Raw genomic sequence first — 57,671 nt, forward strand, 5'->3', positions numbered from 1 at the left:
TGCTATTGCAAAATCTGGTAGACCATATGATGAAACTTACGTTTCCATACTGCCAAGATAAATAGAAGATGGATTGAATAAAAAAAGCTCAAAGAATCAAGTTATTGAACCTATGAGCGTGGAATAATAATGTCTCAAATTAAGGAAGAATTTGTTTGTTTTTTACCTCAGTTCTTTGTTGGCATACGTTTTTTAGTTTTGTTCTCTCATTTTTTTATGATTTCGGAAGTCTTTTTAATCCGAATTTATAGACATAAATAATAAAGCCTAATATAATTAGCATACCTAACGCAGATGGAATGTATTGACTTTGTGGCTGATACTCTTCAAAAACTGTTCCTATAAACGCAGATAGCAGAGCCGAAAAAGCACTAGTCATTTTGTATATATGTTCATAAATCCAAATCCGATTTTTAGTATATTTTTTTCTTGGAATTAAATATCTTAAAAAATCGTATGAGATAACAATTAGTAAAGCACCAACTGTACTATAAATTATAATAGGTGACCATATCATCCCAATTGACTTGAAATAGTATAAGAAATAGACCAAAATCAAAAGGCTAACTATGGCAACCAGGATATCGAATTTTTTAGGGATGTTCGATTTCAACTTCAAAATTCTATATCCTGAAAAAGAAACGTAGCCACTTAATATTGTAATGACCAATAAGAATGTATTTCTTCCAAAAACCAGCACTCCTATTAATCCTGTGAAGATTACAGCAGATATAAATATTAAAAAACACCTTCCGGCTTTATTGTGGGCAACACCTCCTTTTCTACTTAATAAAGCCATTAATCCGAGCAAAAGAGCTATCGAGCCAGTTATTATGTGTATTAAAATATTTGTGTTGTGTAATGTTTGCATTTTTCCTAATTAAGTTATTTACGAACTTGTAATTCTTTGGCAATATGTGTCACTGTTTCAATTTCAAGTATTTCTGACCATTTATTATTCCGGTAAGTATATATACCCGAACCAATTCCGCTGTATGCAGGACCCTGATTCATTGGAAATACTTTCCATTTAAAGTTTACAAGTACTACATCTTTGGAAAGCATTTCTAGTGTCAGTTTGGGGATCTCCATTCTCATATCAGGAAATTGTTGAAGCACATTCTGGAAACGTTCTCGTAATGCATTTTGTCCAAAATAATTGCCATCGGTTCCATACATCTTAATCTCTGGTGCAAAATTGGTAAGAAACAAATCAAGATTTCCTTCATTCAATGCTTCAATTGAAGACAAATATAACTCTCGTACTGGATGGTTCTCTTCCTTAAGAACATCATCATTATTGGTTACTTTTTTGCTGGCGCAATTATTGAATAATATCGCACTTAATAAACTACAAAGGACTATTGTTCTCATAGGAATAAATTTTAGGTTAATATGCTGGTTGAGCATTTCAGCCCTTCCAATTAAATTCAAACGCAAGTAGCAGAATTTTAATAGGTTATGAAACGGTTTTATGGTAAGAGGTCATAAAATCAAGTGAGTTAAACCAAAAATAGGGCGAATGATTGAAGACGGTAAAGAATCTATTGAAAAATAAAAATTGTAGCAACAACTACTCAATTTTAATTATCCTTCTAATTGTGTTTGAATAACTTTTACTGCTGGTTATGGATGATAAGCCTTTTATAGAAAATTCAATGATGTATCTACCATTAATGTATGGTTTAATTTGTTTAATATGATTTTCATTTACCAGATACTTTCGATGTATTCTCGAAAATTTTTTTTCCAGTCTTCTTTCAAGGAAAAGTAAAGAATAGTCACAAAGCCTTTTTTTACCGTTCAAATCATAAACGAAAGAATAATTGTCGTAAGCTTCAAAATAGACAATTTCTTGTATAGGAATTAACAAAATATTATCACCTTGCTTTACTGGAATACTCGAGCTAATATCTGAGGATTTCAAATTCTTTTCAATGGATTTGGTGTTACTACTTTGAATTAGATGATTGTTATGAAATATACTGAAACCTAGCACTGCGGATATTACACCATTAAAAAGATACATTTTACCAGCTGAAAAAGGTTGATAAGGTTCGCTTTTAAAAATCAACGAGCGTATGACATGTTCAACTTCTGTTGCGAAAAAACCTATAATTAAAAATATACTTAACAATACAATATATAATTTCCAAACGGGATTAATATTTATTTTTAACCAAGGTTTGTTTACGGCTACTAGTACAGTGGTATATCCAATAAGAAAACTTGTAAATAGAGATTGAATAGCCCATTGAATCCAATTCAGATCGCCATTCATTATGAAATTGGCAGTCCCAATTCCCAAGCCAACTAATACAATGTATGGTAAAAATCGGTTTGCTTTTTTCAGTTCAAATTTGGTGGGAATCATTTTCAATTATTCTATTTGTATAAAATTACTAGTTCCATTCGGAATGTATGCCAACAATTGTATATAGTAACAAGTTACTATATTTCTATTTTAGGGGAAGTGCCTTAAAAATCCTACAAATTATTGATTGGTGCAAATAAAGTTTTGGTATTTGGAGGGATAAGGGTAATTAGAGATTCTTCCTTCTCGCTATGCTCGTCATCAGAATGACAAGAGAGCTTAAGGCTTTTGATTCATATACTTTTTGTATTCAAAAAAAGCTCCCCTCCCTGAGAAGGGAGGGGTGTTCCGCGACAGCGGAATGGGGAGGGTCGGGATTTATAGACTATACTTTTTCCATTGGAGCAATAATGTCCAAAATGGATATTGGTCAAAGAAATACTAGGATTCACAGTAAATGGTTTATACCGTGTGAAACGAAGCATCCATCCCTAAAACAGATTCTTCCTTCTCGCTATGCTCGTCGTCAGAATGACAAGAAAAATAGGGATTCGCAGTCAAAACTATAAATGAACCCTTACTAAATCTATAAAAAAGCCCTTTAAAAAAGGGCTTGTAGTATGTTTGAGTTAGCTGAGTATAAAACTAATGGCTATCTGGCAGCCTTGAAGCTATAGTGGTGTTGGCCCTTAAAAGTATTGTGGTTTTGCTGAACCCCGAAAATATGGTAGGGATCCTTTGCCAAATCCCTTGCGGAACGGGCAACCGGTCTTTGAAAGAATAGGTGTTCGCTATCAGTGTGCTGAGTGGGTCTTTGAAAAGGTTTCATAGAACAATGTTTTACTGTTAATACTATTTTTAAAGATTTCCGAAGGTTCAAACCTCCCGCAGGGCGTACCTTCAAAATCACGGGATCGGCAAGAATTAACTACATATCTTTCATTTTGTTATGATTGAATGTATTTAAAAAACCAATCCCTTAAGAGGATTTTAGTCTTTAAGAAAACAGAAATATCACAATGGAAAATTAGGTGCCCCAATTTTATCAAGTCTGAATTTTTGGTGACGGTTTTTTGCTAACTATATTTGGTTGTCAACTAACAGAAATAGCAAAAAAAAATCATTTCCCAAAGCTCCTAACGGAGCCATGATGCAATAGGTTGTTTTTCCGAAACAAGTTAGATGCGTCCTTGCAAATCAATCAAAAGAGCATTTAAAATGGAATCTCAGCCTAACTAAACTTAAGTTTCCTTTCAATGGCCTTGATCATTTCATTGGCGATGTCCTTCCCTGTAGCGTTTTCAATACCTTCCAGACCAGGGGAGGAATTCACCTCCAATAACAGGGGTCCTTTGTAGGAACGGATAATATCCACGCCGGCAACGGCCAAATTCAAGGCTTTGGTGGCCTTCAGTGCCAATTTTTTCTCCTCTTGGGTAATCTTGATCATGGAGGCCTTACCGCCTTGATGGATATTGGCCCTGAACTCGCCCTTTTCCGCTTGGCGCTGCATGCTGGCCACGACCTTACCATTGACCACAAAGCAACGGATATCCTGTCCGTTGGCTTCCTTAATGAATTCCTGTACCAGGATATTCGTGTTCACGCTTTTAAAGGCATTGATAACACTTTCTGCGGCCTTATTGGTCTCCGCCAACACCACGCCCTTTCCTTGCGTACTTTCCAACAGTTTGATGATCAACGGCGCACCGTTCACCATTTTGATCAAATCCTTAGTGTCCATAGGCGATTTCGCAAAACCGGTAATTGGTATATGGATATCGTTCTTGGAGAACAACTGCGATGCGAAGAGCTTGTCCCGCGATTGGGTAATGGACTCCGCGGAATTCTGGCAATAGACACCCAAATTATTGAACTGACGTATCACCGCACAGCCGTAAAAAGTCACCGCCGGTTTTATTCGAGGGATGACCGCATCAAAATCCCTTAGAATATTCCCCCCACGATACCTAATCTCGGGAGAATGGGCATCCAGTTTCATATAAGCCTGCTCCACATTTAAAAAGACAATTTCATGCCCACGGGCCTCGGCCGCTTCCATCAAGCGTTTGTTACTGTACAGGTTTGGGTTGCTTGCCAACAGACCGATCTTCAATCCCGTTTTTTCCATGTAATAGGGCTTGTACTTTTCCGTGATCTCATCTTCGCTAAACTCCTGTATCTGATAATTTACCGCAGGGTTCACGATATAACGGTCCGTCAATGCCTCCCTACCCAACAGCATTCGGAATTCCATGGTGTCCCTGTTCGCAAGCGTTAGTTCAATGTCAAAAGTGTTTTCGCCCAAGGTAACAGGGGTACGTACCACCAAACGCTCTTCTGAAATACCACTGGAGCTTTTCACCATCCGCCGGTCAATCAAACGTGCCTCACAGTTTAGGGCAATGCTACGGTTTTCCTGTAAGGGGTTCACCTCAAACTTTACCCATTCCTGGGCCCCTTTGTTCACAATTTTCAGGTTGGTCGCCTGTATGGAGGAAGTCTTGGCGCCGGAATCTACCCTGGCCTTGATGGCCGGAACGCCCAATTCCTTAAACACGCACCATTCCTCGCTACCTATAATCTTTAAATCTTCCAATGTTATTTTTTTCTTAGTTCAAAAATATCCTTACGACGGTCCCTAAGATTGCGTACCGCCCCAAATTGATTCAATTCCCGCAACAAACTGATGTCCACATTGGCAATCAGTATCATCTCCGTATTGGGAGTCGCCTCTGCCTTGATTCCGTTCGTGGGAAAGGAAAAATCACACGGGGTGAAAACCATGCTCTGTGCAAACTGTATGTCCATATTCTGCACATTGGGCAAGTTTCCCACACTACCGGCAATGGCTACGTAACATTCATTTTCTATGGCCCTGGCCTGGGCACAATTGCGAACGCGTGAATATCCGTTCTGCGTGTCCGTCAAGAAGGGCACAAAAAGGATGTCCACCCCTTCCTCTGCCAACAGCCGTGGAAGTTCAGGAAACTCTACATCATAACAGATCAGTACCCCAATCTTACCACAATCTGTATCAAAGGCCTGTAATTTGGTTCCGCCCTGCATACCCCAAACCTTGGCTTCGTCTGGGGTTACGTGCAGTTTTTCATAACGTTCCGTTGAACCGTCCCTTCTGCACAAATACCCTACGTTGTAAAGCTTGCCATCGATGACCTCTGGCATACTTCCGGCGATAATATTGATGTTATACGTGATGGAAAACTCCGAAAACTTTTGTACCAATACCTCGGTATGCTTGGCCAGTTCCCTAATGGCATCGGGGGTACTCATATGGTTGTTCCCTGCCATCAAAGGTGCATTGAAAAACTCTGGGAACAGGGCGAAATCCGACCGGTAACCCGATACGGAATCAATGAAATATTCCGCCTGTTGTAAGAGTTCGTCGATATCCTTATACGGACGCATTTGCCATTGTATCAGGCCCAACCGAACGATGGTCTTCGCCGTGGTTATCTCATCCGTAGGTTTTTGATAGTAGATATTGTCCCACTCCATGAGAATGGCAAAGTCGTTTGAATCCTTATCCCCTTCCAAATAGCCTTTCATGACCTTGGAGGGATGAAAGTCATTACTGATCTGAAAATTCAAGACAGGATCTTCGATTTCCTTATGACGCACCTTTTCTATGTACTGTTTGGGTGTAAGTTCCTTGGCGTATTTGTGATAGTTAGGCATACGCCCACCAGGAACAATAAAGACATCGATACCATAAAGCACATTGCCCTCGTCCGTATGCGTATTAAAGGTATAGTTGCCAGTAATCTTTCTGTACGTGTGCCTATTTTCGAATTTGGCATAGTCCACGATAATGGATAGGGCACAGCCCGCCAACTTTCCGTTGATCTTTATCACTACCTGTCCTTCAGGAAATTTTTTGATCAAACGATCGATTTCCTTCTCCGTCCAAGCGGCATTGTGAACATTCAGATAAGAGGTTACCATGGCCTCCTTAAGTTCCTTATAATCCTTAAGGCTTAGGTACTCCAGTTCTATATTTTCAATTTCTTCTACTTTCATGCAGTCAAATTCAGCTTTAGCCCCACGGTTCTCGATATGTAAACTCCAAGGGATTTGGAGGCGATGCACAGGTGTACAAAGTAGTCTCCAGTCCCGTGGCCAATTTAAAAAAGTATGGGTTTAGGCCAAAAGAACCCAAACCCAACATTTTAGTATGATCGATTTTATAATAAAACCTAAAGATTAGTCCTCATCATCTTCCCCATCCACCATGTCTTTGGGGTCAGGCTCAATGATTGCATCCGGATCATCATCAGCAAAATCCTCGTAGTCGTCCTCATCGTAGTTCTCCATGGTATACTCCAACTTGGCACTGATCTTCACCAAATATTTGGTATCCTCCGTTAAGACCTCCACGGCCTCTATACGCTCACCCTGTGCGTTTTTAAAGGATATGATATTACGATCATCATACCCATCTGGATAGCGCTCCACTAAAAGCTTCAAAACTTCGGGGGTCAACTTCTTAAAGTCTACAATGACTTTTTTTAAATGTGCGTTCTTGTCCATAAATAATTAATAGTCCAAAAGATAAGCAAAAATTAAAGGTGCAACAATGGTCGCATCACTTTCTATAATAAATTTTGGGGTGTCTATATCCAATTTTCCCCAGGTAATCTTTTCATTGGGCACGGCACCCGAATAGGATCCGTAACTTGTGGTACTATCGCTGATCTGGCAAAAATAGCTCCAGAAAGGCGTATCCGTACGTTCCATATCCTGATATAACATAGGCACTACACAAATGGGAAAATCTCCAGCGATACCTCCACCAATTTGGAAAAACCCGATACCATTTTTGGAATTATCGGTATACCAGTCCGCTAAAAAGGTCATGTATTCGATACCCGATTTCATGGTACGTGCCTTCAATTCTCCTTTTAGTACATAGGAGGCAAAAATATTCCCCATGGTACTGTCTTCCCAACCCGGACAGATAATGGGCAGGTTTTTTTCCGCTGCGGCATACATCCAAGAGTCCTTCAAATCTATTTCATAATACTCCTCCAAAACACCTGAAAGCAACATTTTGTACATAAACTCATGCGGTAGATAACGTTCTCCCTTATCATCTGCATCCTTCCAAATCTTGAAAATATGTTTTTGCAACCTGCGGAAGGCCTCTTCCTCTGGAATACAGGTATCCGTTACCCTATTCAAACCCTTTTCCAACAGATCCCACTCTTCTTGTGGGGTCAAATCACGATAATTTGGCACACGTTTATAATGTGAATGGGCCACCAAGTTCATGATATCCTCCTCCAGGTTGGCACCGGTGCAGGAAATGATCTGCACCTTGTCCTGGCGGATCATCTCCGCGAAAATCTTACCAAGTTCCGCCGTACTCATGGCCCCTGCCAAGGACACCAACATCTTGGCCCCATTGTTCAGTTGCTCCTCATACCCCTTGGCGGCGTCTACCAGGGCAGCGGCATTGAAGTGTAAATAATATTTTTCAATAAAATTGGAGATAGCTCCCTTATTCTTCGTCATCGTTAAATTTTAAACTGTTGTTCGATTTATAGTCCACATCATAGGTATTATCATACTCCTCATCCGCGTCCTGTCCCATAAACTTATAACTCAACATTTTATAATACAACTTTGCTGCCACAAAATCCGAGGATTTAGCGGAAGGATTTGGGCAAAGCTCTACCAAATCAAAACCTACCACGTTTTTCTCCTCAAAGACCTGCTTTAAAAACTCCAAGGTCTCGTACCATAAAAGTCCCCCTGGTTCCGGCGTTCCCGTAGATGGCATAATGGAAGGGTCCAGGGCGTCCAAATCAAAGGTAATGAAGACATTATCCGTCATCGCTTCTATGACCTTGTCCATCCAATATTCATCGGCAACCATTTCATGAGCGAAGAATGTTTTTTCTTCGTCCATAATAGTCTTCTCTATTGCATCCATGGAACGTATACCAACCTGTACCAGATTGGTGGTCTGGCTGGCTTCGTGCAGGGCACAGGCATGATTGTATTTGGTTCCTTCATAGGATTCCCGCAAATCTGCATGGGCATCTATATGCAGCACGGTGAGGTCGTCAAAACATTCATTAAAGGCACGGATCGTACCAATGGAAATGGAATGCTCCCCGCCTACCAAGGTTACAAATTTATTTCTTTTTATATAGTCCTTCGTGATTTTGTGGACTTCGTTGACCATGGCTTCGGGCGAAGTATGGCCCTCTATCGATTCTGCCAAGTAAATACCTTGTTCGTACACCTCGGTATCGGTCTCTATATCATAGCGCTCCATATTTTCGGAGGCTTCCAAAAAGGCCTTGGGTCCGTTCACCGTTCCCTTGCCCCAAGTCGTGGTACCTTCATAAGGGACCGGAATCAAAATAACCTTAGCGGTTTCCAATTGGGCGAATTTGTCAGGTATACCTGCATAATTCTTTGATGTACTCATCTGATTTAAAAATTAGAACAAATTAATTTGAAAGCTGTTTTTCAACCTTTGTTGATTTTTTCCTTTTCCCTTTTTGATAGTCCCCATACCCTAAAATTTCCAAAAGATCCTCAGCGGTCTGTTGTGGACTATATAATGTGGTTATCAATTCCCCATTTTCATCCTTATCGATCAGGATATGTTTGGGCTGCGGAATTAAGCAGTGCTGCAAGCCGCCAAAACCACCAATGGTCTCTTGATAAGCACCTGTATTAAAGAAACCTATATATAGAGGTTTATCCCTTTTATATTTTGGTAGATAGATGGCGTTCATGTTCTGCTCACTGTTGTAATAGTCATCACTATCACAGGTAAGCCCTCCCAAAAGTACCCTCTCGTACTCATCGTTCCACCGGTTAATGGGCAACATGATAAAACGCTTGTTAATGGCCCACGTATCTGGCAAGGTTGTGATAAAGGAGGAATCGATCATATTCCATTTTTCACGGTCGTTCTGTTGTTTTTGATAGAGAATCTCATAAATGGCACCGCCACTTTCCCCTACGGTAAAGCTCCCGAATTCCGTAAATATATTGGGAACAGGTACTTCGGCCTCGGTACAGGCAATATTGATTTGGTTCAGGATTTCGTCCACCATATACTGATAGTCATATTCAAAGGCCAAAGAGTTCTTTATGGGAAATCCACCACCAATATTAAGACTGTCCAAAGAAGGACAAATCTTTTTAAGCCTAACGTAGACCTTAAGACATTTCACCAATTCGTTCCAATAATAGGCGTTGTCCCTTATACCAGTATTGATGAAGAAATGAAGCATCTTAAGCTCCACTTTATCATTGTCCTTGATCTGGTTTTCGTAGAATGGCACTATATTTTTATAGCCGATACCCAATCTGGATGTATAAAATTCAAATTTTGGCTCTTCTTCCGATGCAATACGTATACCTACCTTAAAGGTGTCCTTTATGCTATCCGATAACAGTTCTATTTCCTCATAATTGTCAATGATGGGAATACAGTTGTCATGTCCATTATTGATTAGACGTGCGATATTCTCAATGTATTGTTCACGCTTAAACCCATTACAAATAATATAGGAATCATCCTTTAGCTTACCGTCCTTTTTCAATTGCTCCACAATGTTGATGTCAAAGGCCGAAGATGTTTCTATATGGATATCGTTTTTTAATGCCTCGTGCATTACGTGCTGAAAATGCGAACTTTTGGTACAATAACAGTAGTGGTACTTGCCCTTATAATCGTTCTTTTTAATAGCATTTGCGAACCAGTTCTTGGCACGCGCAATATTCTCCGATATTTTAGGTAGATATGTGAATTTTAAGGGACTTCCATATTCCTCGACCAAATCATTCAATGGAATATTGTGGAATTTCAGGTGATCACCGTCCAAGGTAAACTCATCCTGGGGGAAAAAATAGGTCTGATCAATTAAATCAATATATTTAGTATTCATGTAAGAAATTATATTCGATGTTTGAAAATACGTTTTAATATTTAATTAAATGTGCTCTTTTCATGTTAAGAAAACATGATGTATTTTCAAATCAAATAAGAATTTGTTTTTGGGTAGTAGGAATAAAAAAGTAGATGTGCTGACTCTGCACGATCGAGGGGTTAAAATAGGAAGTCAGCTTTAATATCCGGCTGCTTATCTTATAAGCCATTTTTGGGTTTGACTTCCTACTTCCCAAAAATCCGAACATAGAAACAAATTGCATTATGTTCAGCTAAAGGCAAAGCCCTTACAAAGAGATTTCTCTTATTTTATGGCACAAATGAAAACAAAAAAATTGAAAAAACAACGGTTTTGAAACAAAATACGTTCAAGGGAACAAAAAAGACCAAAGAGCTTAATTTTTTCATTTTATTAAAACCACAAACTATTTATATTCAGTATCTTATTCATTATTTTTAGGTATAAAACTTATAAGATGAAAAAAACAAAATATATAGAAAAGGTCCATTTTGTCATTTTTGCCTTGCTGGTAAGCTTGGCAAACGCCCAAATTTCTTCCGGTGTCTACCTATCCGATGAAGAAAATATCCGTCACGAACTCAAAATCGATAAGGGTTATCTCACCCATACCATTTATAAAACGAACCCCGCCGAGTTTGTAAAGACGCTTGGAGGCTTCTACTCTGCCGATAGCGAAAAGATCAAAATTAATCTTGAGTTCAATTCCGACTTTGGAAAGGACAGTCTAAAAGTGATGGAGATACCCTATTCGCTTAATGCGGATAAAATCATGCTTCAGATAGAAAAAGCCGTTACCTTACAAAAAAAGGATGCCGTGGAACAAGACTTGGATGGACAATGGCTATTTGCCACTCCAGGTCCTGATACGGGGCAGGAACGTCGCGGCGAGGAAAACCCCAGAAAAACATTGAAATTTTTGTTGGACGGTCGCTTTCAGTGGATTGCCTACCAAACAGAAACCATGGCCTTCTCCGGAACGGGCGGCGGTAGTTTTACATCGGTGGACGGGGTCTATACGGAGAACATCGAATTTTTTTCCCGTGATAACAATCGGGTAGGTGCCAATTTAGAGTTCAACTACGAAATTAAAGGGGACGATTGGCATCATACCGGCAATAATAGCAGGGGGGAGCCCATGTATGAAATATGGTCCAGAAGAAATTGATGTAATTCCTTTTGCATACAATTCACAAAAAACCCTATTTTTGCCAGCCTATTTGGCCTCGTACCTACCTAACGTTGGACAGGGTTCTGTAAATAGATAGATTTTTGGGGATATGATAAATTGATTCCCGAAAACTTTGAAAAAGTGAATATTGGCCTCGTAGTTCAATGGATAGAATAGAAGTTTCCTAAACTTTAGATGCAAGTTCGATTCTTGCCGAGGCTACAAATAAATGCATATAGATGCACCCAAGGTGTTACAACCGAAAATAAAAAAAGGACAGCTTGTTGGTCCTTTTTTTGTTGGAGTTTGTAAAGCGATAGCCATCTGTATGCATTTTCAACATGAGCTACCAAAGAACAACGTAGTTATCTCTTCCAGAGGCTTATTTTAGATATCAAGAAAATCCAAATATTGTCTATAAAAAAGGACCTCTCGACTGCGCTCGAGGTGACATAAAGATAGGATTTACGCATTATCAAATACCCGGAATATCCTAGTCAAAAATCATTAACCCTTTCCTCCACTATTCTTTAACTGGCTGTCCATACTATCCTCCGCAAATTTTCCCTGTACGCTCCAACCGCCATCCACATAGAACAATTGACCCGTCACATAACTGGATTCGTCAGAGGCCAAAAAAACGGCTGGGCCAATCATTTCTTCAGGTTCACCTGTTCTTTTCATGGGCACTACACGACCCCAATTCTCTCGGTAGTCCGGGTCCTCTTCCAAATTTCTTTCCGTGTTGATCGGTCCTGGACCAAAAGTATTGACCCTTATCTTGTAAGGTGCCAACTCAACGGCCATTTGCTTTGACATGGCCTCGATTCCCCCTTTACTAGTAGAATAGCAAATAAGGTTCTTTACGCTCAATACCGAGCAAATGGAAGATATGTTGATAATACTACCTCCATTTTTGTTCTTTTTCATCAATTTGGCAGCCTCAATGGCACAGAACAAGGTTCCCTTAATATTCAGATTGATGACCTTATCGAACAACGCTTCATCGGTATTAAAAAAATCGCTCCAACCTGTGATGCCGGCATTGTTGACCAAAATGTTCAATCGGCCATATTTTTCCTCGATATATCGGAACATATTGCGAATATTTTCCACTTTGGAGACATCGGCTGCATAGAATTCCGCCTTGCCTCCCTTGCTACTAATTCCCTCAACAACGTCCTTTGCATAGTTTGCTCCGGGCAAATCATTTATGATGACAATGGCACCTTCCGCGGCAAATCCTTCAGCGATTTCCCTCCCTATTCCTTTACCGGCACCCGTAACCAATGCAATCTTTTTATCGAGTCTCATCTTCAGCTATTTAATTTTATAAATCCACCGTCAATAGGATAGTCTGTACCTGTTATAAATGCGGCCTCATCACTACATAGATACAATGCCAAATTCGCTATTTCCTCGGGCTTTGCCATTCTACCTATAGGTTGCGTTTGCGATAATTTTTCAAACATTTCCTCTTGATTGTTTGGAAAGTTTTTGGCGAGATAGCCGTCCACAAAGGGTGTATGTACCCTGGCCGGCGAAATGGAATTACAGGTGATATTGTCCTTTATAAAATCCTTGGCCACGGTAAGGGTCATGTTTGCCACGGCCGCCTTGGACATGGAGTAGGCAAACCTATCCTGAATTCCAATGCTTGCCGCTATACTTGCCATGTTAATGATTCTACCACCACCATTTTTCTTCATGAGGGGTATGGCCGCATACAAGCAATTATAAACCCCTTTTATATTGATTTGATAAATTCGGTCTAAATCTGCTTCGGTTGTCGTCTCTGCCGTACCTATATGGGCAACCCCTGCATTATTGACCAGAATATCTATTTTTCCAATGGACTCAAAAGTGGAAATAACCTCCTGTTGATGGCTTACATCACAGGTATGTACCTGACCCTTCCCCCCATCTTTTTGAATCATGGACAATGTCCCTTGGCCTTCTTCCTCATTTATTTCTAAAATATGAACCGTTGCACCCCGTTTTGCCAAGACCACGGCTATGGCACGTCCTATTCCACTTCCTGCACCCGTAACAACGGCTATCTTATCCTTTAACCTGAACATATTTTAAAAATTGGTTATGCATTGCTACATGTTTGTTCCTGTCTGCCCAAGTCTTCTATTTCCAAGGCCACTTTATCCCCTGCCTTTAAGTACTTGGGCGGCTTCATTCCCAGACCTACCCCTGGTGGGGTCCCAGTAGAGATTACATCTCCTGCCTCAAGGGTCATGAACTGCGACAGGTAGTGTACCACATAATAACAATCGAAAATCATGGTATTGGTATTTCCGTTTTGCATCTGTTCCCCATTGACCCAAAGTTTCATTTTTAGATTATGGACATCTTCGATTTCCTCGGAAGTTGCCAAAAAAGGACCCAAAGGATTAAAGTTATCACAGGATTTTCCTTTCGTCCATTGTCCGCCCATCTCCAGTTGAAAAGCCCTTTCCGATACATCATGGGATATACAATAACCGGCAATGTAGTCCTTGGCCTCCTCAGCACTGTTCAAATATCTGGCATCCTTACCTATCACAACCCCTAATTCCACCTCCCAATCCGTTTTTTCGCTATTTCTGGGAATTAGAATATTGTCATTAGGCCCAACGACCGTGTTCGCCCCTTTTTGGAAAATAATGGGTTCCTGCGGAATTGCCATACCCGATTCGGAAGCATGGTCTGAATAGTTTAAACCGATACAGATAACCTTCCCCGGACGGGCAACACAAGACCCCAACCGAACCTTGTCATCGACCTCCGGAAACTTGGAGAATTCCAAACCACGTAGTTTTTCGAGTCCCCCATTTTGAAAAAAGGAGCGGTCCCAGTCCGTAAAGGAGCTGGATAAGTCCCTTCTGTTGCCATTAACATCCAAAATTCCCGGTTTCTCCGCTCCAGGTTTGCCAAATCGTATCAGCTTCATGCTATTTTATATTTAATTAAGTTTCATATAAAACTGTGGGCACACCTTGATAACCACATTCTTTAACTACAAATAGAGCACCTGCCGGAGGTTGTTCCTGTAATTCCCCATCGGTCAGATCCACCTTTGCCGAAGTTACAAAGAGATCTTTTAAATCCTTTCCGCCAAAGGTACAGGAAGTGATTTTTGCTACCGGAAACTTTATGCTCAATAACTTTTCTCCCGTTTTGGGATCCCAACGGGTCACCTGCCATCCGCCCCAATGGGCAATCCAAAGCATCCCTTCTGAATCCATGGTCATCCCATCCGGAAAACCTTCCTTCTCCTCTATCCTAATGACCACTCTTTTGTTTTTTATATTTCCGTTGGCCTTATCATAGTCGTAAGCTACAACGGTTTGTGTTGGGGTGTCGATAAAGTAAAAAGTTTGGTGATCTAGACTCCATTCCATACCATTTGAAATGGTGGTGTTCTTAATTTTTAAGGTGCTTTGATCATTAGAAAAGGCGTAGACCGCGCCCGTATCGGCATCTTCGGATAGGGACATACTGCCCACCCACAATCTGCCGGCAGGATCACACTTTCCATCATTGAACCTATTTCCCGGTAAATGGCTTTCAGGATTATCCACATATGTTATCTTTCCGGTTTCCCTATCTAAAAAACCGATACCCGATGTAGAAGCCAAAATAAAATTGTTGTCACAGCATACCGCAATACAGCCAACCATTTTTTTAACCGGATACATCTTGTGATTCTTTTTGCTCGGCGAATACTCGTGGATTTCCCCGTTCAAAATATCCACCCAACATATTACATTGTTTTTAGAATCCCAAACCGGTCCCTCGCCCAATTCACATTGGTGACCATGTACAACTTCTACCTCCATGATGTATGTTTCTTTCAGAAATTCTGGAATATTCAAAAGCAAGATCTTAGCTATACCTTTGATTTTTCCTTTACAAAATTCAACAGAAGGGGAATGGCCGGATACACCATGTTATGCCCGTACCCATCCAACTCCATCAATTCCACATCTGGATGGCCAATGACCTTCATCATCCTATAAAAATAGGCGGTTTCCTCATACCTGCCCAGCATTTCCAATTCCCTGTTTCCGCTAATCAACAACATGGGCGGAGCATCCTTCCGTATATGGAATAAAGGTGCAAACTCATCCACTATCGCTTGCGTACCGGCTATACCCATTTCCTTCCGGATGGTAAAATGGGTGATGGAATGCCCACTAAAGGGAATAAGTCCGGCAATTTTATTGGCGTCAATGTCATACTTGGAAAGGTAACCGGTATCCAGGCCAACCATGCTGGCCAAATAGCCTCCCGCCGAATGACCCGTTACAAAGATTTTGTTTTTGTTACCATGATATTTTTCTATGTTTTTAAAGGTCCAAGCGACCGCTGCTGCGGCATCTTCGATGTAAATAGGGTGCTGCACTTTTGGATGTAGGCGATAGTTCACGGTCACGACCATCACTCCTTGTTCCTTCAATCCATCCGGGATATGCTTTTCACCGCCTTCCAATCCACCACCATGAAACCAGACCACAACGGGAAGATCCGTTGTGTCCTTGGGATAATAGACATCCAGTTTGCAGCGCTCTTTTTGATAGTCCGTTTGTGAATCCGTTAGTCCATTATAATAGCCAATATTCTCTTCTAGGGTATAGGCCAGGTCTTGGGCCAATGCCGGAAGACCTATACACATTACCAAAATCACCAAGAAACTTCTTTTCATGCTCTACCTATATTTATTATTCCTGTATCTCCACTACCATTTCAACCTCAACGGCCATATTTCCGGGCAATGAACCCATCCCTACGGCAGCTCTTGCATGTTTTCCGTTTTCACCAAAAACTTCGACCATTAGGTCGGAATACCCATTGATTACCTTGGAATGGTCCGTAAAATCGGATGCCGCATTGACCATGCCCTTTACCTGTACCACACGCCTAACCCTGCGCAGATCCCCCAATTCTTCTTTTAGAACGGACAATTGGTTGATACCCGCTTCTCTAGCCGCATTGTAGCCTTCCTCAACCGTCAGGTCTGACCCTACTTTCCCCACTACATTTTCCCCATTTGCTTGTTTGGGTCCTTTCCCGGCCAGAAAAAGCAAATTTCCAGTTCTTACGGCATGTACATAGTTGGCCATGGGCTTTCCTATGGACCTTAATTCAATGCCTAATCGATTTAAACTCGCTTCTGGATAGTAATTCTCATCCAAAGGAAGTTTTTCTACTTCATTTTTGGGCATTTCATTTTTACAGCCCAGTACTAAACACATAAAAATGACAGTCAAAATTTGTTTCATAACCTTGATTCTAAATTATGGATTCTGCTCCAAGGTACTCTATACGTATGTAGTTTACAAATAGGAAAATGGACCGTTTTATAGCTTTTAAAAATTCACTTGCACCCCTAAGATTCTTCATTATCCTATATTAGGATACACCTAAACTATGATTTTCATAAAAAACAAGAGAAATTATCGCATTTTTATTAGCTTAGCGTGCTAACCAAAAAAACATAATAACAAAACCAACAAATATGACGAGTTCAACAGCAACTTCAAACGTAAATGCGAACAGACTGTTCTATGCCAGTTGTTTCGCCTTGATTACTACCGCCTTTTCTTTTAGTATTAGAGCTGGTATTTTACCACAATTAAGCGAAGAACTAAGCCTAACTGGAGAGCAATTAGGATTTATCAACTCTATGTGGTTTCTTGGATTTCCTTTGGCAATGATTGTAGGTGGCCTTATTTACCATAAGGTAGGAGGTAAAGCCATTATGCAATTTGCCTTTTTTGCTCATGCTCTAGGAATTGTTCTCACTATATATAGCGGAAGCTATATTGGTTTGTTGATTTCTACTTTATTTATTGGACTTGGAAACGGTTGTACCGAAGCGGCTTGTAATCCTATGATTGCAGATGCCTATCAAGGCTCGCGAATGAGTAAAATGCTTAACCGTTTTCATATGTGGTTTCCTGGAGGAATTGCAATAGGTAGCTTATTATCGAAATTCATGACTGATGGCGGTTTATCATGGCAGACTCAGATTTGGATAATTCTAGTACCAACGATTATTTATGCTTTCCTATTTTTTGGACAATCTTGGCCAAAAGCAAAAGTGGAGGAGGCAGCAACTTTAAGCGGCAATTTTAAATCAATATTCTCCCCGTTATTTCTTTTTATTGCCTTCTGTATGACATTAACCGCCATATCGGAATTTGGACCAAACCAATGGGTGGGTCTTATCTTAGATAAAAGTGGTGCAAATCCAATGATTATTCTTGCATTAACTGCTGGATTAATGGCCATAACAAGATATTTTGGTGGTGATTTTGTTAAAAAATTCGACCAATCTGGTGTACTTCTTGGTTCTGCTATTTTAGCCACTATAGGGGTATATCTTTTCAGTACCCAAACGGGTGCTATGGCTTACTTAGCTGCCATCTTTTTCGCATTTGGTATAGCATTATTTTGGCCTAATATGATTGGGTTTGTAGCGGATAAAATACCAAAAAGCGGGGCTTTAGGAATGTCTATCATAGGAGCTATTGGTATGTTCATGACCGGAGCTGTCCAACCCGTTATTGGAGGATGGATAGATAGTGATTTAGCTAAAGCGGCTAGCGAAGGTTATACGGGTGATGAGTTAGAATTAGTAGCAGGACAAATGACCTTAGAAAAACTAACACTTTTCCCCGGAGCATTAATAATTCTTTTCACGATTCTATATTTTTGGATGAAAAACAGAAAATCCGGTGAAGTGGCTACTGCCTAATATCTTATTATCAATATTAAAAAGGGACCATAGTTTTGGTCCCTTTTTTTTATGCTATTTGTTATTCTCCAGTAAAATTTCCAGTATTTCGATAGCCGCTTCACTAATTTTAGTTCCCGGACCATATATTGCAGTTACTCCTTTTTCTTGTAAGAATCGGTAATCCTGTTTTGGAATGACACCTCCCACCACGACAAGTATATCACCTCGATTATATGCCTTAAGTTCCTCAATAACGGCCGGCACCAAGGTCTTATGTCCCGCAGTCAAGGATGAGATCCCTAAAACATGTACATCATTCTCCATCGCCTGTTTGGCAACTTCCTTTGGTGTTTGGAAAAGGGAACCTATATCCACGTCAAAACCAATATCGGCATAGGCCGTAGCCACCACTTTGGCTCCGCGATCGTGTCCGTCCTGCCCCATTTTGGCCACCATAATCCGAGGTCTCCGCCCTTCTTGCTCCGCCAGTTCATCTGCCATGCGAACGGCCTTTTTAAAACTATCGTCTTGTTTGATTTCTTTGGAATACACGCCCGAAATGGTATTATTGGTCGCGGTATGCCTTCCATAAGCTTCCTCAAGTGCCTGACTGATTTCGCCCAAGGTAACCCTTGACCTTGCCGCTTCTACAGCTAAAGCTAGTAAATTATCCCGCTGTCTGTTTTCTTTAATTGAATCTTTTGCTGCACCGGTGATGCGATTCAATATACGACGTACTTCTTCTTCATTACGTTGAGCCTTCAAAGTAGTCAACCGATCTATTTGCTGGATTCGTACCTTTTCATTGTCAACCTCCAATATGCTCAGGTCATCCTCATTTTTCAATCGGTATTTATTGACCCCTACAAGAACATCTTTGCCACTATCCAAACGGGCCTGTTTTTTGGCCGCTGCCTCCTCAATCCTCATTTTGGGAATTCCTGCCTCAATCGCTTTGGTCATTCCGCCAAGTTCCTCCACCTCCTCAATAAGCTTCCAAGCCTTATGTGCCAATTCATCGGTTAAGGTTTCTAGGTAATAACTGCCTGCCCAAGGATCTACGGTCTTGGTAATTTTGGTTTCTTCCTGTAGAAACAATTGGGTTTCCCGTGCTATTCTTGCCGAAAAATCGGTTGGTAATGCTATCGCTTCATCCAAGGCATTGGTATGTAGGCTTTGCGTTCCTCCAAACACCGCAGCCATGGCCTCTATAGTGGTCCTGGCTACATTGTTGAAAGGATCTTGCTCTGTTAGGCTCCATCCACTGGTTTGACAATGGGTACGCAGCATCAATGATTTTTCATTTTTCGGACTAAACTTCTTGACCAACTTTGCCCACAACATTCTTCCGGCCCTTAACTTGGCGATTTCCATGAAATGATTCATCCCAATACCCCAAAAGAAAGAGAGCCTTGGCGCAAAATCATCGATTTTTAGACCGGCTTCCAAACCAGTCCTGATATACTCCATACCATCTGCCAAGGTATAGGCCAGTTCCATATGGGCGGGAGCACCCGCTTCGTGCATGTGATATCCGGAGATACTGATGCTATTGAACTTGGGCATGTTTTGGCTGGTATATTCGAATATATCTGCTACCAAACGCATCGATGGCGCTGGTGGGTAGATATAGGTATTGCGGACCATGAATTCCTTTAGGATATCGTTTTGGATGGTACCTGACAACTGCTCCTTGGAAAGACCTTGTTCTTCGGCAGCCACAATGTAAAAGGCCATAATAGGAATTACGGCACCGTTCATGGTCATGGAAACCGACATTTTATCCAACGGAATTCCATCGAACAACACTTTCATATCCTCCACGGAATCAATGGCAACCCCGGCCTTGCCCACATCGCCAACCACCCGTTCATGGTCACTATCATAACCTCTATGGGTAGGAAGGTCAAAGGCTACCGATAGGCCCTTTTGCCCTCCTTCCAAATTTCTTCTGTAAAATGCATTGCTCTCTTCGGCCGTTGAAAAACCGGCATACTGTCTGATGGTCCATGGTTTTTGAACATACATCGTAGCATAGGGGCCTCGTAAAAAAGGTGGCATTCCCGCTGGAAAATCCAAATGCTCCAAATCTTCAACATCGGTTTTGAAATATCTTTGTTTCAAGGAAATTTCCTCCGCGGTATTGAATTCCTTTTGGGATTTACCCGATGTGGTAAACGCTCCCCCACTTGATTTAAGCCTGATATGACCTACATCCCTTCTACTCATCCTTCAACCTTTTTTGTTCCATAGCTTCGGCCAACCGCGATTCAATAATAGGTTCAATCAAGGTTTTCCTTGGTGCAGTCTTTACAAAGGGGTACAGTTCCAAATGAGTCTTCATCGCATCGGAACCAGTTACAAATTTATTGGTGCCCACAAGCACCTCGTTCCCTTGGTTAAATTGCTCCTGTTGTTTGTTGGCTGCTTCCCCGATATTTTGCTGAACAGCTCCCGTTTTCAACTGCCTTAGGAATCCCCCTTCCTTTTCAACGGATTTAAATAAAATCAATGCCTTTTCGGCCAATTGGCGGGTGAGGGACTCAATATAGAAAGCCCCATCGGCTGCATTTTCCACCTTATCGAAGTAGGCCTCCTCCTTTAAGATCAATAGCTGGTTTAAGGCGATACGGCTGGAAAAAGCATTGTCCTTATGGTATATTTTATCATAGGGATGATTAAAAACCACCTGCGCACCACCCAAAATCGCTGCCATGGATTCGGCCGCGGTTCGTACCATGTTCATATTATAGTCGTAGAGGGTCTTGTTCCTTCGGGAAGGTTCGGCGACTATGAGGCAATCCATCTTGATATCATAATCTTCCATCAAGGTAGTCCAAAGTAGCCGTAGCGCCCTCAATTTGGCTATCTCAAAAAAATAATTGCCTCCAATGGCCACTTTCAAATTGATTTTTCCCAAGCTTTTTAAAAGGCCCTTGTCATTCAAATGCTGCACATATTCATGGGCATGGGCAAGACCATAGCCAAGTTGTTGCACAATATCCGCCCCGGCATTTTCATACAACGTGGTGTCAACGCTCAAAAGGTTATCGGCTTCGGTTTTTAAAAGTCGCTCTAGAATTTCATGATCTTTTGTTAGGTTGTGAAACCAATTTCCCGTGCGTGCCAAATTTCCTATAATATCGATATGTAAATGAACATTCGATCTTAAATTACCAGCGGACTTGAGCAGTGACTCTACATAAGAAGCCGATAGGAAGGAAAAATGGAAGGATACTGGAATCTTTTGCAAGTCTATGTCCTTGAGTAGGGCATCAAACTGAACTTCTTCATTGGGAACACTAAAATGAAAGGTTTCCACACCCCTTTCCAAAAACTTAAGGGCTCTTTTGTTCGCCTTTTCAGGCACCCCGGCATATATCAACTGCCCTATTTTCCAAGTCTTTTCGGAATCCGTTGAGAGGCAAGGTTCCCCCAAGTCTTCCCTGTGATAAAAGGGTTTTACATGGATTCCCTCCCTGGATTTCCATACCAATTCCTCATTATAGTCGGCTCCCTTTAAGTCATACTGGATTTTCTGCTTCCATGCTTTGGCGGAAACGGAAGGAAATTCTTCGAAAAGAGGTGCTGCTTTTTTCTTTGACATCACTCAATCATCTCAATGGGTGCTTACTCAAAGATACAATAAGAAAAAAGGTTTGACGACAGCAAATATCTATTAGGTGTTGACCCAGTTTTTAAAGGCGGTGGCCTTTGCCTTGCTCACTACCACCTTTTCCTCACAAGAAGGTGTGAGGGTTACAATCAGCTTACCATTAAAATAGTACTTGATACTCTCCAATGCATCCTTTTTTACAATAAACTGCCTATTGATCCTATAAAACTTGGAAGGATCCAATTCTTCTTCAATTTCTTCCAATTTGTTGTCCATGACATAGGATTGATTATCCAAGGTAATGCCTTTAACAATGCCCGTGTCAATTCTAAAATAGGCGATGTTATCCGTTTTTAATGGGATGAGCTGATCCCGATGGCTCACCAAAAATGTCGCCCGATACTTTCTGGCGCCACCCCCGATCAAGTTTAGCAGGCTGTCTATTTGTTGCTTATCTATACCCTTGTCCGGCGTCCTGCTTTTGAACTTTTTTATCGCTTCGGAAAGCTCCTCTTCATCGATAGGTTTTAAGAGGTAATCTATACTGTTTACCTTAAAGGCCTTGAGTGCATATTGGTCATAGGCCGTGGTAAAAATAATGGGCGTAGTAACCTCTACTTTTTCAAAAATTTCAAAGGAAAGTCCGTCCGCCAGATGGATGTCCATAAAAATAAGGGATGCCTTGTAGGGTCTGGATAAAAAATCCACCGCATCGGTCACGGATTCCAGGACCTTTTCCACTTCAATGGTTTCATCCATGGATTGAAGCAAATAGGCCAAGTTTTCACTGGCCGCCAATTCGTCCTCTACGATGATTACTTGCACACTTTTACAATTTGGTTACTATATTGGTTTTGAACATTTGTTTCTATCTCAATTAAAATGTGTAAATGCCAAGTCCTAATTTTATCCTAAACACATGCTATTCTTCAGCAATGATTCTACACTTTTGTCCTTCCGTTCATTTTTCCTTGATGAAAAACGAACCAAAAAATCAAGTCGGGCCAAGGAAATTGCTACGCACCGTCCCCTTTCGGGACTACATGCGTTGTACCCTTCACCGCACTTCCGTCCCTTCGGTGCCTATTTCTGTGTCCCGACCCAGCCACCAAGAGACTCCCAGTACACCTGAAGGAGTCACGTTTTTAAGGGCAAAATCACCTTTGGCGATTTTTTCAGGTATAGTAAAAAAGAACCAAACTTAGTTATATCTACACACAACAAGATATGACCAAATATTTTCTCTTGTATAGGTATGTAGCTTACCCTAACAAATCCCTCGATGAGGCTTCATGCTTCTTTTGCCAAAGGTAGCTCCACACTGAAAATATCATTGTCCTGCCGAATGGTAAGGTCCTGTTTTAAAAGCAAGGCATAACGTTTTTTCAAATTTATCAATCCGTTCTTTGTTCCATCCGCCAAATTCGTCCTAGGCCTGATACCGTTCTCTACAAAAATAGACCCGTTCCTTTGAACGATGTCCACTTTGAGCGGGTGCGAAGCGGATATCTCATTGTGCTTTACCGCATTCTCTACCAACAGTTGAAGGGCCATGGGCGGCAATTTTTCATCCAGATACGCCTCGTTGATCTCTATATTCAGTTTAAACCGATCCCTGTACCGCGTTTCAATAAGATAGGCATAACTTTCCAAAAATTTCAATTCTTCCTTAACGGCCACCAAGTTGGAGTCCCCGCTTTGAAGGATATATCGGTACATATGGGAAAGTTTGTTCACAAACTGTGTTGCCGGTTTATTGTCCCTGATCAATGAGGTAAGCGAGTTTAAGGAATTGAACAGAAAATGGGGATCAATCTGATTTTTTAAAGCGGCCAACTCGCTCTGCAAATTCTGCTGTTTAAGCCGTTCGTTCTCCAATTTGCTTTCCTGTTGGTCTGTCTGCAAGCGCAATACCCTCGCAATAAAGAAAAGGACCACCATCAATACCGTATAATTGAAATTACTGAAACCCCTGGCCCTATCATCCATTTCCTGACCGGTAATAAAAGGAAACAAATAATTGAAGAGGTTTAGAAACAGTATTAGAATGAGGATGTTAACGAGTATCGATAACATGACCCTAAGTCTGGGGGATTCCTTAAAATATAAGTATACGGTATTCGTATTGAACTGCAGCATGATCCAAGAGAAAACCACAAAAAACACATATCTTCCTAAAAAGTCTATCAACAGGTCCCCGGAAAGTTCCAGGTTGCCATCGGATAACATATTATAAATATAAATGGACCTTGGTAGGGATATCAACAAGGCCAAAAGCAAAGAGATCTTCAGAATCTGACCTATTTTAACGGGCTTTAGCATGATACTATATTGCATGAATCGTATGGTTTCAAATGTACATTAATTTTGGTTGGTTGGGCACAAAGAGGTTATTCATGGAGCATAGGCCCCCAAGTTAATGAAGGCCTATTAAAAGGAGCTAACTAACAACAATCAACCACCTATTTCGCATATGCGTCAAAATTTTCCGGAAGATATTTGGACACGTCAAAACCTAAATGCACTTCTTCCTCGGCTTCTAAAACGACAATATCCTTTACATCCAATTCCATTCCTTCATAGGCATTAAAACCTAAAGGCAGGTATTGCGAAGTATCAAAGCCTAAATCCACTTCTTCCTCAATCTTCAAGACAACAATCTCGCTGGCATCCAAATTGGCGGACTCCATAGCAATTTGCAAACCTTCTGCAAAGGGATTGTATTTGGCCTTATGCGGATCGTGATTTGTATCCACACAATTAGGATTGGCTTTCGCCGAAATCAATAAAACTCCCAAAATTGCCGTTCCTAGTAAAACACTTAATTTATTCATGATATTTATTTTTAATTATAAAACTTTTTTTGAATCATTTACAGGACAAATGTAGGGCTGAAGTATTGCCCATTGGGAAATAGTAAAGTGAAGTGACTGAAAATCAACTTGAACCTGCTTCGATCTAAAATGAAGTAAACAGGAATACTCGAATTCAAGTAAATAATGGCACTTGAATTTAGTAAAATGAGAAATCTCTATAAGATATTACGGGCAGTAAATACTGCCCGTAATAGTATTTCGAATATGATTTTTTAAAAAACTAAGAGGTTAATGCAACGAATTAAACCTATATGGATTTTTGGGAAAATTCTCCATCTACCAATCTCCAGATATGTAAAGGATTGTCGTTTTTAAGTTCAACGGGAAGCAGACTTTCTGGATAATCCTGATAGCAAACTGGCCTAACGAACCTTTTAATTGCATTGGTTCCTACGGATGTGGAACTTGGAGCCGTTGTAGCGGGAAATGGCCCGCCATGGACCATGGAATGGCAGACTTCCACCCCCGTTGGGTAACCGTTTACCAAAACTCGCCCAACTTTCTGCTCAAGAATTTCAAACAGCTCGGCATAGTTCTCCAAATCTTCTTCCGTGGCGTGGACGGTAGCCGTTAGGTGACCTTCCAGTTCACGTGCAGCCTTTAAAAGATCCTCTCGTGTGGCAGCTTCCACTACAATGGAAGAAGGACCAAAATTTTCTTCGGAGAGTTTGCTATTTTTCAGATATGTGTCCATTGTCGTCTTAAAGACTTTGGAACTGACCCCAATGTTGTCAGTAGGCAATTTACCCTCACCTATAATTTCCAAATCTTGGGTAGCGGACAGCTCATCCAAGCCTTTTTTGTATGCCGATTGAATACCTGCCGTAAGCATGGTGGCCGCCTCCGTGGATTTAATCTGATCGGAAAGGACCTCCAAGAATTCATTGGACCTCTCCCCTTTTGGGTAGAAACTAAGCCCGGGATTGGTACAAAATTGGCCTACACCCATATTCAAGGAATTGGAATAACCTTGCGCCAATTGTGATGCCCTCTCTTTTAGTGCCCCTGGCAAAATGAACATAGGGTTTGTGCTTCCCATTTCAGAAAAGACGGGAATTGGAACGGGCCTGGAATTTGCATAATTGAAAATCGCCATACCTCCATTATACGAACCCGTAAAACCTACCGCTTTAATATCCTCATGTTTGACCAGGTTTTCGCCGACTTCAATAGCCGTTCCCTGAACCATGGAGAAAACACCTTCTGGCAACCCGATTTTTTTGATGGCCTTCTGGATGGCACCGGTAATCAGTTCCGTCGTTCCCGGGTGTGCCGGATGACCTTTATAGACCACAGGACAACCTGCGGCCAAAGCCGAAGCCGTATCCCCTCCTGCCGTTGAAAACGCCAATGGAAAATTACTGGCCCCAAAGACCGCTACCGGCCCTAACGGTATCAACATATGCCGTATATCCGATTTTGGCAAGGGTTCCCTATTGGGTTGGGCCAAATCTATACGGGCATCTACCCAAGAACCTTCCCTTACAACACTGGCAAACAATCGTAACTGGTTCATGGTCCTTCCCCGTTCCCCTGTGAGTCGGCCCAAAGGCAATGCGGTTTCCAAGTGACAGCGTTCCAATAAAGCGTCCCCTAACGCGAGGATTTCATTGGCAATTTCTTCAAGAAATTCTGCCTTTGTCTCGTTGTCCAACTTCCTATACACCTGAAAAGCCGTGGCGGCATTTTTGGCCGCTTGGTCCACATCTTTCCATGTTGAATTTTTGAATTCGCCTTCCAATTGTTCCCCGGTCGCCGGGTTTATTGCCTGATAATAGATTGTTTCTTTACTCATTTGTTGTTCATATTCATTTTATATACAAAATGGTAGCAGGTTTAAATAACTAATTTATCTAAGACCATTAATTCATTATTAATCGTTTTAGCAACTAACCATCTTTTTTATTATATATTTTTTTTGTAGACAGGGCTTATTTTACCCATTAATACTAAAATCAGTCCGATAATTATAAATGGAATACTTAATACTTGTCCCATATTCATAAACATTGCGGCCTCAAATCCGACCTGGTTTTCCTTAAAATATTCAATTATAAGTCTTGCCGAAAATATTAGTAGTAAACACAACCCGAAAATTAACCCATCATGTCTTCTTTTAAAAGACTTTTGATAGGTGTACATTAAGATACCAAATATCAAAAGATAGGAGAATGCTTCATAGAGCTGGGTGGGATGTCTTGGTATTATATCATCTCTTTGAAAAACGACTCCCCAATTTCCGTTTGTCGGTTTTCCATATATCTCCGAATTCATAAAGTTCCCTAACCTTATGAAGGCCCCTACTATTGGACCAACAATTGCAATTCTATCCATTAACCACAAAAAGTTTGTTTTATATTTTTTACAATATAATCCAAGTGAAATTAATACTCCAATTGTTCCTCCATGACTTGCCAATCCTTGAAATCCGATAAAATTATAGGAATCCCCTACTTTTTTAATTGGAAGTAAAATTTCGATAGGATTCTTAAAATAATATTCTGGTTCGTAAAAAAAACAATGTCCAAGTCTTGCCCCCAAGATTATTCCAACAATGACATAAATAATCAATTTGTCTAATCTCTCAAGTGGAACATTTTCTTTTATAAAGATTCTTTTTTCAATTTGGAAAGCGACTACAATACCTATCATAAATAGCAAGCTATAATATTTCAAAGGAAAGGAGTCCGTTATCCAAAATATTTCGGGTTCTACATTCCAATTTAGTAATCCATCGCTCATTTTCTTAGCTATTAATTTAAAGACATGGTTTGAACTCTAATTTAGAAGTTACCCCTAAAATTAGGGATTGTATGAAAGCTGGCCTAGGTATTGAAGCAAGATTATGCAAATTTATAAGGACACCCCACGTTTCCATGGAATAAAATCATCCTGACCCAAAATATCTGCCTTGGCGTTCACCTCGCCGCTGGCCACCTGAATGACGTATTCCAAAATCTCCTCTCCCATTTCTTCAATCGACCTTTCACCTCTAATCACCGCTCCCGTGTCAATATCAATGATATCCGACATTTTATTTGCCATTTCCGTATTGGAGGACACCTTGATTACCGGAGCGATGGGATTTCCCGTAGGAGTTCCCAAGCCGGTAGTAAAAACAACAATATTGGCTCCAGAGCCAACCATTCCCGTAGTGCTTTCTACATCATTTCCAGGAGTGCAAAGCAAATTCAGACCTGGTCTGATCACATACTCGCCATAATCCAATACCCCTTGTATGGGGGATGTGCCCCCTTTTTTGGCCGCGCCGGCCGACTTCATGGCATCTGTGATGAGACCGTCCTTGATATTTCCTGGCGAAGGGTTCATATCAAAGCCCGACCCTACCCGTTCCGCGGAATTCTCATAGGCCTTCATCAATTGCATAAAACGTTCTGCATCCTCGTCGCGGACGCATCGGTTCACCAGCTCCTGTTCTACCCCGCATAACTCGGGAAATTCAGAAAGGATGGGAGAACCTTCCAAAGCGGCCAATAGATCAGAGGCATAACCAAGTGCCGGGTTTGCCGAAATTCCGGAAAATCCATCGGAACCCCCGCATTCCAGTCCCATCTTTAATTTGGAAAGGGGAGCAGGTTTTCTTTGAATGTTATTCGCTTCCTTAATTCCCTCAAAAGATTCCATAATAATGGTATTCAACATATCCTCCGTAGTTCCCAGATTTTGTTGTTCATAGATTAGCACAGGCTTTTTAAGGTTTGGATCCAGCACGTCCAATGCATTCTTTAAAAGGTTTATCTGTAAGTTTTGACATCCTAAACTTAGGACAGTTGCTCCCGCTACATTGGGATTTTTGATATATCCTGCAAATAATTTGGCCAAGGTTTCAGCATCTTGGCGTGTACCCCCGCAACCTCCTTGATGCGTTATGAATTTAACCTCTATATTTTCAAAAGTTCGTTCACCCGTCGTACCATCTGCATTAATATCACTAAGGTCCTTGCCGAGTATAAGTCGCCTCAAGAGTTGTCTTTGTTTGCTTATTTTTCCAATGGCCAATTCCTTTTCAAAGGCATCCTTTAGTATCTCTATATTTCTATTTTCGCAGAACACTAAGGGAAAGAACAGCCATACATTTTGGGTACCGACCTGGCCATCCGGCCTGTGATACCCCAAAAAAGTTCGTTCCTTCCATTGGGAAATATTGGGAGGGTTCCAAGTATACCTATCCGTTCTTCCTTGTACTTCCGCACTCTGATGCTTTACATTTTCAGTAGTCAAAAGTCCCCCCTTTTGTATGAAGTGGAGAGCCCTGCCTACTAAAACCCCGTACATAAAAACCCTGTCTCCCTCCTTTAAGTCCTGGAGGGCTATTTTATGTTTTGCCTTGGTAGGATTTACTATGGTAATGTCCTGGCCTTCAAAATGTATTACCTCACCATCGGTTAAGTCCGCCAGGGCTATACCGACATTGTCCTCTTTATGTACTTTGATTATCTGTTGCATCATGCTTTTATTTATAGCTGTCCACAAATTTCCTGAATCCCTCCTCTACACCATTTGCTTCCAAATGTTTCAAGGCTTCTTCAATAGCTTCGGGAAGGCCGTCCACGTTGTTTAAATCGGTATCCCAATAGTCAATATTGCCCAATACCTGATGAACGGTGCTCGACAGGTTGGGCAAATCCCATAGCTTTTTAAGATTATCAATAATAGCCTCATCGTCATTCAAGGGCAAATCCACACCCTTCCATTGGCCTTGATAAAATCGGATCAGACAAGCAAAGGCAAAAACTATTTTTAAGGGCAACCTTTTATTTAATTGAACATAACCCAATAGACTTGGCAGTACCCTGACCTTAAACTTGGAGATGGAATTTAACGCGATGCTGGACAATTGATGTTTGATGAACGGATTTCGGAAGCGGTCAAGGACATCCTTTGCAAAATCCTCCAATTCCCTTTTGTCCATTTCCAGCGTGGGAATCACTTCCTCGAATATTAGGGAGCGAATAAAGGTACCAGTGAAAGAATCGTCTACCGTATCCTTTACAGTTTCATTACCATAGAGCAATCCTAAAGGTACCATGGCCGTATGTGCCCCGTTCAATATCCGAACCTTTCTTGTTCTATACGGTTGCATATCTGGCACAATGTGTACATCCAAATCGGTCTTATGGAATGGCAATTTCCCCTTTAAGTTTGCATCGCCCTCTATTACCCATAGGAAAAAGGCTTCGGCACTGACAATCAATCTATCCTTATAATTCAACTGACCATCATATGCCTCAATATCATCCTTTGGATAGCCAGTTACAATACGATCTACCAAGGTATTGTGAAAAGTACATGCATTCAGCACCCAGTGTTTAAAGTGACCGGAAAGCCCCCATAGGCTTATATATTTTAGAATAATGGTCTTTAGGGTATCTGCGTTGTAATTGATCAACTCGCATGGAATAACCGTTAGCCCCGATTCCTTACTCCCCTTAAAATATTGAAATCGCTCATGTAGAAAAAGTGTCAACTTTCCCGGAAATGAATTGGGAGGCCGCATTTCCTGCGTATCATTTTCATCAATACTTATTCCGGCCTCGGTGGTGTTGGATATGATAAACTCCAGTTCTTTTTCATTCGCCAAGGCCAAGAATGCTTCGAAATCTTTATAAGGGTCAATACCTTTGACGATATTCTTAACAAGTATCTTTTCCTGAACCTCAGACCCATCCTTAATACCTTTCGTAAACAAGGTATACAATCCGTCCTGCTCGTTGAGCAAGGAAACCATACCTTTTTCAATGGGTTGCACCACGGCCACACCCGCATTGAAACCCACCTCATCGTTCAAAACCTGAAAGGCGTAATCCACAAACGCACGCAAAAAATTACCCTCCCCAAACTGGACGACTTTTATGGGTAAATTCTTTACGCTATTATTCAATTCCCTATTTAGATTTTGCATAAAATTCTATGGATATTTTTTTCCAAGACCCTGCGAAAGCTTTACAATAATCTTACTGTAATTCGTTTGGAAAAGGACAACAATTCCTTGGTAAAACCACTATTTAATTTTTGAAACAAAATACTTCATGCGGTAATTTTCATGAAGATAGCAAGAAATACCTGGAAATTCCTTCTAAGATTCTACGCTTTTTATGGATTTGATAAGAGCCAAAGTATCCTTGACCGTTTTAGTAAGTCCATCAAAATCCTTATTTGCCAGAACCTCCTTACCAATGAGTTGTGAACCCATTCCAACACAGGTCACCCCTGCATCGAACCAACCTTTCAGGTTACCCTCATCGGTACTTACACCACCAGTAGGCATGATGCTAGTCCACGGTTGTGGGCCTTTAATGGCCTTTACAAAACCGGGGCCATAGGTAGAACCAGGAAACAACTTTATAATTTCGCAACCCAGTTCCTCGGCCCTATTGATTTCAGTCAGTGAACCACAACCCGGGGACCAAAGTACTTTTCTTCTATTACACACAAGGGCGATATCCTCCCGCAGGGAAGGAGTTACGATAAAGTTAGCCCCCATTTGCATGAACATACTGGCAGCGGCAGCATCTGTAATGGAACCAACACCCATGATCATTCCTGGCAGTTCCCTAAGGGCATACTTGTTCAACTCGGAAAAAACCTCAAAGGCAAAGTCCCCCCTGGCGGTAAACTCCATAAGACGGGCCCCGCCCTTATAACAGGCCTCCAGTACTTTTTTTCCTAATTCAATATCTGCATGATAAAACAAGGGCACCATGCCTGTTTCCTTCATGACCGCAGCCACTTCCAATCTCGAATATTTTGCCATAAGCCCATCCTAAATCCTTCCCGCAGGGAAGGACTTCCATTTTTTTAACTATTAATACTAAATTTAAACATAAATATTTTCATCATACTCCTTTGAAGGGGTATGTATATGCCTATCTAGCCACCCTACCTGAAGCGTCTCCTCCCATCAGCTTTTCGACCTCATCGACCGTTACCAAATTGGCATCTCCCTTGATCGTATGTTTCAAACAGGAAGCGGCAACGGCAAAATCCAATGCGGTCTGGTCATCGCCTTCATACTTCATCAAACCATAAATGAGTCCGCCCATGAAGGAATCGCCTCCACCTACTCTATCCACGATATCCGTAATTTGGTACTGACGGGTTTCATACATCTTGGAACCGTCCCAAAGAACACCCGCCCACGTATTATGGGAAGCGGATATGGAACCTCTTAAAGTCGTAATCACCTTTTTGGCTTTTGGAAATTTTTGCATCATCTGCTTGCATACGGACAGGAAAGCTTCGGCCTTCACGTCTGCCCCATCTTTATGCACATCCAATCCTTCCGGATGTATACCGAAATGTTTTTCGGCATCCTCTTCGTTTCCTAAGATAATATCGCAATAGGAATTAAGCTCCGTCATTATCTTTTCACGGTCGCCCCCATATTGCCACAACTTTGCACGATAATTTAAATCCGTAGAAATGGTAATTCCTTTTTTATCGGCAGCTTTTACCGCTTCTAGGCAAACATCGGCGGCACCTTGGGAAATTGCCGGGGTTATACCCGTCCAATGGAACCATTCTGCACCATCAAAAACATCGTCCCAATCGATCATACCTGGTTTAATCTCCGCAATTGCGGAATGTGCCCTATCATATATCACCTTACTTCCTCGGCTTACCGCCCCGGTCTCCAAGAAATAAATTCCCAAGCGGTCGCCGCCATAAACGATCTTGTCCGTTCCAACACCTCTCTTTCGCATCTCCATGAGGGCGCACTGCCCTATATCGTTTTTGGGCAGCCGGGTGACAAAATCCACCGGTACCCCATAATTGGCCAATGAAACGGCCACGTTCGATTCTCCCCCACCATAGACCACATCGAATTCGTTCGCTTGGGAAAACCTTAAAAAACCGGGTGGTGACAATCGTAGCATGATCTCACCGAAAGTAACTACTTTTTTCATTATGAATTTAGATTGAAAATTGTTTTAAATATTAAAATATTCCTTTGCATTATTATAACTGATGTCCTGTACCATTTTACCTAACCATTTTGTGTCATTGGGGAGCTCCCCATTGGCAATATCCCTTCCAATGAGATTGCACAAAATCCTTCTAAAATACTCGTGCCTTGGGAAGGAAAGAAAACTTCTGGAATCTGTGAGCATACCAATGAAACAGCTTAATAGGCCAATATTGGAAAGCGCGTTCATCTGTTTTTCCATACCGTCCTTTTGATCTAGAAACCACCACCCAGATCCAAATTGGATCTTACCTCTAACGGAACCATCGTTAAAGTTTCCTACCATGCTTGCCATAACCTCATTGTCTCTTGGGTTTAAATTATAGATAATGGTCTTACATAGTTGGTTGTTGGTATCCAGATGGTTTAGAAACTTGGATAATTTTTCTGCCTGTAGCCAATCTCCAATAGAATCCCAACCTGTATTTGGTCCCAATTGGGTGAGCATTCTATGGTTATTGTTTCTCAAGGCCCCTAAGTGAAATTGTTGAATCCATCCATATTGATGATATTTTCCTGAAAGAAATAAAAGAACGGCACATTTAAAAGTATTCATGTCATCACCACTGATTGTCTTATTGCTCAACCTTTTTTCGACTATTGTATTGATATCATTTTCGTTAAATGAAGTATAATACATATGTGACAACCCGTGGTCCGCTATCCTACAACCATGCGAATGGAAATAAGCTATTCTCTTTTCCAAAGCATCGCATAGGGTAACGAAATTGTTAATGGTTGTTCCTGAAACTTCAGAAAGTAATTCTATATAATTTACAAAGCCATCAGCTTCAATAATAATGGCATTGTCCGGTCTAAAAGCGGTACTTACCTTAGTAGTAAAATTACTTTTCGCCAATATCTTGTGATGCTGCAGTGTATCCGTAGGGTCTTCTGTAGTACATAAAAATTCAACGTTCATTTTGGATATTAGGCCCCTACAACTATAATTGTCCTTTTTTAATTCTTCGTTGGCCCTCTCGTAAATCGATGATGCATTTACCTGCGATAAAGGTTCGGAAATGTTGAAATACCGCTGTAACTCCAAATGGGTCCAATGGTAAAGTGGATTTCGTAAGGTATAGGGAACAGTATAGGCCCACTTATCAAATTTTTCCTTATCCGTAGCTTCGCCCGTGATATATTTCTCAGAAATTCCCAGTGTACGCATGGCTCGCCACTTATAATGGTCTCCATCTAGCCAAACCTGGGACAAATTGTCGAACTTAGTATCCTCTGCCAACATTTTTGGAGATAAATGATTGTGATAATCAATAATTGGCATATCACTGGCGTATTCATGGTAGAGTATTCTGGAGTATTCGTTCTCCAATAAAAAGTCACTATTCAAAAAAGACTTCATAAGATGCTTGTTTAAGGTTAATCTATTTGTTTTGCTAAATAATAGATTTAGAATTTTTCACGGATTTTTGGGAAAGGGGTTTTATGATCTAGGTAACCCTAACTAGGGTTTATGACCCATTGGAGCATCATCCACTTTCAAATCACCCATAACATACTGGAGGCCGTCCAGATAAAACTTGAATAGCTCCGGATTTTGTAAACTTTGCGCATTGTGCGAAGGAGCGGAATAAAAAACCCTTCCCCTACCATATTTTTTTATCCAGGAAACATAATTCATAGTATCTTTTACCTTATGCTTGATTCCTTCTATCTTATCCACCTCAAAATAAAGTAATGGCCTAAAATTATAATCAAAGTAGGCATTTTTGAAAAAATAGGGTTCATCAATATGCTTGAATCCATTTCCATTGAAGGCACTTACCAAGGGGTGGTCTTTGTCCACTTCCTTAAGATGAATTTCCTGCTGTTTTGGATGATAATCAAAACTCGCTCCGGTCATTCTGCTAAATTCCAGAGAATTGTTCTGTACCACAATCGCGCCATGCATAATCACTAGGCCACCCCCCTTTCTTACATATTCCAATAGGTTGGACTCATAATGTTGCGCCTTCCTTTTGGCCTCTTCATCCGTAATGGAAGAATACTTTTTTAACAAGTCATAGAACAAATTTCTTTCAGGGCCTGTTGGGTTTGAATTATTCAATATTACCGCATCGTAGTTTTTTAGGCTTTTCCTTTCAAAATGGGTGATATCAAAACCGATTTGAACTTCGAAGGCTCCCGTTTTTTGGGCCAATATCCTCCAAACCTCATTGTTGTGGGGTATGGTCCAGTGATCAAAGCCCGTAGCTTTTGAGAACACCAGAACCTTTCTTTTTTTAGAGGCAACGACTGTGGTTTTTGATGGGGCATTATCATAAATACTTACCAACCATTCATCGTTTATGGGAAAAGGTTTTAATTCTTGTGCACTAACTGCGTTGAACATAAGTAAAGCGCAAATAATTAAGGTAGGCAAAACCTTTTTCATTTTGAAGTAGATGATCTAATTATTAATTTATGACGAACTAAAATAGTATTCGTAGTCTGTAAGTTTATGTTCCCATTGAGATGAGCTATAATACTTTCTCCGGCAAGCGTTCCCATTTTGTAACCGGGATACTCTATGGTGGTGAGATTTGGACTCACTATTTCGCATACAGGATCATTATTAAAACCAACTACTTTTATGTCCTCCGGAACCCTAAAACCTTCCCTTTGCAAAGCAATGATACAATGTGCCGCAAAATTATCACTGGCCACAAATAGTCCATCTATTTTTTTGTTTGCCCTTTTTATATGACTAATGACTTCTTCAATATGTATTGGGTCTAAGCCAGTTTCTATCAATTGATCGGCATGCAAGGAAAAGCCGTTCATCAAAAGTGCCTGTTGAAAACCTTTGAACCGATCGGCATACAATGTCCTTTTTAGATTGCCACTAACATGTATAGGATTTTTACATCCCTGATCAACAAGGTGCTGACCTGCATCAAAACCTGCCGCTAAATTGTCTATTAAAATGGTGGGACATTGAGGAAGATCGATTACACGATCAAAAAACAGAAGTGGTATTTTGCGAGAGGTAAAGGCCTCAAAATGTTCGTAATCGTTGGATTCGTTTGCCAATGACACTAATAGAGCATCCACACCACTGTTCAATAATGTAGTTGCATTTATTTTTTCTTTCTCCTCCGATTCTTGGGACTGACTAATAATTAAATTATAGCCAACCTTGTTTGCAACTTGCTCGATTCCCGCAAGTACCGTGGACATAAAGTATGAATTTAGTTTTGGCACAATAACCCCGATGGTATTTGATTGCTGCCTACTTAAATTAGAAGCGAACTTATTCGTCCTGTAGCCCTTTTCTTTTGCCAATTCCAAAACCATTTTCTTGGTGTTATCGCTTATAGAGGGGTGGCCATTTAGGCTACGGCTCACCGTAGCTGGTGATAGGCCCAACTGGTTCGCCAAATCATAAATCGTTATTCTTTTAGACATATTAAAATTCAGTTGGAACTTATTTGTGCAACAAAAATACAATTATTGCACGCTACAACCTACAAAAACATAAAAAATATAGCTAAAATTATAGGTATTATCATTATAGCGTAGTGAAATTTGTTAAAAATTAATTATTTTATGTAATAATTTATGCAATCGGTTGCTTTTTTCGATATTGATTTCTAGATTTGGCTCAGTTAACATTAAGTTCACATTTCAGAGCAATTAATTTAATCATCAACCTAACAACACAAAATATGGAAAAATCAAGTCATTTGACCATTTTGAAAAGAGCATGCCTACTGATGGTATTCTGCTATCTTGCCTGCACAAACTTTTCAAATGCGCAAAGTGGGTCCACAATAACGGGTACTGTTGTGGACAGCGAAAATTCACCCCTACCTGGAGCATCGATTGTCGAAAAAGGAACTTCCAATGGAGTTTCTACGGATTTCGACGGGAACTTTTCAATTGATCTTTCTAGTGCCAATGCAATACTTTTGGTTTCCTATATAGGGTATGATCCAAAGGAAATTAGCGTAGAAGGAAAATCCAATATTGTCATAAACCTTAACGAAAACGCCTCTGCTTTGGACGAAGTAGTTGTTGTGGGTTATGGTAGCCAAAAACGTTCCGATGTTACGGGGGCGATAGCAAGCGCCAATCTTGAAGCGTTTGAGGAAGCGCCCAATACCAATATAGCGCAGAGCTTACAGGGTACCGTCCCCGGCCTAAACGTTGGCCAGGTGAACACGGCAGGTGGGACCCCTGAAATTACTATTAGGGGGCAAGTATCCCTAAATGGTAGCCAAAGCGTACTTATCGTTTTGGATGGTATACAATATAATGGATCATTGTCTTCAATAAACCCAAATGATATCGAATCCATAGATGTATTAAAGGATGTTAGTTCTACCGCAATTTATGGGGCGCAAGCAGCCAACGGGGTAATTTTGATAACCTCCAAGGGAGGAAAGAGAAATCAAAAACCTAAAGTTTCCATTAGCTCTTCATATGCAACCCTACAACCGTCTCAAAATATAAGGCCGCTAAGAAGGGATGCATATATTGACCATTTGAACATGCAATTATACGATTTGCGTTTTCTAGCTCCTGACTATCTAACACCAAATCCAAACTATGTTGGGTATTTTGAACCCGGGCAGGGTATTAATGCCAATTTTGAACTACAATCAGATACCAATCCCGGTGAATTTAACGACAATGATTACGATTGGTGGGAGGAAGGTACCCAAACAGGCTTTGTTAGACAAAATGAAATAAGTGTCGCAGGTGCCTCAGAGTCCACTAGCTATTTGGTTTCCTTAGGACTAACCGAACAGGAAGGTATAATTAGAAACGACGACTTTTCTCGTAGAAGCATCCGCGTAAACCTGGAAAGCAATATCACAAAAGGTTGGAAGATAGGTGTGCAATCCTTTGGGTCGTTTGTCAAACAGGATGGTGACGAACCTTTTTTGTCGCAATTGGCAGGTTTTTCCCCTTTACTTGTTCCTTTTGACGATCAAGGTAATCTTATTCCCAATCCGGCAGGTACCATAGAACCCAATCCCTTTTTGGGCCTGGATACGCAAGACTATGAACGTCATGATTATTTCTTTGCCAATTTATATACTGAAGTAGACCTTCCTTTTATAAAAGGTTTGTCCTATCGTCTCAATTTTGGTAATAACTATAGAATAGATAAGTTTTACGGATCTAGTATTTATGAAGCGGGACAAACAGGGCTTGCGAGTAAGGACGTACGGTTTTATAGGGACTATACTTTGGACAATCTGTTAAATTACAGTAGGATTTTTGGAAAGCATGACGTTTCGGCCACCTTACTCTACGGAGCCATCGAGCGACAAGAAGAGACTACTGTGGCAACGGCCACCGGTTTTGACCGATTGCTGTTGGGCTACAATGATCTAGCCGTAGGAGCCATACCCACAATAAACTCAAGTGCATATACGGAGACTTTGAACTATCAAATGCTTAGGGCGAATTATAAATTTGATAACAGGTATATCCTGACCGGTACTATTAGACGGGATGGATTTTCTGGGTTTGCGGCCAATGAAAAAACCGCTTATTTCCCTTCCGGTGCCTTGGGATGGATTGTGTCCAATGAGTCTTTTTTAAGGGATTCTGAATGGATAAACAACTTGAAGTTCAGGGCCAGTTACGGTATTAGTGGAAATCAGACCCCAAGATTCACCTCCCTAGCGAGATTGGGCACCAGAGCCGCCTATGTTTTTGGGGACGGTTCAGGTCCTGCTTTTGGTCAAGAGCTTACCTCATTGGCCAATCCTAACCTAAGATGGGAAAAAACCGCGGGTCTCAACCTAGGTTTGGACTTCTCACTTTTTACCGATAGGTTGCGAGGAAACCTGGATGTATATCAAAATACTACGGACGATTTATTGTTTTCAGTAAGGATACCCTTCCTTACGGGTTTTAGCAATATTCAGACAAACGTAGGTAAGATACAGAATACTGGTCTCGAGGTTTCTTTATCGGGTGATATTGTGCGTAATGACAACTTTACCTGGACGGCTACAGCGAACTTCTCAACAAATAAGAACGAAATTCTAGAACTTACCGGGGAGGACGCTGATGGCGATGGTGTTGAAGATGATTTGATTCAAAGTAATCTTTTCATAGGGGAATCCATAAATGCAATTTATGATTACGAAGTAGATGGTATTTACCAAATAGGAGATGATATTCCAGATGGTTATGCTATTGGAAATTACAGGGTCGTTGACCAAAACGGTGATGGAGTTATTACGCAAGCGGATGACCGCAAAATACTAGGAACCAGGGACCCTTCTTATGCAGTGTCTTTGTTGAACACGTTTACCTATAAAAATTTATCCTTTAGTTTTTTCCTTAACTCAATACAAGGTAATGGTGGAAACTATATTTCAAGGAATGACAATGCACTTTATAGAAATGCCAATACATTGTACCAAAACGTACTTACAGGAATCGATTACTGGTCACCGGACAATCCAGATGGACTGAACGCCATGGCGCCAAGCAGACCTGGGATTTCAGGAACACGTTATGAAAACAGAAGTTTCGTTCGTCTACAGGATATTAATCTTAGATATAACTTCAATAGGGATATTCTTGAAAGGATAGGTTTAACGGATTTAAGTGTATTTGTTAGTGGAAAGAACCTGTTTACATGGACAGATTGGACTGGATGGGATCCAGAATTTCAAAGGGCGTCAGATGGGATTTATGGTGTAGGCCTTACTACTAATGGCAGACCTGTATTAAAAGGATACTCACTAGGTTTAAACTTATCATTCTAATTCAATAAACAATGAAAAAAATAATACTATTTCTAGCTATAATCCCCTTTTTCTGGGGATGTGACGAAGATTTCTTGGAAGAAAGACCAGAAGACTTTTTGAGTTCTACCAATGCTTTTACAACATACGCGGATTTTACTGCATCTGTTAACAATTTGTACTTTTTGGTAAGAAGGCAGTTTTACAACAGGGATGAGAATAGGCCGTTCGATTTTGTGTATGGCACCGATCTGGTCTTTGACGGGGAGCCTGGGGGCACCCAAAGGCATGGCAATATGGTACAGGCATATGACCCAGCGGGCGATATTGCCACCACACATTGGAACTTGCTGTATAAGACCATCTCTGAGGCCAACACGGTTATTGAGCGAGCCCCATTGTCTGAAATGAACGAGGAGGAGATCCAGGACATTGTTTCCCAAGCAAGATTTTTCAGGGGATTTGCCTATAACGTATTAGCCACCCTATATGGAGGTGTGCCCATAGTGACAGAGGAGATTAAAGAGCCTAAAATTGATTTTGTTAGGGCCAGTAAGAATGAGGTGTTACAGCAGGCCATAGATGATTTAATCTTTGCCGCCCAAAACCTACCCGCTATTTCAACAGCACAAGATGGTCGGGTAAATGATTTAGTGGCACACCATTATCTGGCAGAGGCCTATCTTTCCATGGGGATGAATACAGAAGCCATTGCCTCGGCCACTACGGTCATCAATAACCCCAATACCGCTTTAATGACGGCTCGTTATGGCTCCCGTTCCACAGAAGAACCTGGTGACGTTTACTGGGATCTTTTCAGAAGGGGCAATCAAAACCGTGCCAGCGGCAATACGGAAGCCTTATGGGTAATCCAATTTGAATTGGATGTACAAGGGGGCGGCATACAGTCTGGCAGCCGCGGTGGTTCATATCCTGCTGAAAGACATTTTGCACCCTTGTTACGCTTTGCCCCCTTCAACTCCTGGCCAGTAGGTGATTACACTGGAGGAAGGGGAATTGGTTGGGGAATTACCACGGAGTTCTATACAAATACAGTATGGGGAAATGACGCCTCCAATCCAGATTTCGTAAATGACATTAGAAATGCCAACCATAACTTTATACGGATTTTCAACAGGGATAATTCCTCTGCTTTGGCAATAATAGCAGATGAAATAGGCAGGGATACGGTTTGGTCCACCGAAACACAACCAAGGATTCGGGAATTTTATGCCTATCCTACCAAGGTAACCACTCCTTATAATCATCCGGAAGGCCTATTAAGACCAAGCAGTGTGCCTTTTGCCCTTACCTCGGCAGCTGGTTCCACGTACACGGATCAATATATGTTAAGACTGGCCGAAACTTACTTGCTACGGGCAGAGGCTTACTTGGCCAATAACCAGTCACAATTGGCGGCAGATGATATTAATGTGGTACGTAGTAGGGCAAATGCGTCTGCCGTGGCTGCTGGAGATGTAACGTTGGATTATATTTTGGATGAACGTGTTCGTGAATTGGGCCTTGAAGAAAAAAGAAGGCTTACTTTAATGCGGACAAACACAATTTATGATAGGGTTATACGGTACAATCCGTTTTACGTTGAAAATGGCATGCAGGAACATTTCAATTTATGGCCCATTCCTGCCAATGAAATCGAGGGTAACCGTGGTGCGGTCTTGGAACAAAACCCAGGGTATAATTAAAAAGATTTTATAAAATGTTATGTTAGTTTAGTTGTTAGTTTTATTATTTTTTTTTGAAAGTCACTTTTATTTTGCGTCTTCCAAAAATTGATTGAGTTAGTTTAGTTAATTACCGTTGTTCTAACCAAAGATTATGAAAAGAATTATTTTGATTTTAGTTTTAATGCCAATAATGGCTTGTACATCAAAAAAAGAGGAAATCATTTTCAGTTTAGGAGAGAACAACGGTATTCTAGTTGATCGACCTACCTCCGTCCACATTGGAGATTTGGATATTTCAAAGTATGATCTTTACAACAACGGACATCTTATTCCTTATGATTTTGATACAGAAACAAATAAAATCTGGTTTGTACATGGTCCCGGAAAATCCCTTGAATATACGCTTAAGCCTAAGAATGAATTCCAAAACGATGTAGATAAATTAACTGCCAAAAAAGAAGATGGCCTTTTAACCCTATCCATAGGGAATGAGCCTAGGGTAGGTTACAGGTATGGAATGCATTACCCTCCCAACGGAGTAGATTCCATTTTTAAAAAATCAGGTTTTATACATCCCCTTCTTACTCCCTCTGGTGATACGCTTACGAGAATAAACCCACCGGACCATTGGCATCATTATGGTATTTGGGGACCCTGGACCCATACCAGAATTGATACCGTTAGGGTAGACTTTTGGAATATTGGAGATGGAAATGGTACAGTACTGCACAAGGAATTTAAAAAAGAATCAAATGGACAAGTCGCTTCCGGTTTTACCGCCGTTCAAGAACATATGGACCTCAAGACTGAAAATAGTCCGCAGGTGGCCCTTGAGGAAAAACTTGAAGTAAAGATATGGGAGCTCAACAACAAAAACCGCTATATCATGGATTATAGCTCCAGCTTTACCAGTCCCTTAAAAAATGGTATCTTATTTGAAGCCTATAGATATGGTGGTGGTATTGGAATGCGATTTACGGAACGTTGGAAAAAGGATAACTGTAAGGTGCTAACCTCTGAGGGAAAAGACAGACTATCCGCAGATGGCACAAACGCCAAATGGGCCATTGTGAGCGGTGAGGCCAGCAATGGAACGGGAACGAACGGCATTCTATTTCTGAGTCATTCCGGCAACAGAATGCACCCTGAACCTATGCGAGTCTGGCCCATTGACGGAAATGGCGGCCGCGGGGATATGTTCTTTGAATTTTGCCCGATCAGACATGAACCCTGGGAAATTGAACCCAATCAAGTATATCAATTAAAATATAGAATGGTGGTCTTTGAGGGAGAACTTTCCCCTGAAGAGGCAGAAGCTTATTGGAAGGACTTCGTTGAACCTGTACAATCAGAATTAGAGGTAAATTAAAATTAACTACCAATGCAAAGAAGAAATTTTATCAAAAAAACATCTATTGGCACCGCTGCGGCAGTAGCATTTCCTACAATCGTTCCCTCATCGGTATTTGGGAAAAATGCCCCAAGTAACAAAATCAATATTGGTCAAATAGGCTGTGGGCGTATTGCGCGCGGACATGATATTCCAGATACCTTTAAATATGATGATGCACGTTTTATTGCCGTTTGTGATTTGGACTCCAAACGTCTTGGAGATGCAAAAACACTGGTAGACGGTTATTACAGGGAAAAAACGGGTAAGTCCAAATATATGGATACCAAGACCTACGGGGACTACCGTGAAATGCTTTTGGACAAGGATATAGATGCTGTAGTCATCAGTACACCAGACCACTGGCATTCCCAACCTGCCATGGAAGCGGCTATTGCCGGGAAGGATATCTACCTTCAAAAACCTACATCACTTACCGTAAAGGAAGGTCAACAATTGCAAAAGGCGGTTCAGGAAAATAACGTTGTACTACAAGTAGGCACTCAGCAAAGAGCAATGCCTCAATTTAGAGTTGCGGCAGAGCTTGTTAGAAATGGAAGGATTGGTAAAATCCATACCGTTAAAATTGGGTTGCCAGGTGACCCAGCGGGCCCAGAAGCTCCAGCTATGCCGGTCCCTAGTAACCTTAATTTTGATATGTGGTTGGGCTCTACCCCAGAAGTTCCATATACAGAAATTGGAGTTCATCCGCAAAACGACTATAGTAGACCTGGTTGGTTAAGACATAGAAATTATGGTGCAGGAATGATCACTGGCTGGGGACAGCATCATTATGATTCCGCCGCTTGGGGTATGAACACCGAACTTACCGGACCGGTATCGGTTGAAGCATTGGCAGAATTTCCAAAATCCGGATTATGGAACGTACATGGCGATTTCTTTGTAAAACATGAATATGAGAATGGCATTACCGTTTATACCAGTGGTGGTTATACCAATGGAGTTCAATATATAGGAGAGGATGGTTGGATTTTTGTTTCACGGGGAGATTATACAGCTTCCGCTTCCGATCCAGTGGATAAAGAAAAGAGTTCAAAAGCATTGAATGCCTCAGATCCCAAAATACTGGAGTCCGTCATTGGTCCCAATGAGATACATTTGGAAAAAATAGATGACCAACATGGCAACTGGTTGGAGTGTATAAAAACTAGAAAACAACCAATATCTCCCATTGAAAAAGGGCATAAGGCCTGTACCATCTGTTTGATCAGTGATATTGCCATGCAATTTTCACGCAAACTAAAATGGGATCCCATCAACGAATGGTTCATAGATGACCCAGAGGCGAACGCCATGTTGCAAAGAGCTCAACGCAAACCTTATGGAACGGATTATGTAAAAATGGGATAACATTCGAAAGGGTTTCACATCAAAGTCCCTTTTTGCTTACCTCCTATTTTGATAACCTACTAGGTCCCATTGTAAAGGTGGGGCAGAATTTACATTTACTTTGAAATTAAAGCACATGAAGAAATTCATAGTATTGGCTACTATCCTTTCAATTTTTGGTTTTACAGTTTCATGTGAACAACAAAAAGGGGAAGAGAAGGACACAAAAAACCAACCTGTTAAGCTAATGACCCTTGATCCGGGCCATTTTCACGCAGCTTTGGTCCAAAAAACCATGTATCCCCAAGTTGATTCGACCATTTATGTATTTGCACCAAATGGTCCGGAAGTCAAAGATTTTCTCAGTAAGATTGAACAGTACAACACTAGAGATGAAAATCCTACCAAGTGGGAAGTAAAAACCTATCTTGGAGAGGATTATCTAACAAAAATGCTTTCCGATAAACCTGGTAATGTAATGGTAGTAGCAGGAAAGAATTCCAAAAAAATAGACTATATATTGGATGCTGTGAATGCTGGGCTAAACGTTTATGCCGATAAACCTTTGGTTATTGATCCAGAAGGTTTTGAAAAGTTGAAGGAAGCATTTAAAATCGCCAAGGAGAACGATGTATTGATCTACGATATCATGACAGAGCGATATGAATCAACAACTATGATGCAAAAACAACTTTCGCTCTTACCTGCTTTATTTGGGGAATTGGTGGAAGGAACATTGGAAGACCCCGCCATAAGCAAAGAAAGCGTACATCACTTTTTCAAATATGTTTCCGGAAATCCTTTGGTGCGACCACCTTGGTTCTTTGACGTATCAGAAGAAGGTGAGGGAATCGTGGATGTCACGACACATTTGGTGGACCTGGTACAGTGGGAAGCGTTTCCTAACGAAGTTATGGATACAACCCAGATAGAAATGATTACCGCAAGAAGGTGGCCCACAAAGGTATCTCAGCAAGAATTTGAAAAGGTCACCGGACTTCCAACATTTCCAGAGTACCTTGAGAAAGATGTGGTAAACGATACCTTGCACGTGTACTGCAATGGAGAAATGATCTATAAAATTAAGGATAAGCATGCCAAGGTATCCGTAATATGGAACTTTATGGCCCCAGAAGGCACTGGCGATACACACTATAGTATTATGAGAGGTACAAAAAGTGACCTTATCATAAGACAAGGACTAGAGGAAAATTATAGTCCTGTTCTTTATATTGAAACCAAAGAAATAGATGGTTTTGAAGAACAATTGAATGAAGCATTGAATAGTGATATTAATGACCTATTTCCAGGCACTACGCTTACCGAAGTTAAAAAGGGCAAATGGAAGGTGAACATTCCTGATGCATTTAAAGTGGGGCACGAGGCCCACTTTGCACAGGTAACGGAGAACTATCTTAAATACTTGGAGTCAGGAGAAATGCCACCTTGGGAAGTACCCAATATGATCACTAAATATTATACTACCATAGAAGCATACAAAATGGCAAAGGCAAATTAATGGGCGAACAATTCTCTTTATCTAATAGAACGTATGCAATCTCTGGGGGAACCGGCATACTTGGAGGGTCAATTGCTGAATACTTGGTAAATGAAGGGGCTAAAGTCATCCTGTTAGGAAGATCTCTGGAGAAATTGGAATCAAAACAAAAAGTATTGGACCAAATAGCTGCAAACAGTACAACTATCTTTAAGGTGGATGTACTTAGTGAAACCGAGTTGTTTAGATTAAAGGAGATAATTTCTACATCTTTTGATACATTGGACGGCTTAATTAATTTGGCCGGAGGTAATATCCCTGGCGCAACCCTGCGGCCAGATCAGACCATTCATGATATTGCAATGTCAGATACTCAAAAAGTAGTGGACATTAATCTTTTTGGTACCGTAATGCCTTCTATAGTTTTGAGTGGTATTATGGTAAAACAAGGTAAAGGTTCTATAATTAATATATCATCCATGGCAGCCAAACAAAGTATTTCAAGGGTATTGGGCTATTCAATGGCCAAGGCCGGTGTTGATATTTTTACAAAATGGATGGCGCAAGAACTTGCCACAAAACACGGGGATAAAATAAGGGTCAACGCCATCGCACCAGGATTTTTTATAGGTAACCAGAATAGGAAATTGCTGATTAATGAAGATGGTTCCCTTACGGAAAGAGGACAGCTCATTATCAACAACACTCCTATGAAACGTTTTGGCGATGTAATGGAATTAAATGGCATGGTCCATTACCTTTTAAGCGATGCATCCTCATTCGTGACAGGGAGCATTTTTGATTTGGACGGCGGTTTCAATTCATTTTCTGGAGTTTAGAAGATTTGCCAATGAAAGTTCTTGACCAACGGACCTTACAAAAGCGTTTCTATTATGGTATCTTGTTTTTGAAATAACCATAAAACTGTATATTGTAACCTACCTTTGGAAACACGCGATAATTATCTTTTTTTTAATAAAGAATGAAAAATCTAAAGAAAACATTTAGGTGGTTTGGACCCGATTTTGGTGTATCGTTAGCGGATATAAGGCAATTGGGCGTACAAGGAATAGTGGCGGCCTGCCAGGAAGTACTGCTGGGCGAGATATGGCCCAAGGACACCATTGGTGCCCTAAAGACACAAATAGAAAATCATGGTATGGAATGGTCCGTAGTGGAAAGTGTGAATGTGCATACGGCCATCAAATACGGACTCAAGGAAAGGGACCTGTATATATCCAATTATATAGAAACTTTAAAAAATTTAGCGGCCCACGGTATTTATAACGTGTGCTATAATTTTATGCAGCTCATAGACTGGACCCGCACCGATCTAGATTATATTTTGCCAACCGGAGCATCGGCCCTTCGATATAGTCCAATTTCAGCAGCGGCATTTGACCTTTTTATATTGGAACGCGAAGGAGCCCAAGAGTCGTATTCAAAAGACGAATATTTAGAGGCCAAGGCCTATTATGGAGCCTTGTCCGATTCCGGAAAAAAGAACTTAAAAGCAGCCATTCTGGCCGGTATGCCAGGCTCCAGAAAAGAAATAGATTTAAGCGAATTTAAAAAGAACCACACCACCGTATTGGGTATAAAAAAGGAAACACTTCAAGAAAACCTATCATATTTTCTCAACGCGGTGATTCCAGATGCTGAAAAATTGGGCGTACGCATGGCCATACATCCGGATGACCCTCCATTTTCCGTTTTTGGGGTCCCCAGAATCGTTTCCAATTATGACGATATTAAGTTTTTGTTGGAATGTTGTCCTTCCCCCAGCAATGGGCTAACTTTTTGTTCCGGTTCTTTGGGAGCATCGGAAACCAATGACTTGGTGAAAATTATAGAGGATTTTGGGGATAAGATCCATTTTATACATCTTCGCAATGTTTCCCGAAACCAAGATGGCAGTTTTTACGAGGCCGATCATCTAAGTGGTTCCGTACCTATGCAAAAGGTCATGAAGGCCATCGTACAACAGCAACAAAAACGACATATGACACAAAATGGGGTGGTGGACATCCCCATGAGACCAGATCATGGACATGTTTTGTTGGATGATAAAAAGCGCCAGCAGGAATTTTACTCCGGTTACTCGCTCATTGGCAGGGCCATGGGACTTGCCCAACTTTCTGGGTTGGAAATGGGTGTACGGGAAGGCTTGGTTGTATAAAAAATATAATATTGATTTATAAAATGTACACTATCGCTTGGAAAGGAATACGGACAAAAATTTTGTGGGTATGTACTTTGCTTTTGTTGCAATCCTGTGCTTTGGAGAATAACACCAAGGTGCTTTATTTTGCCCATTCCCTTCCTATTACACATCCCGTACATAGGGCCATAATGGACATGAAGGAATCCTTGGCCCAAAAATCTGGCGGGAAACTGCAAATAAAGATCTTTCCAGATGGACAACTTGGAACGGAGCGCGAAGTCTTGGAACTCCTACAAATAGGGAGTATTTCAATGACAAAGGTAAGTGCAGCCTCCCTTTCCAACTTCGCCCCAGACTATCAGGTAACCAGTATTCCCTATTTATTCAGGGACGGCGAACATCTGTTCAAGGTACTGGAAGGTGAAATTGGGAAGGAACTATTAATGAGCAGTACGGAATATTTACTACGAGGGCTATGTTTCTATGATGCCGGGGCCCGAAGCTTTTATGCAAAGAACCAAAAAATAGAAAGCCCTGCGGATTTAGAGGGGATGAAGATCAGGACCATGAACGACCAAATGTCCGTTGATATGGTAAACACACTTGGCGGTTCCGCAACTCCCATGGCCTATGGCGAACTCTATACCGCCCTACAACAAAACGTGGTTGATGGAGCGGAAAACAACATTCCTTCCTTTGTTACCAGTAACCATTACGAGGTCTGTAAATACTATTCGTTCGATGAGCATACCATGGTACCCGATGTGGTAGTGATCGGAACACGTTTTTGGGAAACATTGAGCGATACGGAAAAAATCTGGCTTCAGGAAGCTGCCGATGAAAGTGTAGCAAAGCAAAAACGGTATTGGAAAGAAACGGTGGAAGAAAATATGAAGGTGTTGAAAAAGGCCAATGTTCAATTTTTATATCCGGATAAAAGTGAATTTTCAAAAAATGCCGCTCCGATCATGGAGAAAATGATGCAAGATGAAAAAATGAAAGCGGTAATTGAAAAAATACGGTCAGAATAATGCAAAAAACCTACAATCTCCTGAACAAAATAATCGAGGGCCTTTTGGTAATCATCTTCGGTCTACTCGTCATAGACGTAGTTTGGCAAGTGGTATCCCGTTATGTCGTAGGCCAATCAAGTTCCTTTACGGAGGAATTCGCACGCTTTTCATTGATTTGGCTGACGGTACTAGGTGCAGCCTATATCAACGGGCAGCAAGAAGGTCACCTTTCCATGGATTTTTTACTATTAAAATTGCCCGAGGCCAAACGAAAAAGGAGACAAAAAGTAATCCAAATAGCAATGGCCCTCTTTGCTTTTGTGGTTATGGTCATTGGCGGTGGTAATTTGGTCTATACTACGCTTCGATTGGGCCAAACCTCCTCTGCCCTACATCTGCCACTGGGGTACGTATATAGTATTGTGCCCTTATGTGGTCTTATTATTATGTTCTTTTCATGGTACAACGTTAAACAACTAAATAGGAAATAAATGAGTATAGAGCTTATAAGTGTTTTGGTCCTTTTTGTAAGTTTTGCCATTTTATTGCTCTACGGGGTACCCGTAGCCTACTCCATAGGTATTTCCACTACTCTGGTCCTTGTTGTCAATATGGCCTTTAATCCCTCTGTAACCACGGTGGCCCAGCGAATGACCACCGGTATCGATAATTTTGCCCTTTTGGCTATCCCATTTTTTATTCTGGCGGGGGAACTCATGAACCGTGGTGGCGTGGCCAATAGGCTTATCGCTTTGGCCAAATCCCTAATAGGGAGCCTTCCGGGAGGACTGGCCTATGTGAACATCATTTCTGCCATGTTGTTCGGGGCCATTTCAGGTTCGGCCATAGCTGCGGCCTCGGCCATTGGTAGTACACTGACGGACAAAATGGAAAAAGAAGGCTATCCCAGGCAATTTAGTGCCGCCGTAAACATTAGTTCATCCACTACGGGCCTATTGATACCCCCCAGTAACGTACTCATCATTTTTGCTTTGGCAAGCGGTGGAACGGCCTCCGTGGCCGCCCTATTTGTGGCAGGGTACATCCCCGGTATTTTGGTGGGCCTTGCACTTATGGTCATGGTCTTTTTTTATGCTAAAAAGAAGAAATTACCCAAGGCCGATAGGGTAGGCTTCAAACAGCTTTTTATTGATTTTAAGGAAGCTTTTCTCAGCCTTACGCTGTTGGTTATTGTGGTTGGAGGAATCGTTGCCGGTATTTTTACAGCGACCGAGGCTGCGGCTATTGCCGTTGTTTATGCCGCTTTTTTAGGTTTCCTCAACAGGGAACTGCATGTTAGGGATTTTAGGGGCATTTTGCTGAAAAGTGCGAAAACAACGGCCATCGTCATGTTCTTGATTGCCACTTCCATGGCCATGTCCTGGGTGTTTTCCTTTGAAGGCATACCGCAATTGCTAACGGGAATCATGGTCGATTCCGTAAGTAACCCCATATTGATTTTCTTGCTCATCAACTTAATATTACTCATTGTAGGAACTTTTATGGATATGACCCCAGCGGTTCTCATCTTTACCCCTATTTTCCTTCCCGTTGCCATGGCGCTAGGGATGCATCCTGTTCAGTTTGGAATGGTGATCGTATTGAATTTGTGTATTGGGGTTTGTACCCCCCCGGTGGGTACTTTACTTTTTGTGGGCAGTGGCGTGGCCCAAGTACCGGTTGGCAAGGTTATCAAACCCTTATTACCCCTTTTATTGGCCATGGTTTTTGTACTATTTTTAATTACTTATTTTTCAGGAATATCATTGTGGTTGCCCCAATTTTTTGGGTTGATCGATTAGAAGTGATACTACAATGATTTCCCCAAACAATTTTTTATTCATGAAGTTTGTATTTGTTCCCATAACTATTGCCTTTATTTTTTTTACCTCCTGTAAACCTTCTTATGAAGAGACCGAAATATCTTTGGATACCTATACCTTGGAAAAAGGTTTTACTTTAAAGGTCTTGGCATCGGAACCACTCCTTAAGGCACCCGTTGCGATGGATTTTGACGATAAGGGCAGGATGTGGGTAGCACAGATGCCCGGTTACATGAACGATATGCAGGGCTCCGCGGAAAACGATCCCGTGGGAAGTATTCGTATTCTCGAAGATCTCGACCATGATGGTATTGCGGACCATGCAAAAATATTCTTGGACAGCCTGATCATGCCTAGGGCATTGGCCCATGTCTATGGCGGTTTGCTCTATGCGGAACCTCCTTATTTATGGTTCGTGGACATCAAGGACGACAAACCAGCGAATCCCGTATTGGTAGACTCACTATATGCCGTAGAAGGTAATCCGGAACATCAGCCCAATGGACTATTGTTAAACGTGGACAATTGGATCTACAATGCCAAGTCCAATTTTAGATATAGAAGAAAAAATGGAATATGGTATAAAGAACCAACCACGTTTAGGGGCCAGTGGGGAATTTCCAATGATAATTTTGGCCGATTATATTACAACGATAACTCAAGGATATTACTTGGGGATTATGTGCTGCCCAATACGTTGATCGGCAATACCCATTTTACTCCAGACTCCAGTGTGGACAATGTCCTAACCAATGACCAACGTGTCTATCCAAGCCACGCCACCACGGTGAATAGGGGTTATGCCAAAGGGGTGTTGAACCAAGATAGTATTTTGATCCATGCTACCGCCGCATGCAGCCCCTTGGTTTATAGGGGAGGTTCTTTTTCCAAGGAATATGACCAAAATGTCTTTGTATGTCTACCCGAAGGAAATTTGATCAAAAGAGTCCTACTGAACTTCAAAGGGGATTCGATCACGGCGCAGCATGCATGGCAGGATAAAGAATTCTTGACCTCTACGGATGAAGGGTTTCGCCCCGTATCGATTAAGAACGGCCCTGATGGCAGTATATATGTAGTGGATATGCACAGGGGTATGATCGGTCACCATGCCTATTTAAGTCCTTACTTGAAGAAAAAAACAGCGAGAAACCGTTTGGATACCATCACCAATTATGGGCGGATTTTAAATATCAAATCAGAAAATTTTCAAGAGGTACCAATCCCCGATTTTAAAACTAGGACCGGCGAGGAACTTATTTCCTTATTGTCCAGTGGGAATGGTTGGATTCGTGATCGAGCTCAGCACCATCTGCTATTTCATAAACCCGATGGATTGATACAGGCCTTAAAAGATGTAATATTCAACGCCAATAACGATTGGGCACCAATACATGCGCTTTATGTTTTGGAAGAATGGGATAAGCTTACCTTCGATTTCCTCTCGGAGGTTATTGAAAAAGGCAATGATAAGGCTGCGGCACATGCCTTGGTACTTTTGAAACCCTTTGCTTTGGAAGAACATAAGGATTCCGCCAAATCTCTTTTTGAAAAGGTCGTGGACAAAGATAGAATGGTGCTGGATATTTACCTTGGCAATACTCTAGGTACTTGGATGCAAATTGATAACAATGCCTTTGCCCAGACTTTTTTGACCCTTTTAAAGAGACATAGCGAAAATGCTACGGTACAAGAAGCACTCATAAGTGGATTGGATGGCATTGAAAAGCAATTACTTGGTACTAAGGACTTAGATGAGGATACCTTTGCCTCCTTTACAGATAAGCTAACAAAAAGTATCTCCAATAGGGACCAAAAGGTATTCAATCCAATTTATACGAGAAAAACATTAAATGAGGATGATAGAACAAGTGGCGCAAAAATGTTTTATGCTATTTGTGCCTCGTGCCATGGACCCAATGGTCAGGGTATCGAGGGCCTTGCACCTCCTCTCATTAATTCGGAACATGTTAAAAATACGGAGCGGTTGGCACTTATTATGCTCCATGGTCTGGAAGGCCCCATACAAGTAAATGGGAAGGAATACGACCTTAATTTGGCCATGCCCGGACTCATTAGGAACGAGACCATAACCGATAAGGACATTGCGGATATCATCGCCTATGTTACCAATTCTTTTTCTGACAAACCCAAAACCCTCAAGGAAGAACGTATAGCCGAACTGAGAAAGGTTAAATCCTCCTCGGGCATGGAGTTTACCGAATCTGAGTTAATTCAGCTCGATACTGAAAAAGAGACCTTGGACAAAGGGAAATAACCAAGGTAGACGGTGAGGAGATACAGTGTTATTGGAATTAACTCAGTTGTAGAAATGGCTTCATTGTAAGCTACTGGTCCAACGGCGATTTTAAAAATTCAACCGCACCATCACGTTTAATGTGGTTCCCAAGGCATACCGTGTAAATTGGTTTGCAGAATCATCAATCCCTATTCGGTAATAATCGTTGATGGCATTTTCCTTGTTCAAAACGTTCCAAAGAGAGATACCCATTTTTGAATTGACACCATTTATCAATTTAACCTTGTATAAGGCGGACATATCGATTCGTAAGTAATCCGGTAATCTTGTATTGTTGGCATCATCAAAATTTATTTCGCCATCAACCACTTCATCGTTTAAAACGGGTACAGAAGTAGGTTTACCGGTTCTATAGTTTAAACCAGCTGAAAAATCGAAAAAATCATTTGAATAGGTAGTTCCAAAAGTTAGTGAATGGGTATTGTCAAAATTACTGGGAAACCTACCCTCTTCAAGATTTTCAAAGTTGTAGTTATTGACCATATAAGAGTAACTTAGCCAACTGCTTAAATTTGTTACCTGTTTTCTAATAAGCACATCCAAGCCAAGAACATCATAGCTTCCGCGCTCCTTTTGAAACTCATATTTTGTGGTGAAACTTTGACTCTGTGTGGTAATTCCCTCCACTTCCTTCACATAACCCGTAGCATCGACCAGCCAACCTGCTTTGGCAAATTGAAGTCCCAAGGAGCCCTGTTTGCTCTTTAAAATGGGAATGCTGTCATTATCCGTCAATTGCCACCTTCTTCGTTCAACGCCAAGGAAATCGTTTTGAAAATTTACGATTTGGGAAACATTTTGGTGCTTAAGTTCTCCCTGAGCCTCCAAATGAAAGTTCTTACCCAACTTCTTTCTTAAACTAATCCTGGGCTCTACCAAGAATTCGCCAAATTTTCCAATATAATTTAATCGCACCCCTGGATTAAGGGTGAAGCCGCCATTATTGTTCCGGTAATGACCCTGTAAAAAAACAGCATGTTCCAAAAGTACTTCAGAATCCCTTCTTAAAAACCTAGGGATATCAATATCGTTTTCATTAATAACTTCCGATTCTATCAACTGATACCCCAAAGTGCCCCAAAAATTGTTCCACCTATACTCCCCTTTTAGCCTTATACCTGTTTCCGATACCGTATTTTCCTGTAAAAACCGTTGCCCCTGCAGCACATCTGCATTGATTCCTTGTAGTTTGTAATCTGTATTATAGGCATCTAAGGATGTGGAAAATTTACTGCTCCAATTTCGCTCATATCCCAGGCCCATAGCTACGCTATTCTGTATCAAGCCACTTCCCCTAGTGACCGACTCCTGGTTTACGGAGGAGGTTTCGTCAAAATCCAGGTTATTTCCAAAAAGTATAAAATTCAGTCGTATTCGGTCCTTTTCAGATGGATGGTATAACCATCTTACCGAAGTGTCGTAAAAATTAAATTCCTGGTTGGAGTTTACTACATTTTCCTCGTTATCCTCGATCTCCGTTTGTTGGACCACCCGCTTGAAATACGTGCCATATATTGACGTGTCAAAAACATCGTTCAACGATCTTCTTGCCGCCAATTGCAGTGAAGACCTATCCCCAATGGGAATATCCGCAAAAAAAACGGCACTTATAAAATTCAACCCCAAACTTCCTTTAAATTCCTTTTGCACATAGGAATCCGTGGACATTTGGATACTCCCCGAAACACCATCGGTAAACGAGGCGTCCGTACCATTGGTTACCACCTTGACTTCCTTTGTAATCTGTGGATTGAAACTCGATATAAGGCCAAAAAAATGCCCTGACTGGTACATTTTTATGCCGTCCCATAGTATGAGGTTTTGGTCGTGCGAACCTCCCCTAATATTGATATTTGAAACCGTTTCATCCACACTTACGACGCCTGGCAATGCTTGTACGGCCTGTAGGACATCTGTTTCTATCAATCCGGGCAAAGCGGAAAAACTGGTAAAGTTTATGGCCGTACTACCGTCACCTTTTCGGTCTATTCCGCGTACCAGGTAGCCTTCCAAAACAACCGTATCCATTTTGGTAATTTCCTCAAACATCTCAATGATCGGGCATTGATCCTCTCCAAAAGTAACTGCCTTACGCCTAATGGTAGAGAAACCTAAAAATCGAATTTCTATAATTTCCTCTAGGGAACTTACCTTTATTTCAAAGAAGCCATCCTTGTCACTAACCGCATTGTCCGTGCCTGAAACAATGGTGGCCCCTTCTAGCATATAGGAATTAAAGGCATCCTTTATTTGGCCACAAACAGACAGTTGTTTGGTAATCGTATAAATAGAAGTGCCAATTTTTGTAAAGTTAAGCTTGGCCTCCCTTTTGATGGACTCAAATTGCTCCTCCAAGGAGTCATTTACGGAGGGAATATCTATATAGATAGTATCCAAAATGTCACTTTGGTAATTAAATTGAATTTGATACCGATCAGATAGCATGGAAAGAAAATCCTTTAGGAAAACCTTATTTTGGATCCCTTGTCCAAACATTGGAAAAGTTCCAAAAATCAGTACTGTTAGGACGATATAGGCTCTACTGGTTCTCTGCACTTTTAATCAATACCAAATTCTCTCCAGATTTTTCATAGGTGAAATTCAGTGACTTGGCTACCGCCTGCAATGCATTTTCCAGGTTGTTCAATTCAAATGCACCTGTAAACTCCTTTGCAACATTAATATTTTCTGTTTCAATGCGGATATTATAATGCTCCTCAAGTGCCGTGAATACCGTCTTAACGGCCATATTTTCAAAAACCTTCATGTTGTTTAGCCATTCCGGTTCAGCGACCGAGATGGCATAAGTTTCTGCAAATCCATCAACTACCCTATATGCGCTTCCCGCCGGAAGCTCAATTTTATCCTCTCCATATAACACCTGAACAAGACCTTCGTAACAAATGACACTAAAAACATCGTCCGATACCTGCACATTGAATTGTGTCCCCACCACCCTAACAATACCTTGGGAGGTTTGCACATCGAACTTTTTGCCTTTGGCGACCTTAAAAAAGGCCTCGCCTTTTAATTCTACCGTACGTTCTTTGTCCCAAGTATTTTCATTGAACCTAAGATCAGAGAGTTCATTTAAAGTTACCATGGAACTATCGGGCAGTTCAACAAGCTCTTTCTGTGCCAATTGGGTCTGGATGGAATTTTCACCGCTTTTGGCAAAAAAAACATACAACCCAAATCCTAGGACAAAGACCGCTGCAATTTTCAGCAACCATTCTGAAAGTCCAGTGGCTCTTGGACTCTTAGCGACCAATTTCCTTTCCAATACTTCGAAGCTTGGCAATTTTGAAGGGTTCTGCCCTTTAAAACGTTGACCTTCCTCCCTGATTTCTTTGTAGAATGCGCTTTCCTCCAATGCTTCAAAAGCCTCGCCCTCTTCAGGTGTCAGTTCCTTATCCAACCATTTTTTTATAAGGTATTGCTTTTCCATTTCAAACTTCTAGTTATACCTAAAACACCTTACGCTTAAAATGTCCCATAAATTATTTCAATTTAAATTCTTCCAAATGCTCTTTTAGTATATCAAATGCCGCATAAATACGGTGCCCTACTACCTTTCTTGTCACCCCAATCGCATCTGCAATTTCCTGATGTGTCTTGCCTTCCACCTGATTTAGCAGAAAAGCCTCCCTTTGTTCCGGCTTTAAACTGGCAAGCACCCTTTCGTATCTTTCCATGAATTGTTCCTTCCGCATTAGGAACTCCGGTGATTCATTGTCGTAGTCGTTGGCCTTAACCTTCTTATAATTCAATACAACCTTTTGGTGCCTAATCTCGTTGAGCATCATATTGTTCGCTACGGTATAGAGGTAGGATTTGGCAGTCTGTAGGGTTATGTTTGAACAGTTCTCCCACATTTTAATAAAGGCTTCCTGTACCTTATCGCCAGGATTAAGGTTTGTTCCGTACTTAAAATAGAGAATGTCGTTCAGCCCCGGTGCATATTTCTCGTACAGGTTGGAAAATAGTATTTTATCACAAATATTGGAGTGCAGTGCTTTGGTCAATGGTGGTGGTTATTTTCTAGCGATTAAAGATAGAGAAAAAAAATATTCACTTTTTTATGGGACATTTCATCCAACACGTGTTTTAGTAGTAAATGAACCTTTGCCTGCAACTATTTTGGCAGAAAGAAGAAATACAGACAAAATGAACACCCAAAAAATTATCTGCTTAGTATCCTTCCTTGGAATTTTGTTTTTAAGTTCCTGTAGAACGGAGGACGATTTGTCCATAGATCCTCCTATGCAAGAATTTATTGGATCAAATACGAACATTGCGGATTTGCTCAACAAAACCTCCTTAAAGGATGGCTCATTTGACAATATAATAGACAATGCCAGTTGTTTTAGCGTAGTATTACCGGTAAACGTAACGGCCAATGGTCAAGTAATCATGGTTTCCTCCCTAAATGATTTACAGATCATTGAAAACATTTTTGATACGGACCTTGACGATACGGACCTGTTGGAAATAGATTACCCTATTACCTTGACCGCATCCAACTTTGAAACGACCACGGTAAATTCGTCAGCAGAGTTACTTTCGTTGACTTCCCAATGTCCTGCAGAAAATGCTTCCGACGATGATATTGAATGTATCGATTTTGTCTTTCCCATAAGAGCGACCGCATTTAATGATAATAGTGAAATTATCGAGTCCTTCAGTTTTGACAATGACAAAGACTTATTTGATTTCATTGAGGATATAGAGGATTATTCCGCGGCAACCCTCATATTTCCTATCGATCTAGTTCTTTATGATGGTAGCCAAATCAGTGTTGGTTCCATTTCAGAATTGGAAAGCGTTATTGAAAATGCAGAAGACGTTTGTGACGAGGATGACGACAATGATTTTGACGATGATGACTGTGACAATTGCACCACTGATAATATTGATACCATATTCTCTAATTGTATGGAGTGGACCGTGGATAAACTCGAACGAAATGACGATGACCTAGAAGACCTTTACAGCAGTTATTCCTTTGCATTCGCAACTAATGGCGATATAACGGTTTCCAGTAACCAAGGTACCAC

General features: G+C 41.1%; 47 protein-coding genes and 1 tRNA gene (1 of these 48 running past the window's edge). 15 read left to right on the forward strand and 33 right to left on the reverse strand.

Annotation, left to right across the window (positions count from 1 at the left end):
* Positions 1–214 precede the first annotated feature (214 nt).
* From BFP75_RS14165 to BFP75_RS14210, 10 genes are all read right to left on the reverse strand, one after another.
* A complete protein-coding gene (locus tag BFP75_RS14165; protein ID WP_123803478.1) occupies positions 215–871 on the reverse strand; it encodes a hypothetical protein in 657 nt (218 codons plus the stop codon).
* A 14-nt stretch (positions 872–885) separates the two neighbouring features.
* Entirely contained in the window at positions 886–1,374 is a 489-nt protein-coding gene (locus BFP75_RS14170; protein WP_165776608.1) for a YybH family protein, read from the reverse strand.
* Between the two features lie 199 nt (positions 1,375–1,573).
* Entirely contained in the window at positions 1,574–2,374 is an 801-nt protein-coding gene (locus BFP75_RS14175) for a LytR/AlgR family response regulator transcription factor (RefSeq protein WP_099546025.1), read from the reverse strand.
* Positions 2,375–2,966: 592 nt separating this feature from the next.
* Positions 2,967–3,143, reverse strand: a complete 177-nt coding sequence (locus tag BFP75_RS21905) for a hypothetical protein (RefSeq protein WP_165776609.1) — start codon at positions 3,141–3,143, stop codon at positions 2,967–2,969.
* Between the two features lie 402 nt (positions 3,144–3,545).
* Positions 3,546–4,913 (reverse strand): 30S ribosomal protein S6--L-glutamate ligase, encoded by a 1,368-nt coding sequence (gene rimK / locus BFP75_RS14185; protein WP_099546027.1) that lies wholly within the window; start codon positions 4,911–4,913, stop codon positions 3,546–3,548.
* 2 nt (positions 4,914–4,915) lie between these two features.
* A complete protein-coding gene (locus BFP75_RS14190; RefSeq protein ID WP_099546028.1) occupies positions 4,916–6,355 on the reverse strand; it encodes a carbon-nitrogen hydrolase family protein in 1,440 nt (479 codons plus the stop codon).
* A gap of 183 nt (positions 6,356–6,538) precedes the next feature.
* Positions 6,539–6,865 carry a hypothetical protein gene (locus BFP75_RS14195; protein ID WP_099546029.1) on the reverse strand — a complete coding sequence of 109 codons (327 nt, stop codon included), beginning with the start codon at positions 6,863–6,865 and terminating at the stop codon, positions 6,539–6,541.
* Between the two features lie 6 nt (positions 6,866–6,871).
* Positions 6,872–7,849 (reverse strand): deoxyhypusine synthase family protein, encoded by a 978-nt coding sequence (locus tag BFP75_RS14200; RefSeq protein ID WP_099546030.1) that lies wholly within the window; start codon positions 7,847–7,849, stop codon positions 6,872–6,874.
* On the reverse strand, positions 7,836–8,774 hold the full coding sequence (gene speB / locus BFP75_RS14205) for an agmatinase (RefSeq protein ID WP_099546031.1): 939 nt from the start codon (positions 8,772–8,774) through the stop codon (positions 7,836–7,838). Before speB ends, BFP75_RS14200 begins: the two co-directional genes overlap by 14 nt.
* Positions 8,775–8,796: 22 nt before the next feature.
* On the reverse strand, positions 8,797–10,248 hold the full coding sequence (locus BFP75_RS14210; RefSeq protein WP_099546032.1) for an arginine decarboxylase: 1,452 nt from the start codon (positions 10,246–10,248) through the stop codon (positions 8,797–8,799).
* Positions 10,249–10,726: 478 nt separating this feature from the next.
* Here BFP75_RS14210 and BFP75_RS14215 point away from each other — a divergent pair, with 478 nt between their 5' ends.
* Both BFP75_RS14215 and BFP75_RS14220 read left to right on the forward strand, forming a co-directional pair.
* On the forward strand, positions 10,727–11,437 hold the full coding sequence (locus BFP75_RS14215; RefSeq protein WP_240531800.1) for a DUF4488 domain-containing protein: 711 nt from the start codon (positions 10,727–10,729) through the stop codon (positions 11,435–11,437).
* A 153-nt stretch (positions 11,438–11,590) separates the two neighbouring features.
* A tRNA-Arg gene (locus BFP75_RS14220) sits at positions 11,591–11,662 on the forward strand.
* A 285-nt stretch (positions 11,663–11,947) separates the two neighbouring features.
* On the opposite strand, the gene BFP75_RS14225 is transcribed toward BFP75_RS14220, so the two are convergent.
* Genes BFP75_RS14225 through BFP75_RS14250 form a run of 6 tightly spaced genes read right to left on the reverse strand, consistent with a single transcriptional unit; the run spans position 11,948 to position 16,713 of the window.
* Positions 11,948–12,754, reverse strand: a complete 807-nt coding sequence (locus tag BFP75_RS14225) for an SDR family NAD(P)-dependent oxidoreductase (RefSeq protein ID WP_099546033.1) — start codon at positions 12,752–12,754, stop codon at positions 11,948–11,950.
* A 2-nt stretch (positions 12,755–12,756) separates the two neighbouring features.
* Positions 12,757–13,521 carry an SDR family NAD(P)-dependent oxidoreductase gene (locus BFP75_RS14230; RefSeq protein WP_099546034.1) on the reverse strand — a complete coding sequence of 255 codons (765 nt, stop codon included), beginning with the start codon at positions 13,519–13,521 and terminating at the stop codon, positions 12,757–12,759.
* A gap of 14 nt (positions 13,522–13,535) precedes the next feature.
* Entirely contained in the window at positions 13,536–14,381 is an 846-nt protein-coding gene (locus tag BFP75_RS14235) for a fumarylacetoacetate hydrolase family protein (protein WP_099546035.1), read from the reverse strand.
* Between the two features lie 16 nt (positions 14,382–14,397).
* Entirely contained in the window at positions 14,398–15,270 is an 873-nt protein-coding gene (locus BFP75_RS14240) for an SMP-30/gluconolactonase/LRE family protein (protein ID WP_099546179.1), read from the reverse strand.
* 50 nt (positions 15,271–15,320) lie between these two features.
* The gene (locus tag BFP75_RS14245; protein WP_099546036.1) at positions 15,321–16,136 is read right to left on the reverse strand and encodes an alpha/beta hydrolase; all 816 of its coding nucleotides are present in this window, start codon (positions 16,134–16,136) and stop codon (positions 15,321–15,323) included.
* A gap of 16 nt (positions 16,137–16,152) precedes the next feature.
* Positions 16,153–16,713 carry a RidA family protein gene (locus BFP75_RS14250; protein WP_099546037.1) on the reverse strand — a complete coding sequence of 187 codons (561 nt, stop codon included), beginning with the start codon at positions 16,711–16,713 and terminating at the stop codon, positions 16,153–16,155.
* A gap of 236 nt (positions 16,714–16,949) precedes the next feature.
* Between BFP75_RS14250 and BFP75_RS14255 the strand changes: the two genes are divergently transcribed.
* A complete protein-coding gene (locus tag BFP75_RS14255) occupies positions 16,950–18,191 on the forward strand; it encodes an MFS transporter (protein WP_099546038.1) in 1,242 nt (413 codons plus the stop codon).
* A gap of 54 nt (positions 18,192–18,245) precedes the next feature.
* Here the strand turns inward: BFP75_RS14255 and scpA are convergent, their stop codons facing one another.
* The 14 genes from scpA to BFP75_RS14325 form a co-directional block, all read right to left on the reverse strand.
* On the reverse strand, positions 18,246–20,402 hold the full coding sequence (gene scpA, locus BFP75_RS14260) for a methylmalonyl-CoA mutase (RefSeq protein ID WP_099546039.1): 2,157 nt from the start codon (positions 20,400–20,402) through the stop codon (positions 18,246–18,248).
* On the reverse strand, positions 20,395–21,780 hold the full coding sequence (locus BFP75_RS14265; RefSeq protein WP_099546040.1) for a methylmalonyl-CoA mutase subunit beta: 1,386 nt from the start codon (positions 21,778–21,780) through the stop codon (positions 20,395–20,397). Before BFP75_RS14265 ends, scpA begins: the two co-directional genes overlap by 8 nt.
* A 72-nt stretch (positions 21,781–21,852) precedes the next feature.
* Positions 21,853–22,614: a LytR/AlgR family response regulator transcription factor gene (locus BFP75_RS14270; RefSeq protein WP_099546041.1), complete on the reverse strand. Its 762-nt coding sequence runs from the start codon at positions 22,612–22,614 to the stop codon at positions 21,853–21,855.
* Between the two features lie 465 nt (positions 22,615–23,079).
* Complete coding sequence (locus BFP75_RS14275) at positions 23,080–24,126, reverse strand: sensor histidine kinase (protein ID WP_099546042.1); 1,047 nt, start codon at positions 24,124–24,126, stop codon at positions 23,080–23,082.
* 125 nt (positions 24,127–24,251) lie between these two features.
* A complete protein-coding gene (locus tag BFP75_RS14280; protein ID WP_099546043.1) occupies positions 24,252–24,623 on the reverse strand; it encodes a hypothetical protein in 372 nt (123 codons plus the stop codon).
* 289 nt (positions 24,624–24,912) lie between these two features.
* Positions 24,913–26,460, reverse strand: coding sequence for an aldehyde dehydrogenase (NADP(+)) (locus BFP75_RS14285; protein ID WP_099546044.1), 1,548 nt, complete (start codon positions 26,458–26,460; stop codon positions 24,913–24,915).
* 110 nt (positions 26,461–26,570) lie between these two features.
* Positions 26,571–27,407, reverse strand: coding sequence for a prolipoprotein diacylglyceryl transferase (lgt, locus tag BFP75_RS14290; RefSeq protein WP_099546045.1), 837 nt, complete (start codon positions 27,405–27,407; stop codon positions 26,571–26,573).
* Positions 27,408–27,518: 111 nt separating this feature from the next.
* Entirely contained in the window at positions 27,519–29,135 is a 1,617-nt protein-coding gene (locus BFP75_RS14295; protein WP_099546046.1) for a UxaA family hydrolase, read from the reverse strand.
* Between the two features lie 4 nt (positions 29,136–29,139).
* Entirely contained in the window at positions 29,140–30,588 is a 1,449-nt protein-coding gene (locus BFP75_RS14300) for a tagaturonate reductase (RefSeq protein WP_099546047.1), read from the reverse strand.
* A gap of 174 nt (positions 30,589–30,762) precedes the next feature.
* Positions 30,763–31,440, reverse strand: coding sequence for a bifunctional 4-hydroxy-2-oxoglutarate aldolase/2-dehydro-3-deoxy-phosphogluconate aldolase (locus BFP75_RS14305; RefSeq protein WP_099546048.1), 678 nt, complete (start codon positions 31,438–31,440; stop codon positions 30,763–30,765).
* Between the two features lie 112 nt (positions 31,441–31,552).
* Positions 31,553–32,593: a sugar kinase gene (locus BFP75_RS14310; RefSeq protein WP_099546049.1), complete on the reverse strand. Its 1,041-nt coding sequence runs from the start codon at positions 32,591–32,593 to the stop codon at positions 31,553–31,555.
* A gap of 24 nt (positions 32,594–32,617) precedes the next feature.
* Positions 32,618–34,015: a glucuronate isomerase gene (gene uxaC / locus BFP75_RS14315; RefSeq protein WP_099546050.1), complete on the reverse strand. Its 1,398-nt coding sequence runs from the start codon at positions 34,013–34,015 to the stop codon at positions 32,618–32,620.
* Between the two features lie 102 nt (positions 34,016–34,117).
* Positions 34,118–35,047, reverse strand: a complete 930-nt coding sequence (locus BFP75_RS14320) for a ThuA domain-containing protein (RefSeq protein ID WP_099546051.1) — start codon at positions 35,045–35,047, stop codon at positions 34,118–34,120.
* A complete protein-coding gene (locus BFP75_RS14325) occupies positions 35,044–36,060 on the reverse strand; it encodes a LacI family DNA-binding transcriptional regulator (RefSeq protein WP_099546052.1) in 1,017 nt (338 codons plus the stop codon). Before BFP75_RS14325 ends, BFP75_RS14320 begins: the two co-directional genes overlap by 4 nt.
* Before the next feature lie 260 nt (positions 36,061–36,320).
* Here BFP75_RS14325 and BFP75_RS14330 point away from each other — a divergent pair, with 260 nt between their 5' ends.
* The 11 genes from BFP75_RS14330 (at position 36,321) to BFP75_RS14380 (ending at position 52,572) form a co-directional block, all read left to right on the forward strand.
* Positions 36,321–39,389 (forward strand): SusC/RagA family TonB-linked outer membrane protein, encoded by a 3,069-nt coding sequence (locus BFP75_RS14330; RefSeq protein WP_240531801.1) that lies wholly within the window; start codon positions 36,321–36,323, stop codon positions 39,387–39,389.
* An 11-nt stretch (positions 39,390–39,400) separates the two neighbouring features.
* Positions 39,401–41,074: a RagB/SusD family nutrient uptake outer membrane protein gene (locus BFP75_RS14335; protein WP_099546053.1), complete on the forward strand. Its 1,674-nt coding sequence runs from the start codon at positions 39,401–39,403 to the stop codon at positions 41,072–41,074.
* A gap of 133 nt (positions 41,075–41,207) precedes the next feature.
* Complete coding sequence (locus BFP75_RS14340) at positions 41,208–42,425, forward strand: PmoA family protein (protein WP_099546054.1); 1,218 nt, start codon at positions 41,208–41,210, stop codon at positions 42,423–42,425.
* A 12-nt stretch (positions 42,426–42,437) separates the two neighbouring features.
* Positions 42,438–43,817: a Gfo/Idh/MocA family protein gene (locus BFP75_RS14345; RefSeq protein WP_099546055.1), complete on the forward strand. Its 1,380-nt coding sequence runs from the start codon at positions 42,438–42,440 to the stop codon at positions 43,815–43,817.
* A 115-nt stretch (positions 43,818–43,932) separates the two neighbouring features.
* Complete coding sequence (locus BFP75_RS14350) at positions 43,933–45,315, forward strand: putative oxidoreductase C-terminal domain-containing protein (RefSeq protein WP_099546056.1); 1,383 nt, start codon at positions 43,933–43,935, stop codon at positions 45,313–45,315.
* The gene (locus tag BFP75_RS14355; RefSeq protein ID WP_099546057.1) at positions 45,315–46,133 is read left to right on the forward strand and encodes an SDR family oxidoreductase; all 819 of its coding nucleotides are present in this window, start codon (positions 45,315–45,317) and stop codon (positions 46,131–46,133) included. The genes BFP75_RS14350 and BFP75_RS14355 overlap by 1 nt, the downstream gene beginning before the upstream one ends.
* A gap of 143 nt (positions 46,134–46,276) precedes the next feature.
* The gene (gene uxuA, locus BFP75_RS14360) at positions 46,277–47,473 is read left to right on the forward strand and encodes a mannonate dehydratase (protein ID WP_099546058.1); all 1,197 of its coding nucleotides are present in this window, start codon (positions 46,277–46,279) and stop codon (positions 47,471–47,473) included.
* Between the two features lie 23 nt (positions 47,474–47,496).
* Positions 47,497–48,489 carry a TRAP transporter substrate-binding protein gene (locus BFP75_RS14365; RefSeq protein ID WP_099546059.1) on the forward strand — a complete coding sequence of 331 codons (993 nt, stop codon included), beginning with the start codon at positions 47,497–47,499 and terminating at the stop codon, positions 48,487–48,489.
* Positions 48,489–48,962 (forward strand): TRAP transporter small permease, encoded by a 474-nt coding sequence (locus BFP75_RS14370; protein ID WP_099546060.1) that lies wholly within the window; start codon positions 48,489–48,491, stop codon positions 48,960–48,962. The genes BFP75_RS14365 and BFP75_RS14370 overlap by 1 nt, the downstream gene beginning before the upstream one ends.
* Complete coding sequence (locus BFP75_RS14375; protein ID WP_206073556.1) at positions 48,963–50,273, forward strand: TRAP transporter large permease; 1,311 nt, start codon at positions 48,963–48,965, stop codon at positions 50,271–50,273. It begins immediately after the preceding gene.
* Between the two features lie 40 nt (positions 50,274–50,313).
* The gene (locus BFP75_RS14380; RefSeq protein WP_099546182.1) at positions 50,314–52,572 is read left to right on the forward strand and encodes a c-type cytochrome; all 2,259 of its coding nucleotides are present in this window, start codon (positions 50,314–50,316) and stop codon (positions 52,570–52,572) included.
* Between the two features lie 90 nt (positions 52,573–52,662).
* Here BFP75_RS14380 and BFP75_RS14385 read toward each other — a convergent pair whose 3' ends face one another.
* The 3 genes from BFP75_RS14385 to BFP75_RS14395 are packed head-to-tail and all read right to left on the reverse strand — an operon-like array spanning position 52,663 to position 56,639.
* Positions 52,663–55,170 (reverse strand): TonB-dependent receptor plug domain-containing protein, encoded by a 2,508-nt coding sequence (locus BFP75_RS14385; RefSeq protein WP_123803482.1) that lies wholly within the window; start codon positions 55,168–55,170, stop codon positions 52,663–52,665.
* Complete coding sequence (locus BFP75_RS14390) at positions 55,154–56,062, reverse strand: FecR family protein (protein WP_099546062.1); 909 nt, start codon at positions 56,060–56,062, stop codon at positions 55,154–55,156. Before BFP75_RS14390 ends, BFP75_RS14385 begins: the two co-directional genes overlap by 17 nt.
* Positions 56,063–56,114: 52 nt before the next feature.
* Positions 56,115–56,639 (reverse strand): RNA polymerase sigma factor, encoded by a 525-nt coding sequence (locus BFP75_RS14395; RefSeq protein ID WP_099546063.1) that lies wholly within the window; start codon positions 56,637–56,639, stop codon positions 56,115–56,117.
* A 142-nt stretch (positions 56,640–56,781) separates the two neighbouring features.
* Here BFP75_RS14395 and BFP75_RS14400 point away from each other — a divergent pair, with 142 nt between their 5' ends.
* On the forward strand, positions 56,782–57,671 hold the 5' portion of the coding sequence (locus BFP75_RS14400; RefSeq protein WP_099546064.1) for a hypothetical protein. Its footprint extends 538 nt past the window's final position; 890 of the gene's 1,428 nt are visible here — the first part of the coding sequence; it begins with the start codon at positions 56,782–56,784; its stop codon lies beyond the right edge, outside the window.

It is taken from the genome of Maribacter sp. 4G9, assembly GCF_002742265.1.
Taxonomy (GTDB): Bacteria; Bacteroidota; Bacteroidia; order Flavobacteriales; family Flavobacteriaceae; genus Maribacter.

Coding starts and splice junctions, on each gene's coding strand:
- BFP75_RS14165 (WP_123803478.1), bottom strand. CDS start 871: ATGCAAACATTACACAACACAAATATTTTAATACACATAATAACTGGC.
- BFP75_RS14170 (WP_165776608.1), bottom strand. CDS start 1,374: ATGAGAACAATAGTCCTTTGTAGTTTATTAAGTGCGATATTATTCAAT.
- BFP75_RS14175 (WP_099546025.1), bottom strand. CDS start 2,374: ATGATTCCCACCAAATTTGAACTGAAAAAAGCAAACCGATTTTTACCA.
- BFP75_RS21905 (WP_165776609.1), bottom strand. CDS start 3,143: ATGAAACCTTTTCAAAGACCCACTCAGCACACTGATAGCGAACACCTA.
- BFP75_RS14190 (WP_099546028.1), bottom strand. CDS start 6,355: ATGAAAGTAGAAGAAATTGAAAATATAGAACTGGAGTACCTAAGCCTT.
- BFP75_RS14195 (WP_099546029.1), bottom strand. CDS start 6,865: ATGGACAAGAACGCACATTTAAAAAAAGTCATTGTAGACTTTAAGAAG.
- BFP75_RS14200 (WP_099546030.1), bottom strand. CDS start 7,849: ATGACGAAGAATAAGGGAGCTATCTCCAATTTTATTGAAAAATATTAT.
- speB (WP_099546031.1), bottom strand. CDS start 8,774: ATGAGTACATCAAAGAATTATGCAGGTATACCTGACAAATTCGCCCAA.
- BFP75_RS14210 (WP_099546032.1), bottom strand. CDS start 10,248: ATGAATACTAAATATATTGATTTAATTGATCAGACCTATTTTTTCCCC.
- BFP75_RS14215 (WP_240531800.1), top strand. CDS start 10,727: ATGAAAAAAACAAAATATATAGAAAAGGTCCATTTTGTCATTTTTGCC.
- BFP75_RS14225 (WP_099546033.1), bottom strand. CDS start 12,754: ATGAGACTCGATAAAAAGATTGCATTGGTTACGGGTGCCGGTAAAGGA.
- BFP75_RS14230 (WP_099546034.1), bottom strand. CDS start 13,521: ATGTTCAGGTTAAAGGATAAGATAGCCGTTGTTACGGGTGCAGGAAGT.
- BFP75_RS14235 (WP_099546035.1), bottom strand. CDS start 14,381: ATGAAGCTGATACGATTTGGCAAACCTGGAGCGGAGAAACCGGGAATT.
- BFP75_RS14240 (WP_099546179.1), bottom strand. CDS start 15,270: ATGGAGGTAGAAGTTGTACATGGTCACCAATGTGAATTGGGCGAGGGA.
- BFP75_RS14245 (WP_099546036.1), bottom strand. CDS start 16,136: ATGAAAAGAAGTTTCTTGGTGATTTTGGTAATGTGTATAGGTCTTCCG.
- BFP75_RS14250 (WP_099546037.1), bottom strand. CDS start 16,713: ATGAAACAAATTTTGACTGTCATTTTTATGTGTTTAGTACTGGGCTGT.
- BFP75_RS14255 (WP_099546038.1), top strand. CDS start 16,950: ATGACGAGTTCAACAGCAACTTCAAACGTAAATGCGAACAGACTGTTC.
- scpA (WP_099546039.1), bottom strand. CDS start 20,402: ATGAGTAGAAGGGATGTAGGTCATATCAGGCTTAAATCAAGTGGGGGA.
- BFP75_RS14265 (WP_099546040.1), bottom strand. CDS start 21,780: ATGTCAAAGAAAAAAGCAGCACCTCTTTTCGAAGAATTTCCTTCCGTT.
- BFP75_RS14275 (WP_099546042.1), bottom strand. CDS start 24,126: ATGCAATATAGTATCATGCTAAAGCCCGTTAAAATAGGTCAGATTCTG.
- BFP75_RS14280 (WP_099546043.1), bottom strand. CDS start 24,623: ATGAATAAATTAAGTGTTTTACTAGGAACGGCAATTTTGGGAGTTTTA.
- BFP75_RS14285 (WP_099546044.1), bottom strand. CDS start 26,460: ATGAGTAAAGAAACAATCTATTATCAGGCAATAAACCCGGCGACCGGG.
- lgt (WP_099546045.1), bottom strand. CDS start 27,407: ATGAGCGATGGATTACTAAATTGGAATGTAGAACCCGAAATATTTTGG.
- BFP75_RS14295 (WP_099546046.1), bottom strand. CDS start 29,135: ATGATGCAACAGATAATCAAAGTACATAAAGAGGACAATGTCGGTATA.
- BFP75_RS14300 (WP_099546047.1), bottom strand. CDS start 30,588: ATGCAAAATCTAAATAGGGAATTGAATAATAGCGTAAAGAATTTACCC.
- BFP75_RS14305 (WP_099546048.1), bottom strand. CDS start 31,440: ATGGCAAAATATTCGAGATTGGAAGTGGCTGCGGTCATGAAGGAAACA.
- BFP75_RS14310 (WP_099546049.1), bottom strand. CDS start 32,593: ATGAAAAAAGTAGTTACTTTCGGTGAGATCATGCTACGATTGTCACCA.
- uxaC (WP_099546050.1), bottom strand. CDS start 34,015: ATGAAGTCTTTTTTGAATAGTGACTTTTTATTGGAGAACGAATACTCC.
- BFP75_RS14320 (WP_099546051.1), bottom strand. CDS start 35,047: ATGAAAAAGGTTTTGCCTACCTTAATTATTTGCGCTTTACTTATGTTC.
- BFP75_RS14325 (WP_099546052.1), bottom strand. CDS start 36,060: ATGTCTAAAAGAATAACGATTTATGATTTGGCGAACCAGTTGGGCCTA.
- BFP75_RS14330 (WP_240531801.1), top strand. CDS start 36,321: ATGGAAAAATCAAGTCATTTGACCATTTTGAAAAGAGCATGCCTACTG.
- BFP75_RS14335 (WP_099546053.1), top strand. CDS start 39,401: ATGAAAAAAATAATACTATTTCTAGCTATAATCCCCTTTTTCTGGGGA.
- BFP75_RS14340 (WP_099546054.1), top strand. CDS start 41,208: ATGAAAAGAATTATTTTGATTTTAGTTTTAATGCCAATAATGGCTTGT.
- BFP75_RS14345 (WP_099546055.1), top strand. CDS start 42,438: ATGCAAAGAAGAAATTTTATCAAAAAAACATCTATTGGCACCGCTGCG.
- BFP75_RS14350 (WP_099546056.1), top strand. CDS start 43,933: ATGAAGAAATTCATAGTATTGGCTACTATCCTTTCAATTTTTGGTTTT.
- BFP75_RS14355 (WP_099546057.1), top strand. CDS start 45,315: ATGGGCGAACAATTCTCTTTATCTAATAGAACGTATGCAATCTCTGGG.
- uxuA (WP_099546058.1), top strand. CDS start 46,277: ATGAAAAATCTAAAGAAAACATTTAGGTGGTTTGGACCCGATTTTGGT.
- BFP75_RS14365 (WP_099546059.1), top strand. CDS start 47,497: ATGTACACTATCGCTTGGAAAGGAATACGGACAAAAATTTTGTGGGTA.
- BFP75_RS14370 (WP_099546060.1), top strand. CDS start 48,489: ATGCAAAAAACCTACAATCTCCTGAACAAAATAATCGAGGGCCTTTTG.
- BFP75_RS14375 (WP_206073556.1), top strand. CDS start 48,963: ATGAGTATAGAGCTTATAAGTGTTTTGGTCCTTTTTGTAAGTTTTGCC.
- BFP75_RS14380 (WP_099546182.1), top strand. CDS start 50,314: ATGAAGTTTGTATTTGTTCCCATAACTATTGCCTTTATTTTTTTTACC.
- BFP75_RS14390 (WP_099546062.1), bottom strand. CDS start 56,062: ATGGAAAAGCAATACCTTATAAAAAAATGGTTGGATAAGGAACTGACA.